The 56299-nt window shown below is 63.1% G+C and carries 49 protein-coding genes and 2 tRNA genes (2 of these 51 cut by a window edge); 26 read left to right on the top strand and 25 right to left on the bottom strand.

Annotated elements, in window-relative coordinates; all coding sequences use genetic code 11:
* The 3 genes from ispH to rnhA all read left to right on the top strand — a co-directional run.
* A protein-coding gene (gene ispH / locus ACTJKL_RS14435; protein WP_440853156.1) for a 4-hydroxy-3-methylbut-2-enyl diphosphate reductase crosses the window boundary here: on the top strand, positions 1-651 show its 3' portion. 360 nt of this gene lie to the left of the window's left edge; 651 of the gene's 1011 nt are visible here — the last part of the coding sequence; its start codon lies beyond the left edge, outside the window; its stop codon occupies positions 649-651.
* Positions 652-804: 153 nt separating this feature from the next.
* Positions 805-1785, top strand: a complete 981-nt coding sequence (locus tag ACTJKL_RS14430) for a homoserine kinase (protein ID WP_100669153.1) — start codon at positions 805-807, stop codon at positions 1783-1785.
* Positions 1782-2243, top strand: a complete 462-nt coding sequence (rnhA, locus tag ACTJKL_RS14425; protein WP_018094452.1) for a ribonuclease HI — start codon at positions 1782-1784, stop codon at positions 2241-2243. The genes ACTJKL_RS14430 and rnhA overlap by 4 nt, the downstream gene beginning before the upstream one ends.
* Positions 2244-2451: 208 nt before the next feature.
* Here the strand turns inward: rnhA and ACTJKL_RS14420 are convergent, their stop codons facing one another.
* Together ACTJKL_RS14420 and ACTJKL_RS14415 are read right to left on the bottom strand one after the other, a co-directional pair.
* The gene (locus tag ACTJKL_RS14420) at positions 2452-2937 is read right to left on the bottom strand and encodes a peroxiredoxin (RefSeq protein ID WP_018094453.1); all 486 of its coding nucleotides are present in this window, start codon (positions 2935-2937) and stop codon (positions 2452-2454) included.
* Positions 2938-2992: 55 nt separating this feature from the next.
* Positions 2993-3820 (bottom strand): protein-disulfide reductase DsbD domain-containing protein, encoded by an 828-nt coding sequence (locus tag ACTJKL_RS14415; RefSeq protein ID WP_440853197.1) that lies wholly within the window; start codon positions 3818-3820, stop codon positions 2993-2995.
* A gap of 204 nt (positions 3821-4024) precedes the next feature.
* Between ACTJKL_RS14415 and ACTJKL_RS14410 the strand changes: the two genes are divergently transcribed.
* On the top strand, positions 4025-4630 hold the full coding sequence (locus ACTJKL_RS14410) for a YqgE/AlgH family protein (protein WP_018094455.1): 606 nt from the start codon (positions 4025-4027) through the stop codon (positions 4628-4630).
* Positions 4631-4775: 145 nt separating this feature from the next.
* Here ACTJKL_RS14410 and ACTJKL_RS14405 read toward each other — a convergent pair whose 3' ends face one another.
* The 4 genes from ACTJKL_RS14405 to thrC all read right to left on the bottom strand — a co-directional run bounded on the left by ACTJKL_RS14405 (position 4776) and on the right by thrC (position 11291).
* Positions 4776-7688, bottom strand: a complete 2913-nt coding sequence (locus ACTJKL_RS14405) for a sensor domain-containing phosphodiesterase (protein WP_275596627.1) — start codon at positions 7686-7688, stop codon at positions 4776-4778.
* Positions 7688-8299, bottom strand: a complete 612-nt coding sequence (locus tag ACTJKL_RS14400) for a GNAT family N-acetyltransferase (protein WP_018094457.1) — start codon at positions 8297-8299, stop codon at positions 7688-7690. Before ACTJKL_RS14400 ends, ACTJKL_RS14405 begins: the two co-directional genes overlap by 1 nt.
* A 268-nt stretch (positions 8300-8567) precedes the next feature.
* A complete protein-coding gene (locus ACTJKL_RS14395; RefSeq protein WP_127711663.1) occupies positions 8568-9869 on the bottom strand; it encodes a M16 family metallopeptidase in 1302 nt (433 codons plus the stop codon).
* A 15-nt stretch (positions 9870-9884) separates the two neighbouring features.
* Positions 9885-11291, bottom strand: a complete 1407-nt coding sequence (gene thrC / locus ACTJKL_RS14390) for a threonine synthase (RefSeq protein ID WP_440853155.1) — start codon at positions 11289-11291, stop codon at positions 9885-9887.
* Between the two features lie 343 nt (positions 11292-11634).
* Between thrC and ACTJKL_RS14385 the strand changes: the two genes are divergently transcribed.
* Positions 11635-12180 carry a hypothetical protein gene (locus tag ACTJKL_RS14385; protein WP_026168553.1) on the top strand — a complete coding sequence of 182 codons (546 nt, stop codon included), beginning with the start codon at positions 11635-11637 and terminating at the stop codon, positions 12178-12180.
* 192 nt (positions 12181-12372) lie between these two features.
* Here ACTJKL_RS14385 and ACTJKL_RS14380 read toward each other — a convergent pair whose 3' ends face one another.
* The 3 genes from ACTJKL_RS14380 to ACTJKL_RS14370 all read right to left on the bottom strand — a co-directional run bounded on the left by ACTJKL_RS14380 (position 12373) and on the right by ACTJKL_RS14370 (position 15199).
* On the bottom strand, positions 12373-13479 hold the full coding sequence (locus ACTJKL_RS14380; RefSeq protein ID WP_100674568.1) for an ABC transporter substrate-binding protein: 1107 nt from the start codon (positions 13477-13479) through the stop codon (positions 12373-12375).
* A gap of 156 nt (positions 13480-13635) precedes the next feature.
* Complete coding sequence (locus ACTJKL_RS14375) at positions 13636-14331, bottom strand: HAD family hydrolase (RefSeq protein ID WP_100674567.1); 696 nt, start codon at positions 14329-14331, stop codon at positions 13636-13638.
* Between the two features lie 184 nt (positions 14332-14515).
* Positions 14516-15199: an ArsR/SmtB family transcription factor gene (locus tag ACTJKL_RS14370; RefSeq protein ID WP_100674577.1), complete on the bottom strand. Its 684-nt coding sequence runs from the start codon at positions 15197-15199 to the stop codon at positions 14516-14518.
* Between the two features lie 168 nt (positions 15200-15367).
* Between ACTJKL_RS14370 and ACTJKL_RS14365 the strand changes: the two genes are divergently transcribed.
* Positions 15368-16498, top strand: coding sequence for a site-specific DNA-methyltransferase (locus ACTJKL_RS14365; RefSeq protein WP_324763059.1), 1131 nt, complete (start codon positions 15368-15370; stop codon positions 16496-16498).
* A gap of 133 nt (positions 16499-16631) precedes the next feature.
* Here the strand turns inward: ACTJKL_RS14365 and ACTJKL_RS14360 are convergent, their stop codons facing one another.
* Together ACTJKL_RS14360 and mutY are read right to left on the bottom strand one after the other, a co-directional pair.
* A complete protein-coding gene (locus ACTJKL_RS14360) occupies positions 16632-17288 on the bottom strand; it encodes an HAD family hydrolase (protein ID WP_440853154.1) in 657 nt (218 codons plus the stop codon).
* 72 nt (positions 17289-17360) lie between these two features.
* Entirely contained in the window at positions 17361-18461 is a 1101-nt protein-coding gene (gene mutY, locus ACTJKL_RS14355; RefSeq protein ID WP_275596621.1) for an A/G-specific adenine glycosylase, read from the bottom strand.
* Between the two features lie 89 nt (positions 18462-18550).
* Here mutY and ACTJKL_RS14350 point away from each other — a divergent pair, with 89 nt between their 5' ends.
* The 5 genes from ACTJKL_RS14350 (at position 18551) to ppdK (ending at position 26976) form a co-directional block, all read left to right on the top strand.
* Positions 18551-19057, top strand: coding sequence for a DUF721 domain-containing protein (locus ACTJKL_RS14350; protein ID WP_026168555.1), 507 nt, complete (start codon positions 18551-18553; stop codon positions 19055-19057).
* Positions 19058-19167: 110 nt separating this feature from the next.
* On the top strand, positions 19168-19977 hold the full coding sequence (locus ACTJKL_RS14345; protein WP_411921982.1) for a DsbA family protein: 810 nt from the start codon (positions 19168-19170) through the stop codon (positions 19975-19977).
* Positions 19978-20054: 77 nt separating this feature from the next.
* Positions 20055-20426 (top strand): endonuclease domain-containing protein, encoded by a 372-nt coding sequence (locus ACTJKL_RS14340; RefSeq protein ID WP_275596620.1) that lies wholly within the window; start codon positions 20055-20057, stop codon positions 20424-20426.
* A gap of 196 nt (positions 20427-20622) precedes the next feature.
* Complete coding sequence (locus ACTJKL_RS14335) at positions 20623-24084, top strand: chromosome segregation SMC family protein (protein ID WP_440853153.1); 3462 nt, start codon at positions 20623-20625, stop codon at positions 24082-24084.
* Between the two features lie 195 nt (positions 24085-24279).
* A complete protein-coding gene (gene ppdK / locus ACTJKL_RS14330; RefSeq protein ID WP_440853152.1) occupies positions 24280-26976 on the top strand; it encodes a pyruvate, phosphate dikinase in 2697 nt (898 codons plus the stop codon).
* 42 nt (positions 26977-27018) lie between these two features.
* On the opposite strand, the gene ACTJKL_RS14325 is transcribed toward ppdK, so the two are convergent.
* Positions 27019-27267 (bottom strand): hypothetical protein, encoded by a 249-nt coding sequence (locus tag ACTJKL_RS14325; RefSeq protein WP_018094472.1) that lies wholly within the window; start codon positions 27265-27267, stop codon positions 27019-27021.
* A 168-nt stretch (positions 27268-27435) separates the two neighbouring features.
* Positions 27436-27825, bottom strand: a complete 390-nt coding sequence (locus ACTJKL_RS14320) for a hypothetical protein (protein ID WP_100674560.1) — start codon at positions 27823-27825, stop codon at positions 27436-27438.
* A gap of 294 nt (positions 27826-28119) precedes the next feature.
* On the opposite strand from ACTJKL_RS14320, the gene ACTJKL_RS14315 reads away from it, so the two are divergent.
* Entirely contained in the window at positions 28120-29028 is a 909-nt protein-coding gene (locus ACTJKL_RS14315; RefSeq protein ID WP_324763065.1) for a DUF1499 domain-containing protein, read from the top strand.
* A 53-nt stretch (positions 29029-29081) separates the two neighbouring features.
* On the opposite strand, the gene ACTJKL_RS14310 is transcribed toward ACTJKL_RS14315, so the two are convergent.
* Positions 29082-29990, bottom strand: coding sequence for an MBL fold metallo-hydrolase (locus tag ACTJKL_RS14310; protein ID WP_440853196.1), 909 nt, complete (start codon positions 29988-29990; stop codon positions 29082-29084).
* Between the two features lie 234 nt (positions 29991-30224).
* Between ACTJKL_RS14310 and ACTJKL_RS14305 the strand changes: the two genes are divergently transcribed.
* The 3 genes from ACTJKL_RS14305 to ACTJKL_RS14295 all read left to right on the top strand — a co-directional run bounded on the left by ACTJKL_RS14305 (position 30225) and on the right by ACTJKL_RS14295 (position 34197).
* A tRNA-Gln gene (locus ACTJKL_RS14305) sits at positions 30225-30299 on the top strand.
* A 337-nt stretch (positions 30300-30636) separates the two neighbouring features.
* Positions 30637-31233: a hypothetical protein gene (locus ACTJKL_RS14300; RefSeq protein ID WP_440853151.1), complete on the top strand. Its 597-nt coding sequence runs from the start codon at positions 30637-30639 to the stop codon at positions 31231-31233.
* A gap of 345 nt (positions 31234-31578) precedes the next feature.
* Positions 31579-34197, top strand: a complete 2619-nt coding sequence (locus ACTJKL_RS14295) for a DUF3772 domain-containing protein (RefSeq protein ID WP_440853150.1) — start codon at positions 31579-31581, stop codon at positions 34195-34197.
* A 93-nt stretch (positions 34198-34290) separates the two neighbouring features.
* Here ACTJKL_RS14295 and ACTJKL_RS14290 read toward each other — a convergent pair whose 3' ends face one another.
* Entirely contained in the window at positions 34291-34704 is a 414-nt protein-coding gene (locus ACTJKL_RS14290) for a hypothetical protein (protein ID WP_018094479.1), read from the bottom strand.
* Positions 34705-34982: 278 nt separating this feature from the next.
* Here ACTJKL_RS14290 and ACTJKL_RS14285 point away from each other — a divergent pair.
* Positions 34983-35059 (top strand) — tRNA-Pro (locus tag ACTJKL_RS14285).
* Positions 35060-35253: 194 nt separating this feature from the next.
* Positions 35254-35397, top strand: coding sequence for a hypothetical protein (locus ACTJKL_RS14280; RefSeq protein ID WP_127711632.1), 144 nt, complete (start codon positions 35254-35256; stop codon positions 35395-35397).
* Positions 35398-35511: 114 nt separating this feature from the next.
* Here the strand turns inward: ACTJKL_RS14280 and cysN are convergent, their stop codons facing one another.
* From cysN to ACTJKL_RS14260, 4 genes are all read right to left on the bottom strand, one after another.
* Complete coding sequence (gene cysN, locus ACTJKL_RS14275; protein WP_018094481.1) at positions 35512-37008, bottom strand: sulfate adenylyltransferase subunit CysN; 1497 nt, start codon at positions 37006-37008, stop codon at positions 35512-35514.
* Positions 37008-37961 (bottom strand): sulfate adenylyltransferase subunit CysD, encoded by a 954-nt coding sequence (cysD, locus tag ACTJKL_RS14270; RefSeq protein ID WP_275596613.1) that lies wholly within the window; start codon positions 37959-37961, stop codon positions 37008-37010. Before cysD ends, cysN begins: the two co-directional genes overlap by 1 nt.
* 47 nt (positions 37962-38008) lie before the next feature.
* Positions 38009-38803 carry a phosphoadenylyl-sulfate reductase gene (locus ACTJKL_RS14265; RefSeq protein WP_440853149.1) on the bottom strand — a complete coding sequence of 265 codons (795 nt, stop codon included), beginning with the start codon at positions 38801-38803 and terminating at the stop codon, positions 38009-38011.
* 143 nt (positions 38804-38946) lie between these two features.
* Positions 38947-40299 (bottom strand): chloride channel protein, encoded by a 1353-nt coding sequence (locus ACTJKL_RS14260; RefSeq protein ID WP_440853148.1) that lies wholly within the window; start codon positions 40297-40299, stop codon positions 38947-38949.
* Between the two features lie 156 nt (positions 40300-40455).
* On the opposite strand from ACTJKL_RS14260, the gene ACTJKL_RS14255 reads away from it, so the two are divergent.
* A complete protein-coding gene (locus ACTJKL_RS14255; RefSeq protein WP_026168560.1) occupies positions 40456-40842 on the top strand; it encodes a DUF6152 family protein in 387 nt (128 codons plus the stop codon).
* Complete coding sequence (locus ACTJKL_RS14250; protein ID WP_440853147.1) at positions 40842-41321, top strand: DUF6644 family protein; 480 nt, start codon at positions 40842-40844, stop codon at positions 41319-41321. The genes ACTJKL_RS14255 and ACTJKL_RS14250 overlap by 1 nt, the downstream gene beginning before the upstream one ends.
* A gap of 1 nt (position 41322) precedes the next feature.
* Here the strand turns inward: ACTJKL_RS14250 and betA are convergent, their stop codons facing one another.
* The 4 genes from betA to betI all read right to left on the bottom strand — a co-directional run bounded on the left by betA (position 41323) and on the right by betI (position 46839).
* Positions 41323-42972, bottom strand: a complete 1650-nt coding sequence (betA, locus tag ACTJKL_RS14245) for a choline dehydrogenase (protein ID WP_440853146.1) — start codon at positions 42970-42972, stop codon at positions 41323-41325.
* A gap of 139 nt (positions 42973-43111) precedes the next feature.
* Positions 43112-44575: a betaine-aldehyde dehydrogenase gene (gene betB / locus ACTJKL_RS14240; protein ID WP_440853145.1), complete on the bottom strand. Its 1464-nt coding sequence runs from the start codon at positions 44573-44575 to the stop codon at positions 43112-43114.
* A gap of 1 nt (position 44576) precedes the next feature.
* Positions 44577-46115, bottom strand: coding sequence for a choline-sulfatase (gene betC, locus ACTJKL_RS14235; protein WP_338278543.1), 1539 nt, complete (start codon positions 46113-46115; stop codon positions 44577-44579).
* 103 nt (positions 46116-46218) lie between these two features.
* Positions 46219-46839, bottom strand: a complete 621-nt coding sequence (gene betI, locus ACTJKL_RS14230; RefSeq protein WP_018094490.1) for a transcriptional regulator BetI — start codon at positions 46837-46839, stop codon at positions 46219-46221.
* Positions 46840-46983: 144 nt separating this feature from the next.
* Between betI and ACTJKL_RS14225 the strand changes: the two genes are divergently transcribed.
* The 3 genes from ACTJKL_RS14225 (at position 46984) to ACTJKL_RS14215 (ending at position 50520) form a co-directional block, all read left to right on the top strand.
* Complete coding sequence (locus ACTJKL_RS14225; RefSeq protein ID WP_018094491.1) at positions 46984-47532, top strand: HdeD family acid-resistance protein; 549 nt, start codon at positions 46984-46986, stop codon at positions 47530-47532.
* Between the two features lie 107 nt (positions 47533-47639).
* Positions 47640-49439 (top strand): EAL domain-containing protein, encoded by a 1800-nt coding sequence (locus ACTJKL_RS14220; RefSeq protein WP_440853144.1) that lies wholly within the window; start codon positions 47640-47642, stop codon positions 49437-49439.
* Between the two features lie 79 nt (positions 49440-49518).
* Positions 49519-50520, top strand: a complete 1002-nt coding sequence (locus ACTJKL_RS14215) for an NAD(P)H-quinone oxidoreductase (RefSeq protein WP_440853143.1) — start codon at positions 49519-49521, stop codon at positions 50518-50520.
* 301 nt (positions 50521-50821) lie between these two features.
* Here ACTJKL_RS14215 and ACTJKL_RS14210 read toward each other — a convergent pair whose 3' ends face one another.
* A complete protein-coding gene (locus ACTJKL_RS14210) occupies positions 50822-51559 on the bottom strand; it encodes a DUF3750 domain-containing protein (RefSeq protein WP_440853142.1) in 738 nt (245 codons plus the stop codon).
* A gap of 71 nt (positions 51560-51630) precedes the next feature.
* On the opposite strand from ACTJKL_RS14210, the gene ACTJKL_RS14205 reads away from it, so the two are divergent.
* The 3 genes from ACTJKL_RS14205 to ACTJKL_RS14195 all read left to right on the top strand — a co-directional run bounded on the left by ACTJKL_RS14205 (position 51631) and on the right by ACTJKL_RS14195 (position 54644).
* Positions 51631-52638 (top strand): asparaginase, encoded by a 1008-nt coding sequence (locus ACTJKL_RS14205; protein ID WP_440853141.1) that lies wholly within the window; start codon positions 51631-51633, stop codon positions 52636-52638.
* A 90-nt stretch (positions 52639-52728) separates the two neighbouring features.
* Entirely contained in the window at positions 52729-53349 is a 621-nt protein-coding gene (locus ACTJKL_RS14200) for a glutathione S-transferase family protein (RefSeq protein WP_003536681.1), read from the top strand.
* 386 nt (positions 53350-53735) lie between these two features.
* Positions 53736-54644: a LysR substrate-binding domain-containing protein gene (locus ACTJKL_RS14195; protein ID WP_440853140.1), complete on the top strand. Its 909-nt coding sequence runs from the start codon at positions 53736-53738 to the stop codon at positions 54642-54644.
* Between the two features lie 30 nt (positions 54645-54674).
* Here ACTJKL_RS14195 and ACTJKL_RS14190 read toward each other — a convergent pair whose 3' ends face one another.
* Positions 54675-55334: a glutathione S-transferase family protein gene (locus ACTJKL_RS14190; RefSeq protein WP_440853139.1), complete on the bottom strand. Its 660-nt coding sequence runs from the start codon at positions 55332-55334 to the stop codon at positions 54675-54677.
* Positions 55335-55596: 262 nt separating this feature from the next.
* Between ACTJKL_RS14190 and ACTJKL_RS14185 the strand changes: the two genes are divergently transcribed.
* Positions 55597-56299: the beginning of a putative bifunctional diguanylate cyclase/phosphodiesterase gene (locus ACTJKL_RS14185; protein ID WP_440853138.1), read on the top strand. It continues 1616 nt past the right edge of the window; the window shows 703 of its 2319 coding nt (coding positions 1-703); its start codon is at positions 55597-55599; its stop codon lies beyond the right edge, outside the window.

The following is a 56299-nucleotide window of genomic DNA, read 5'->3' as shown; positions in this document are numbered from 1 at the left end:
CGCCATCATCGTATGGGACGCCACGTCGTGCTGATCGGCCATGCCGGACACCCGGAGGTTATCGGCACCATGGGACAATTGCCGGAGGGGGCGGTCTCCCTCGTCGAGACCGTCGAGGATGCGGAGGTCTATATGCCGCCGGACCCTGACAATCTCGGTTTCGTCACGCAGACGACGCTCTCGGTCGACGACACCGCCGGCGTCATCAAACGGCTGCATGAGCGCTTTCCGAACCTGACTGCGCCTGCGGCCGATTCGATCTGCTATGCCACCACGAACCGGCAGGAAGCGGTGAAGCAGGCGGCGCCCGGCTGCGACCTTTTCCTGGTCGTCGGCGCACCCAACTCATCGAACTCGAAGCGCCTCGTCGAAGTTGCGTTGAGGGCAGGGGCGAAGAAAGCCGTTCTCGTCCAGCGCGCCTCCGAAATCGACTGGGCGACGGTGGGGGATATCTCGATGGTCGGGTTGTCGGCGGGTGCTTCCGCACCGGAGGTGATCGTCAACGAGATCATCGAAGCGTTCCGCGAGCGCTACGATGCCACGGTCGAGCTTGCCGACACGGTGGAGGAAAACGAGCACTTTCTCGTCAACCGCGAGCTCCGGCACGTCGAACTCACGGGGGCCGACATGGCCTTCGTCAACGGCGAGTAGCTCGGCCAGAGCATGTCGATGTTTCAAGGAAACACTGAAATGCTCCCCATTTGAACCAACGCGCTTCCGGACGGAAAACCGTCACACGCTTTTCCTGGAAGTGCTCTAGCCGCTTAATATCTCGCAATTCGCATCTCTGGAAAGTAACGCGCCTTGGCAGTTTATACCGATATCACGGAAGACGAGCTGATCCGTTTCCTCGCCGCCTACGAGGTTGGATCGCTGACCTCCTACAAGGGGATCGCCGAGGGCGTGGAGAATTCGAACTTCCTTCTCCACACGACCGAGGGGGCCTATATCCTCACGCTTTACGAGAAGCGGGTAAACGCCGACGATCTGCCGTTTTTCCTGGGCCTCATGCATCACCTAGCCCAGCGGGGGCTTTCCTGCCCGCTGCCCCTTCCACGCGCCGACGGCAAGCTTCTCGGAACGCTCTCCGGAAGACCTGCGGCCGTGATCTCGTTTCTGGAAGGCATGTGGCTGAGGAAGCCCGAGGCGCAGCACTGCCGCGAAGTCGGGCGGGCGCTCGCATCGATGCACCAGGCGGGCGAGGGCTTTGCCCTGAAGCGCCCCAACGCGCTCTCCGTCGAAGGCTGGCGACCGCTATGGCGGAACTCCGAAGCGCGTGCCGACGAGGTTCAAGCCGGCCTCAAGGACGAGATCGCGACGGAGCTCGCCTTTCTCGAGGAGCATTGGCCGAAGGATCTGCCGAAAGGCGTGATCCACGCTGATCTCTTCCCGGACAACGTGTTTTTCCTCGGCGATCGCCTTTCCGGCCTTATAGATTTCTACTTCGCCTGCAACGACTTCCTCGCCTACGACGTCGCCATCTGCCTGAACTCCTGGTGCTTCGAGAAGGATGGCTCCTACAACATCACCAAGGGCATGGCGCTGCTTTCCGGCTATGAGAGCGTGCGGAGATTGACGGCGGAAGAAGTAGAGGCGCTGCCGCTGCTTGCGCGCGGATCCGCACTCCGCTTCTTCCTGACGCGCCTCTATGACTGGCTGACGACGCCGCCGGGCGCGCTTGTGGTCAAGAAAGATCCGCTCGAATATCTGACGAAGATCCGCTTCCACCGCGCCATCGTCTCGAGCGCCGAATACGGCCTCAGACGCGAAGAGGCCTCGGCATGAAGCACGTCGACATCTTTACCGACGGTGCGTGCTCGGGAAATCCGGGACCGGGCGGTTGGGGCGCGGTCCTGCGCTACGGCGACGTGGAGAAGGAATTGTCCGGCGGGGAGGCGGAGACGACGAACAACCGCATGGAGCTTCTTGCGGCGATCTCTGCCCTCAACGCGCTCAGGCAGCCCTGCGAGGTCGATCTCCATACCGACAGCAAATATGTCATGGACGGGATCTCCAAATGGATACACGGCTGGAAGCGCAACGGCTGGAAAACCGGCGACCGGAAGCCGGTAAAGAACGGCGAGTTGTGGCAGGCGCTCGATGAGGCGAGGAATCGTCACAACGTGACTTGGCATTGGGTGAAGGGCCACGCCGGTCACCCGGAGAACGAACGCGCCGACGAACTCGCCCGCAAGGGCATGGAACCGTTCAAGAGAGCGCGTCGCGCCGACGCGGTGAAGTGAATTCGAATGGGAGATAATGCGAGGCTGTGATTTCACTTGCGGCTGCCCCTCTTCCTAGGGCTCGACCCGGACTAGTCCAGTCCTCTCTTCCCCGCAGGCGGGGAAGCGGGACCTTCGGGGCATGCCGCTTGTCCCTTCGCCCCGCGTGCGGGGAGAAGGTGGCCGATAGGCCGGATGAGGGGCAGATGCTTGCAGTCCGCCTTCAGAATCAGAGCAGCTCAAGCATCGCGGCCGCACCGGAAGCGGTCGCCTGTCCCGGGCTTTCCTCGACGTTCAGCGCCTTGACGACGCCGTCTTCGACCAGCATCGAATAGCGTTTCGAGCGGATGCCGAGCGTGCCGGCCGAAAGATCGATCTCCATCCCGATCGCCTTGGTAAAGGCGGCATTCCAGTCCGAGAGGAAATGGATCTTGCCCATGCCGCCGGAGTGGGTCGCCCAGGCGCCCATCACATGCAGGTCGTTGACCGCAACCACGGCGATATCGTCGACGCCGCGCGCAAGTATGGCGTCGCGATTTTCCAGATAGCCGGGCAGGTGGTTGAGCGAGCAGGTCGGGGTAAAAGCACCCGGCACCGCGAAAAGAACCACGCGTTTGCCCTTGAAGAGCTGCTCTGTCGTTACCTCGACCGGGCCGTCTGCGGTCTTCTCCTTGAAGGTGGCGTTGGGCAGCTTGTCTCCGACGGCAATGGTCACTGGTATCTCCTCGTTTCTATGCGGCAGCGGTGTTTCGCAGGACTATAGGGTCGGCTCAATCAAACGCAAGCGTCGTTTCCATGCTGCGCCTGCCCGCGCGCAGGGTGAGCGTGATCGGCTTTCCCGCGACGGTCTTGTCCTTGCCGGAGAGCTTCACCGGAACGTCGGCCCGGCGCTCGGCGCCCTGCGCATCGTGAATAACCGGCACGCCGAAAAAGACGCCCGACGGTCCGGCGAGAAAGAGATCGGCTGACCCGGCAGCCGCATCCGGCGGCAACACGAACTCAATCCGTAGCTTGCCGGCGGACGCATCGAATTTCGAGGTGACCACCCTGAAGTTCTCGGATGGCTGTTCCGGCAGCGCGGAGAGCGCCTTCTCGATGCGCGCACCGTCGAGCGGATTGTCGAATTCGCCGCTTTTGAGCGCAAGGGTCACATCGCCCTGCACGGGAATGCAGATATCTTCGCAGATGCCGAGGAAGACGGAGGCGCGGATGGTGACGTCGCCGCCGTTGCCGGTCTTACTGAGGATCAGCGGGAAAGCCACCGGCGCGTCATATCCGGTGTAGCGCCCGGGCCCTTCGCCGAACGTCTTCGGCACCGGAAAGCGGATCGACCGCAGCGAGACGCCGCCGGAGGGATCGATGGTCACTTGTGGTGGTATGCCGCTTGCGCCGGGATCGCGCCAATAGGTCTTCCAGCCGGGGTTCAGTCGAACTTCAAGAATGGCGGGAATGATACCATCCGGGTTCGGGTGCGAAGCGACAATGCGGAAAGCGCCGCCGGGCGAGGTCACCCATTCGCTGGCGGCTCCATAGGACTGGGCAGGCAGAAAAAAAGCGAGGAGAAGGCTTGCCGTCGCGATGCGCTGGGCCATCTTCATTGGGGTCGAGCGTCGGGTCATGGCCAAGCTGTATCGCGTTTCGCCCTTGGCCTCCAGCGGTCCCGATATGCCGCTGCGATCATAATTGCTTGATCGGGCAAGGCGAGAGCATGGACAGGGTGTCGCTTGCGTGGGCGCAAATATCGTCGAACGCCACGTAGAAGCGCTTTTCATTTCGTCGCGAATTGATAGGCTATCATCATCATGGCGAAAAACGTGCTGAATACGATACGCGAACGTGGCTTCCTTGACGGTCAATTCCTGATCGCCATGCCCGGCATGTTCGACACCAATTTCGCCCGGACGGTCATCTTCGTCTGCGCCCATTCGGAAGACGGGGCGATGGGTTTCATTCTGAATCGTCCGCAGCGCCTGACCTTCCCGGATGTTCTGCTGCACCTGCAGCTTCTGGACCCGGATGAGGCCATCCGCCTGCCGTCGGCTACGCGCGAGTTCCAGATCCAGGCCGGAGGCCCCGTCGAGACCGGGCGCGGCTTCGTGTTGCATTCGGACGATTATCTGAGCGACTCCAGCATTCCCGTCAGTGACGACATCTGCCTGACGGCGACGCTCGACATCGTCAGGGCGATCTCGCGCGGCGAGGGACCTCTCAAGGCGACCATGCTGCTCGGCTATGCGGGATGGGGCCCAGGCCAGCTGGAGGCCGAAATCACCCAGAACGGCTGGCTGACCTGCCCTGCGCAGGAGGAGCTGATCTTCAGCCGGGACCTCGACGAGAAGTACGACAGAGCGCTGGCCCTGATGGGTGTCAGCCCGGCGATGCTCTCGACGGACTCAGGCCACGCTTGATTGCCCCTCATTCGCCTGTCGGCACCTTCTCCCCGCAGGCGGGGGGAAGCGGCAAGCGGCAGTCGCTCGATCATCTCTCAAGCCAGCAGCAGGAGGAGCGTGCCGCTTGTCCCTTCGCCCAATGGGCCATCAGAGGGCAGATGCCTCACGCCCGCTTCATCAGCGGAAATCGCTCCTTCAGGAGCCTCAGGATCGATTCCGATCCCACCGGCGGACCGAACAGGAAGCTCTGACCGTAGTCGCAGCCCATCTGCGCGAGCTGGATCGCATCCTCCTCGGATTCGATTCCCTCCGCGACCACCCGCATGTCGAGCTCGCGCGCCATCGTGATCACCGAGCGCAGGATGACCGCGCGCTTGTCGCTTGGATCGCGGACCAGCGCCTTGTCGATCTTGATCGTGTCGAAAGGGAAGCGGGTGAGATAGGAGAGCGACGAGTGGCCGGTGCCGAAATCGTCGAGCGCCAGCCGCAGCCCGGCTTCGCGGAGCTTTTCAAGCACGAGCCTGGCCTGCTCGGGGTTCTCCATGACAAGCGATTCCGTCAGTTCCATTTTGATCTGCGCCGGATCGCAGCGGCTCTTGCTGAGAATCGCGCGCATGTCGTCATAGAGTTCGTTGTTCAGAAGCTGCGCGCTCGACAGGTTGATCGAGATGAAGATCGGCAGGTCGCCGGTCTGCGCCTGCCACTCGGCAAGATCGCTCGTGGCCTTGTCGAAGGCGAACAGACCCAGCTGGTTTATCAGGTCGGAATTCTCCGCAATGGGGATGAATTCAGTCGGTGAAATATTTCCGCGCTTCGGATGCTCCCAGCGCATGAGCGCTTCGAAGCCGGCGATTTCGGCATCGCTGAGGCGGACGATGGGCTGGTATACGAGGGAAAGCTCCTTGCGTTCCATGGCGCGTTTCAGGTCGGCTTCGAGCTGTAGGCGGTCCGAGCCGGAGGTCCGGAAAGCCGGACGGAACGGTTCGACCCGGTTGCCGCCCGCCTTCTTGGCGCGGAACATCGCAAGCTCGGCATCGTCGAGCAGTCCAGCAGCGCTCTGCTCCTGATCGAGCCATGAGACGAGGCCGATCGAAGCGGTCAGGTTGATCTCCCGATTTCCGTAGTTGAGCGGTACCATGATCGCCTTGCTGACCGCATCGGCGAAGTCGGCGATCTTGGGCGGATCGCGTTCGGACATGAGGATCAAGCCGAACTGGTCGCCACCGAGACGCGCGAGCGTGTCCTGCGGGCGCAGAAGCCTGCGCAGGCGGCGCGTCAGCGCGATGAGGACGTTGTCGCCGGCGGCGATCCCCAGCATGTCGTTGACCTGCTTGTAGCGGTCGATATCGATGGCAAGCACGGTCGGGCGTATCGAGTTGCTGCCGTCGCCCATCAGGAGGATCGCCTGCAGGCGATCGAGAAAGACCTGTCTGTTCGGCAGGCCGGTCAGATTGTCCAGAAGCGCGTTGTGCAGGAGCCGCTCGACCGAATTGCGCTGTTCGGTGATGTCGTTGATGGTTCCGACGCATCGGATGATTTCGCCATTGGCGCCGAGCACCGGGCGCGCCCGGATCGAGAGCCAATGATAATGGCCATCCTCGGCGCGCACGCGGAATTCATGGTTGAGCCGCCCGCGGCGATGCTCGAGCAGCACGTCGAGCGTTGCGCGGAAACGGTCGCGATCGTCGGGGTGCAGCCGCGGCACCCAATTGCGCACCGGCCCGTTCATCGTTCCGAGCGAAAGCCCGAGTTGGTGCGAGATATCGGGAATGGTAACGACCCGGTCGCGCGCCACGTCCCAGTCCCAGACGGTATCGCCTGATCCCGTGAGTGCCAGCGCCTGGCGCTCGAGATCGGAGAACAGGCCGAGCTGATAGGCCCCGCCGGAAAAGGCGTGCTGCATGACGGTGAAGCCGATCAGAAGCACGATGAGTACGAGGCCTCCGCCGAGTGCCGGCTGCACGATGTCGTTGGCGAGTTGACCGGTCACCGCGAGCCAGGCGCCGAACAGCCACACAAGGATCAATAGCCAGGCGGGAACGAGAAGGATCGCGCGGTCATAACGGTTGAAGCCCAGATAGGCGATCAGCACGATGCCGACGGTTGCCGTCAGCGCGAAGGACAGGCGGGCGATGCCGGAGGCGATCGCCGGATCGTAGACGGCGACGCCGAAGAGCAGCCCGAGGCCGAGAATCCATGCGAGCGTCGCGTAGCCGAGATGCTGATGCCAGCGATTGAGATTGAGATAGGTGAACAGGAAGACCACGAGACCGGCTGCGAGGAACACCTCCGTGCCCGCTCGCCATATGCGCTCGTCGTCGGCAGTCACGGTGATGAGCTTCGAAAGGAAGCCGAAATCGACGCAGATATAGGCAAGCACGGCCCAGGCGAGCGCGGCGGTGGCCGGCAGCATCGACGTGCCCTTGACGACAAAAAGGATCGTCAGGAACACCGCGAGCAGCCCGGCGATGCCGAGCACGATACCGCGATACAGGGTGAAGGCGTTGACGGTATCCTTGTAGGCGTCCGGCTGCCAAAGATAGATCTGTGGCAGCTCCGGCGTGGTGAGTTCGGCAACGAAAGTGATGACCGCACCCGGATTGAGCGTGATCCGGAAGACGTCCGCTTCTTCGCTCGGTTGCCGGTCCAGCGCAAAACCCTCGCTCGGCGTGATCGAGAGTATTCGCTGCGAGCCGAGGTCGGGCCAGAAGAGCTTCGAATTCACGAGCCGGAAATGCGGTGCGACGATAACGCGTTCGAGCTGCTCTTCCGATACATTCGCGAGCGCGAATACGGCCCAGTCGCCCTGGTGGTTTTCCGTGCTGGAACGCACTTCGATGCGTCTGACGATGCCGTCCGTGCCGGGGGCGGTCGAAACCTGAAAGGCATCGCCTCTGCCGCTGTAGATCTCCGTCGTGGCGGTAAGGTCGAGCGCCGTGTCCTCGCGCGAGATCTTCACCGGCTCGAGCGCATGCGCAACGCCGCCGCCAAGACCAAGGACGAAAACGACGAGTGCGACCAGAAACGCCGCCAGCCTTGCGGCTGGCCATGCGAGCGGCTTACGGGTCAGGGGCATCAAAGGGGCAAATTCCTGTTGGGTACGGCATCGACGGAGAGGAGCGAAAACATCAAATGGTCCCGCCACTGCCCGTTTATCTTCAAATACTGTCTCAAATAGCCTTCACGCTCAAAGCCGGCCTTTTCAAGGAGCCGGATGCTCCGAGCGTTTTCTGGAATACAGGCTGCTTCGATACGGTGCAACTCGAGCCCCGTGAAGATGTAGGGGATCGTCAGCTTCAAGGCCTCGTACATATGGCCCTGTCCGGCATGTTTCTGGCCCATCCAGTAGCCGATCATGCAGTTCTGCGCAGCACCGCGGCGGATATGACCGATGGTGAGACCGCCAAGCAGCGTTTCGTCCGGCCTGTGGAAGAGGAAGAGCGGTACGGCCTGACCGGACGCAAATTCCTGCTCGTTGCGATTGACGCGGCTGCGAAAGGCGCCTTCGGTCATTTCGTCGGCGCGCCAGGTAGGCTCCCACGGCTCCAGGAAGGCGCGGCTTTCGCTGCGCAACCGATACCATTGCCGGTAGTCGGCGTAGCGGGGGAGGCGGAGCAGGTAATGCTGGCTGGCGATCTCGACCGTATCCGGCTGCCGCGAAAGGAACCGAAAAACCGATCTTGTCATCTATGCCTCCAGGCCAGTACCGCGTCGGCGCCGCCGCAGTTCGGTCGAACCGAATGCATGTCGCCCAGACAATATGCGGCGGTTGGGACGACCTGCACGAGAACAATGCCCTAATGCGCGTCGGATGTCGGATCGAACGCGACGCGCTTCAGGGCACTGTCTCAATGCGAAACGTTGCACAAGTTTACGCCCAAATCGAATCCGATTTTAAGAATTGTACAAGGAAAACGAGGACGTTGAAGGAAGGCATGCGACCGGCAACGGCCGGTCAGCTCGCCGCAGCATGAATCGCGTCCGCCTTCGCGGTCAGCGAGGACAATATGTCGTTCAGGGGAGCGAGCTGCCCGAGCGGCCCGATGGCCGACAACGTCGGAACCGTGTCGAAGAACAGGCGGCCGGCCAGGTCGGTGAGGCGCTCGATGGTGATGCCCGACAGGCGTTCCATCAGTTCCTCATTAGGAATGGGCCGGCCGTACAGCATCATCTGCCGTGCGATTTGTCCCGCACGCGCGGCCGGGCTTTCCTGGCCCATCAGCAATTGCGCCCGGATCTGTGCGCGGGCACGCTCGATCTCCTGCTGATCGATGCTCAAGGACGACTTGCGCAATTCATCGACGATCACCGGCATCAATTCCGGCAGGTTTTCTCCGCCCGTTGCCGCATGTACGCCGAAGATGCCGGTATCGGAAAAGCCCCAATGGAAGGCGTAGACCGAATAACAGAGGCCTCTGTGTTCGCGCACTTCCTGGAACAGGCGGGAAGACATGCCGCCGCCGAGGATGTTGGCAAGGATCTGCGAACAATAGAAATCACGCGCGTGATAGGCCTTGCCTTCGAAGCCGAGCAGAACCTGCGCGTCCATCAGGTCGCGGCTCTCGCGGCTGTCGCCGCCGGTGTAGCGCGCGGTCTCGATGACGGGAGCGCAAACGGGTTCGGCGGGCAGGGAGGCGAAACGCTCCTCCACCTGGCGCACTATGGTGTCGTGATCGACGGCGCCGGCGGCAACGATGAAGGTGCGGTCGGTCGTATAGTTGCGGCCGAGATACTGGCGGATCTGATCCGCGCTGAAGGACATCACCGTTTCCGGCGTGCCGAGGATCGGCCTGCCGACCGTCTGGCCGCGATAGGCGGTCTCGGCAAAGCGATCGAAGACGACGTCGTCCGGCGTGTCGTCCGCCGCGCCGATCTCCTGGAGGATGACCTGCTTCTCGCGACGGAGCTCGTCCGCCTCGAAGGTCGATTCCGTCAGAATGTCGGCGAGGATATCGACCGCCAGCGGCAGATGGTCCTTGAGCACGCGGGCATAGTAGGAAGTCGTTTCGGTCGAGGTGGCGGCGTTGACCTCGCCGCCCACATTCTCGATTTCCTCGGCGATCTGGCGGGCGCTGCGCCGCCTCGTGCCCTTGAAAGCCATGTGCTCCAGGAGATGCGCAATTCCGTGTTCATTCACGGTTTCGTTGCGCGAACCGGACTTGATCCAGACTCCGAGCGCCACGCTTTCCAGATGCGGCATTCGCTCGGTAACCACCGTCAGCCCGGAAGGGAGCCGGGTGCACTCAACTTTCATCATCCGTGATCTTTCGCTCTATTCCCGAACGCGGGTACGCTCGCCGATGAAGGTTTCGACGCTCTTGAGCTCCGGATCCAGGATGTCGAAACGCTCCGCCCTAGTCATGAGATCAGCAAGCCACGTCGGAAGCGCGGGGTCAATACCACTTGCCGATTTTACTGCGGCGGGGAATTTTGCCGGATGGGCAGTCGCAAGGGTGACCATCGGGGCGGAGTTCTTCTCGTGCTTGGCTGCCACGAAAACGCCGATTGCCGTATGCGGATCAAGGAGATAGCCGGTTTCGTCGAAGGTCTTGCGGATCGTCTTCGCCACATCTTTCTCCGAGGCGCGGCCCGCGCGAAATTCCTTGCGGATTTTTTTCAGCGCTGCGTCGCCGAGCGTGAACGAGCCGGATTGCCTGAGGCTCGCCATGGCTGCGCGGACTTCCGCCGGATCGCGCTCGTTCGCCTCGAAGATGAGCCTTTCGAAGTTCGACGAGATCTGGATGTCCATCGAAGGCGAGGTCGTCGCCTTGACGTCGCGCATCTCATAGCGGCCGTTCTTCAGGGTGCGCGCCAGAATGTCGTTTTCGTTGGTGGCGATGATCAGCTTGTCGATCGGCAGACCCATGCGCTTGGCGACGTAGCCTGCGAAAATATCGCCGAAATTGCCGGTCGGCACGGTGAAGGAGATCTTCCGGTCGGGCGCGCCGAGAGCGACCGCCGTCGTAAAGTAATAGACGATCTGAGCCATGATGCGCGCCCAGTTGATCGAATTGACGCCGGAAAGCTTCACGCGGTCGCGGAAGGCCTGGTCGTTGAACATGGCTTTGACCAGGTTCTGGCAATCGTCGAAATTGCCCTTTACGGCGACCGCGTGCACGTTCGATGCCGTGGACGTGGTCATCTGTCTTTGCTGCACCGGCGACACTTTGCCCTGCGGAAAGAGGATGAAGATATCGGTGCGATCGCGGCCGGCGAAGGCGTCGATCGCGGCGCCGCCGGTATCGCCGGAAGTCGCTCCCACGATCGTCGCCCGCTCACCCCGTTCGGCAAGAACATAGTCCATCAGCCGGGCGAGCAACTGCATGGCGACGTCCTTGAAGGCGAGCGTCGAACCGTGAAAGAGCTCCATCACGAAAGCGTTCGGTCCGGTCTGGACCAGGGGTGCTACGGCCGGATGACGGAAAGTGGCGTAGGCCTCGTCGATCATCTCGCGGAACTTGGCCGCCGGGATTTCGCCATTGGTGAAGGGTTCGAGAACGGTGAAGGCGATCTCCTGATAGGATTTGCCGCGCAGCGCCCGGATATTTTTTTTCGAGAGCGCCGGCCATTCCTTCGGCAGGTAAAGTCCGCCGTCGCGGGCAAGTCCTGCCAGAAGAGCATCGCAAAAACCGAGAGAGGCCGCTTCTCCCCGTGTGGAAATATACTTCACCGTCGTCATCCTTCGTCGTTTGCGCGTCTGAATGAGACGCGCGGCGCTGCAGGCGCTTTTGCGTCAGTCCCTGGCAAATCGCGCGGCCATTCTTGTCACCGTGGCAATTTCACGTCGGTTTCGGAAATTTCGGTTGGGGAGCGTGGACCGGTCGATTTTTGATTTCGCCGCTGATATAGACGATGCCCGAAGGTCAAGAAAGGCCTCCAGCCGTTTTCGGCCCTGAGCTCGAGTTGACCCGAGGCGGTCTCGAGCTCTCGCCCGTTGAAGCCGGCCGCGGCGAGTTTGGCTTTGTTATAAGCCGAAATCATCGCGGTTTGGGAGTTCGTCCGTTCAGTAGAGGTTGTGCAACGTGTCTGGCAAAGTATTTCGCCGTGTTCTCGCAGTATCCCTTCTTTTGGCCGCTGCCGGCTGTAACAAGACGCAATCGGGCGGCGCCATCGACGCCGGCGGAAGCGCGACGGCGCCGACGCCTGCGGTGATCCAGGCGGCCTGCCCGCCGATCAGCCTCCGCGACGGTACCTCCTCCTACCGCACCTATGCAAAGGGTGCCAAGGACGATCCGAGCAAGATCGTCTATCAGGCCTCGCTTGCCGACACGACGCGCCAATGCGTGCAGAGCCCGGACAAGCTGACGATGACGGTCGTGGTGCAGGGTCGCGTGGTCGCCGGTCCCGCCGGCGGGCCGGGCAGGGTGACGCTGCCGATCCGCGTCGCCGCCACGGATGGCGAGAAGACGCTTTATTCGGAGCTCACTCAATACCCGGTCGAAGTGCCGGCGGGCAGCGCCACCACCCAGTTCGTTTTCACCAAGGCCGATGTGACGCTTCCTGCCGGCGCCGGCGCCGAAGCGAAGGTCTTCGTAGGATTTGACGAAGGTCCGTACAGGACCAAGTAATACCCGCCCCTCATCCGGCCTGCCGGCCACCTTCTCCCCGCAGGCGGGGCGAAGGACGCGAGCGGCACGCTCCCAGCTCTCTCTTGACGTTGAAGATGCGGAGGCGATGCCGCTTGTCCCTTCTCCCCGTAAGACGGGGAGAAGGTGCCGGCAGGCGGATGAGGGGCGAGCTCAACTCCGTTCAGCGGCCGCTTACTCGACCGCGACGCTCTGGCCGCCTTCCCACTTGTAAAGCGAGAAGCTTGGCGAGGTGAGGTCGCCGCTTTCGCCGTAGGTCAGCTTGCCGATGACCGTGTCGATCGCGTCGCCGGATTTGATGGCGGTGGCAACGGCAGTCGCGTCGTCGGGCGAGCCCGCCTTCTCGATGCCCGCCTTGAGAACCTGCACGGCTGCATAGGCGTTGAGCGTGAAGGCTTCCGCGGGGATGTTCTTGGCCTTGAGGGCCTCGATCACCGGTGCGGCGGCTGGGTTGCGGGTGGCGTCGCTGGCATTGGTGTAGACGGTGCCCGATGCGGCTTCGCCACCGATTGCCCAGAACTCGGTGTTGGAAAGACCGTCGCCGCCGAGGAGCTGCGCCTTCACGCCCTGGTCATGCATCTGGCGAGCGAGCAGCCCGCCCTCCGCGTGATAGCCGCCGAAATAGACGACGTCGACGTTCTCGGACTTGAGGCGGGTGACGATCGCCCCGAAGTCCTTCTCGCCGGGCGTCAGGCCCTCATAGACCACCTCGGTGATGCCGCCTGCGTTGATCGCAGCCTTGAAGCCGTCGGCAAGACCCTTGCCATAGGCTCCCTTGTCGTGAAGGACCGCGACGCGCTTGTCCTTGAAGTTCTTGACGACGTAGTCGGCGGCGACCACGGCCTGCTGATCATCGCGTCCACAGGTGCGCAGAACGTTCCACAGGCCGCGGGTGGTCAGGTCCGGGGTCGTTGCCGTCGGCGTGACCATCAGGATACCGTTTTCCGCCAGCACGTCGGATGCCGGCATCGAGGTGCCGGAAAGCACCGGTCCGACCACGTATTTTATGCCTTCGCCCGCCAGCTGGTTGGCGACCGAGACGGCCTGCTTGGGTTCGCCCGCGTCGTCGACGATCTTGACGACAAGTTTCTCGCCATTGACGCCGCCGGCGCTGTTGATCGCTTCGATCGCCGCTTCGGCGCCGTTCTTGACCTGCTCGCCGAAGGCCGCAACGGGACCGGTGAGCGGCGTGATGACGCCGATGGTGATGTCGGCATGGGCGAGCGGCGCAAACGCGACGCTGGCCGCCAGGGCCATTCCGGTCAATCGTGAAAGACGCATTGTGTTTCCTCCTTGGAAAATTCCCCCTTCTGGGGGTTTGCTTGATATGCCCGCGCGCAGTCTGAAAATCGGCCGATTCTCGGAGGAAGTCCATGCGGCTTCAATGCGGCATGGAATCCTCGCCCGCCCTAAGCCGTTCCCCCCTAAGCCGTCCCCCTAAGCCGTCATGGACTCCGACCATTCCGCGAGCGCGGCGATTACTCCGGGAAGCGCCGCCATTCGCGAGATGACCGTTTCGGCACCGGCTTCCGTCAGCTTGTCCGCATGGGCTGCGAACGTATGCGAACCGCCGGTAAAACCGACGACGCGCATGCCCGCCGCGCGTGCGCCATGAATGCCGTGAACCGAGTCTTCGATGACAAGAACGCGTGCCGGATCGACGCCGAACTGTGCGGCCCCATGCAGGAAGATGTCCGGCTTCGGCTTGACGCGATCCGGCCCGAGATCGCGCGCGGAATAGATGTGCTTGCCGAAATGATCCTTGATTCCGACTTTGCCGAGCATCATCGCAAGCCGTTTGGAAGTGGAGTTGGAGCAGATGCAATGCGGAAGCGTCAGTTGCATGAGTGCCGGCCGCACGCCTTCGATGATCTTGACGTCGCGGGCAAGCCGCATGTCGAGAATGGCATCGACCTTGTCGATCAGGGAGGCGGAGAGCGGAATGCTTGCTTCCTTCTCGACCGCCAGCAACGTGTCGCGCCAGGTCATGCCGGAAAAGCGTTCGGACATTTCCTCGATGCTGATCGGATAGCCCGCTTCCGTCAGCAGTCCGGCCTCGACTTCCGAGGCGATGATTTCCGAATCGACGAGCACGCCGTCGCAGTCGAAGATGATGAGGTCGATACCGGTCATAAATCGGTTCCTTGGGAGAAAGGCGCCGCCGGCAGGGGAGGAGCTGAAAAGCGGCGCGGGAAACGGTGGTCGCAGCTTTATACGATGGCGGATCAAAGCTCAACCTGGGGCAGGAGATGGAGAACCGGGGATTGTGGCCGATTCAACTCACAATCGCTGCAGCCGACGGTACAAATCGTCGTGATCACCGCGGGAAGAGCTCGAGAAAGGCCTTCTCGCCTGGCGCCGTAAAGCGAACCGCCCGGCTGCTCTGCTCCCGTTTCGCCCAGCCCTTGTCGATGAAGAGCGTCAGCAACGCCTCCCCGAGCGAACCGGCGAGATGCGACCGCCGCTCGCTCCAGTCGAGGCAGGTGCGGCAGATCGGCCGCCTGGATTTCCTGAGCGCGGCGTAGTCGATCCCGAGCGACTCGATGCGGACACGCCCGGCATCGGTCAGGGCCAGATCGTCGTCGCCCGTCATTTCCATCTGCCGGGCGGCGATCAGGCTGTCCAGCATGCGCACGCCGTAATCGCCGGCAAGATGGTTGTAGCAGACGCGTGCCTTGCGTAGTGCCGGGTCCTTTGGTCCGGGCCGCGAGCGCGTCAGGCCGCGCCCGGCGGCAAAACCCATAAGGCTTTCGAGCATGAGGCCGACCTCGTCCTCGCTCAGCGCGTAATAGCGGTGCCGGCCCTGCTTGCGCTGTGTCAGCAAGCCGCCTGCCTCCAGCTTGGCGAGGTGCGAACTGGCGGTCTGCAGCGTGATGCCGGCCTGGGCTGCGAGCTCCGTCGGCGTCAGCGCCTGGCCGCCCATCAGAGCGGTCAGCATGTTCGCGCGTGCAGGATCGCCGATCAACGAGCCGATAAGAGCTATGTCCGGACCTTCCTTCATACTTCGATGGTAGTCGAAGTATCGCCGGCGGGCAAGTCCCGGACGGCGCCGCCTGGACGATGGCCCCTGCAGCGACGCAAATTTTTCCGGCGCCTTCAGGCTTTGGTAACCATCTTCGGTAACCATAAGCCTATCGTCAGTCCGAGTAAGCGTATTTGCGAGTTGCCAATGTCATCAGTTGTTTCGCTTGCCGAAATCTCCCGTGCCGCCCGTCCGCTGAACTGGCTGGACAGCATCATCAAGGGAGATTGCGTGGCCGCGCTGAACGCGCTTCCCGATCATTCGGTCGATGTCGTCTTCGCCGACCCGCCCTATAATCTTCAGCTCGGCGGCACGTTGCACCGGCCCGACCAGTCGCTGGTCGATGCAGTGGACGACGATTGGGACCAGTTTGCCTCCTTCGAAGCCTATGACGCTTTCACCCGGGCCTGGCTGCTTGCCTGCCGGCGTGTCCTGAAGCCCACCGGCACGCTCTGGGTCATCGGTTCCTACCACAATATCTTCCGGGTCGGCGCGATCCTTCAGGACCTGCATTTCTGGGTCTTGAACGATATCATCTGGCGCAAGACCAATCCGATGCCGAACTTCAAGGGCCGCCGCTTCCAGAACGCGCATGAAACGCTGATCTGGGCGACGCCGAACGCCAAAGCCAAGGGCTATACCTTCAACTACGAAGCGATGAAGGCGGCGAACGACGACGTTCAGATGCGCTCCGACTGGCTGTTCCCCATCTGCTCCGGTTCCGAGCGGCTGAAGGGAGACGATGGTAAGAAGGTACACCCGACACAAAAGCCGGAAGCGCTGCTTGCCCGCATTCTGATGGCCTCGACCAAGCCCGGCGACGTCGTGCTCGACCCGTTCTTCGGCTCCGGCACCACCGGAGCGGTCGCCAAGCGCCTCGGCCGGCACTTCGTCGGCATCGAGCGCGAGCAGGACTATATCGACGCCGCCGCCGAGCGTATCGCGGCCGTGGAGCCGCTCGGCAAGGCCACGCTCTCGGTCATGACCGGCAAGAAGGCGGAGCCGCGCGTCGCCTTCAACACTCTGGTGGAAAGCGGGCTCATCAAGCCCGGCACGGTTCTGACGGATGCGAAGCGCCGCTACAGCGCGATCGTTCGCGCCGACGGCACGCTTGCGTCCGGCGGCGAGGCCGGATCCATTCATCGCCTCGGTGCGAAAGTTCAGGGCCTCGATGCCTGCAACGGCTGGACCTTCTGGCACTTCGAGGAGGGAAGCGCGTTGAAACCGATCGACGAGCTCAGATCCGTCATTCGAAACGACCTGGCAAAACTGAACTGATCAACCAGTTCCGCCTGGGTCTTCGATAAGCGCCCCCCTCCGGTTTTTGTACCTTCAGTCCCGGATGAGCGCTTTAAACGCCCGGAATCCGAAGAGGATTCCGGGCGTTTGTATCAATTCTGGCGTCGGCCAATTACAGCACGGCGGCCGCTGTCAGTGCGGGTGCCGTCTCGGAAGGCTGGATACCGTAGGCCGCCAGATCGGCCTTCAGCCTTTCTGCGCCGGTGAACTGAACCGCGTGCCAGCCGGCCGCTTGCGCGCCCTCGACATTGGCGGCGCTGTCGTCGATGAAGAGCGTTGCGCCCGGATCGAGATCGAAGGCCTTCGCGTGGGTCCGGTAGATGGCGAGATCAGGCTTGATGAGCCGCACGTCGCCGGAGACCGTAACCCCGCGCGGCAGGGTCAGGAAGGGATAAAGCTTCTGCGCCTCCCGGAAGGTGTCGGAGGCGAAATTGGTCAGCATGGTGACGTCCCAGCCGTCGGCGATCAGGCCTTCCATGATGGCGACCGTCCCCACATAGGCGTGCGGCACCATTTCATGCCAGTGCCGGCGAAAGGCCCGGATGTGATCTTCCCTTTCGGGATGGTTGCGGATGAGGAGTGCCTCCGCCTCTTCCCAGGAGCGGCCGCGATCCTGCTCTATGTTCCAGTCGGATGTGCAGACATTGGCGAAGAACCAGTTGCGTTCCGCCTCGTCCGGTATGAGGCGGGAATAGGGAAGGTTCGGATCGTAATGGATCAGCACCTTGCCGATGTCGAAAACGATGTGGCGGATGTCAATGCTGCTCATTGGTATTCCTGCCGATCCTTGGCTTGCGACGGAAATTGGGCCGGAGCGGCCGCAAAGCGCTCCGCCTTGCATTTAGCCCGCTTCGAACGCATGCGGTATAGCCTTGGCGATTGCCTTTTTCATGACAGTCGGAAGCGCCTGCGCCTTGAGCGAGGCGAGCGGCTCCCACCATCCGCTCGTGCCGGTCCGCACCTCTCCGACATTGGCGCGCCAGACCCTGGCCCGAAAGACGGAAAGGTGCAACTCGAAATGCGTGAAGACGTGGTTCACGGTCCCGCACGGCTCCCACGCTGCGGGGAAGGGATGAGCGTCTATCGAGGTGTCGCCGTCGCGGCGCGCCGTCCAGTCCGTGCCGGGCACTTCTGTCATGCCGCCGAGGAGGCCCGTTTCGGGGCGCTTGCGAAGATAGACCGCCTCGAAGCCGTCGACGGCGACGAAGGCCGCACCCCGGCGCAGCGGCTTCTCCTTCCTGGCTGCCTTGCGCGGAAATGTCTCCGGGTCGGCTGTTTTCAGGGCCCGGCAATCAGCGCGAAAGGGACAGAGGGAACAGGCGGGCCGTTTCGGCGTGCAGATCGTCGCGCCGAGATCCATCATCGCCTGCGCGAAATCGCCCGGCCGGTCGGCCGGGGTCAGCGCGTGGACGAGGGCCCGCATTTCGGGCTTGGCCGCGGGCAGCGGCGTCTCGACGGCATGGAGGCGCGAGATCACGCGTTCCACATTTCCGTCGAGAACGGCACTTGCCCGGTTGAAGGCGATCGCGGCGATGGCTGCGGCGGTGTAGTCGCCGATGCCCGGCAGCGCTTTCAGCCCCTCTTCGCTATCGGGAAAACGGCTGCCATGATCGCGGGCGACCGCTTCGGCACATTTCTTCAGGTTTCGCGCGCGGGCGTAGTAGCCGAGGCCGGCCCAGGCCTTCATCACATCTTCGGTGTCCGCAGCGGCAAGGTCGCCGACCGTCGGCCACAGGGTGAGGAATTTCTCGAAATAGGCTTTGACTGCCTGGACCGTCGTCTGCTGAAGCATCACCTCCGACAGCCAGACGCGATAGGGGTCGGCAACCGCACCTTTCCGCGCCGCTGCCGGCGGCACCCGCCATGGAAGGTCGCGGTGGTGGCGATCGTACCATTCGAGAAGAAGTGCGGCGCTCGCCGCCTGCGGAAGATCGCGCATCATTTGCAGGGAGATCCTTTTGCGGCCTATACTTGGCCGATGCCGGCTTGAGCCGCAAGGTTCGATCGAAATTGCAAACAGAAAGTCGTTCCGTGAGTGAGAGAAAGGCCCGCAAGGGCGTCGTTCAGATCAGCGAAGTTGCCAACGGCCTGATCGATCCGGTGCTGGCGAAGCGGGCCGGCATCAACACGATGCTGCTCGGTTCGTGGGACGAAATCGCCGGTGCGGAGTTTGCCGATTGCACCCGGCCGGAAAGAATTGCCTGGCCGCGCCGCGCTTCGGAGATCGCCGGCGAAGGCGGATACCAGCCGGGTGTGCTGACGGTCGCGTGCGAAGGCGCCCGGGCGCTTTTCCTCACCCATGCCCAGGGCGAGCTGATCCAGCGCATCAACGGCTTCTTCGGTTTCCACGCAATCGGTCAGTTGCGCATCGTCCAGAAGCCGGTCGCACCGCCGCCCAAGCGCTACAGCCGCCCGCTGCCCCTTGTCGGCGAGGCTGCCCGGCGGCTCGAAACCATGGTGGAAGGCGTCGAAAGCGACGCGTTGAAGGCGGCGCTGAAGCGGCTCGGCACTGCCGTTCTGTCGACGCCGCGGCGATGACGGTCACGATTGTTTGAACGCTGTCGAAACACCCCCTCTTGTCGCCCCGCACGTGGCAAGTTATCGAAATCACGCTTCAATTTCCCTCGAGTAGAACACGGGTCCTGTCCATGTCCGCTTCCCAAACAAGCCTTCCGAAACGCCTGCTGAGCGGCGTCGCCGTTGCAGCGCTCGCTCTGGCGCTCGCAGCCTGCAGCGATGAAAAGAAGGAGGCGGCTTCAACGACGCCCGCCGAGACCACGGCGAGCACCGATGCGACGACCACCGCCTCGACGTCTCAGGCGCCTGCCGCCGCTAGCGAGGCGAAGCCGGCGACCGAAGTGGCGCAGGCCACAACCCCTGCCGCCAAGGTCGAGTTGCCGAAGTCGGAGGGCAGCGTCGACATGGCGAAGCTCCTGGAGCCCGGAGCGCTGCCGGAAATGGCGCTCGGAGAAGCCAATGCGCCGGTCACCATCGTCGAATACATGTCGATGACCTGCCCGCATTGCGCCAATTTCCACAACGAAACATTCGACGCGATCAAGGCGAAGTATATCGACAGCGGCAAGGTACGCTTCATCGTCCGCGAATTCCCCTTCGATCCGCGCGCGGCAGCCGCCTTCATGCTGGCGCGCTGTGCGCCGGAGGGGCAGTATTTCCCGATGGTTTCCATGCTGTTCAAGCAACAGGAGCAGTGGGCGGCTGCGCAGAACGGCCGCGATGCACTCCTGCAATTGTCGAAACTCGCCGGTTTTACACAGGAGAGCTTCGAGGCCTGCTTGACGAACCAGAAACTTCTGGATGATGTGAATGCAGTCATGCAGAGGGGCGCCAAGGAATTCGGGGTCAAGTCGACGCCGACCTTCTTCGTCAACGGTGAGCACTATTCGGGGGACATGTCGGTTGACGTTATGTCGGCCCTCATCGACAGCAAGCTCTGATCCTTCGCTTTCAATTCCGACGGGCGACGGCGGCAGCCGTGCGCCCGTTTTTTGTCTCCGGTCGGTGGGGCTTCGCCATGCCTCACGCTGACATATCGCCGCAAGTTCGCGGCAACGCCCGCCGCATGCGCAATGCCATGACGGAGGCGGAAGCCAAGCTCTGGAATGAACTGCGTGCGCATCGGCTGATGGGGCTTGGTTTTCGCCGGCAAGTTCCGATCGCCGGTTACATCGTGGATTTCGCCTGTGCCGCGCATCGATTGATCGTCGAGGTCGATGGTTCGCAGCATGCGAGACCTCAAAGTGCTGACTACGACCGGCAGCGTACTCGGCGTCTTGAGGCGGATGGCTGGACGATTTTGCGTTTCTGGAACGATGACGTGCTGCGCGACATCGACAATGTCTGCGAGCATATTGTCCGTGTGATCGGGAAGGGGGCGTTCGAGTGAGGCGGTCGTGGCTCACCCCCCTCTGCCCTGCCGGGCATCTCCCCCACAAGGGGGGAGATCGGCAAGGAGCAAAGCCCCGCATACGAGACCAGCGGTTGAAGGAGACATTGCCACATGCCAATCTCGCCCCTGGTGGGGGAGATGCCCGGCAGGGCAGAGGGGGGTATGCGCCGCCATCCACCCCAGCGTGTCCGTCATGAAATTCACCCGGCTGCGCCTGCTCGGCTTCAAGTCCTTTGTCGAACCGACGGAATTCGTCATCGAGCGCGGCCTGACCGGGGTCGTCGGACCGAACGGCTGCGGCAAGTCCAACCTCGTCGAGGCGCTCCGCTGGGTGATGGGCGAGAACTCCTACAAGAACATGCGTGCCTCCGGCATGGACGACGTGATCTTTTCCGGATCCGGCAACCGCCCGGCGCGCAACACGGCCGAAGTCGGCCTTTACCTGGACAATAGCGACCGCACCGCGCCCGCAGCCTTCAACGACAGCGACGAGATACAGGTGACGCGCCGTATCGAGCGCGAGCAGGGCTCGGTCTACCGCATCAATGGCAAGGAGGCGCGCGCCAAGGACGTGCAGTTGCTGTTTGCCGATGCGTCCACCGGTGCGCGCTCGCCCTCGATGGTGGGCCAGGGCCGCATCGGCGAGCTGATCGCCGCCAAGCCGCAGGCGCGCCGGCAACTGCTCGAGGAGGCGGCCGGCATTTCCGGTCTCCATTCGCGCCGGCATGAGGCGGAACTCAGGCTGAAGGCGGCCGAAACCAATCTGGAGCGCCTCGACGACGTCACCTCGCAGCTCGAAAGCCAGATCGAGAGCCTCAAGCGCCAGGCGCGCCAGGCCAACCGGTTCAAGATGCTGTCGGCGGAAATCCGCCGGCACGAGGCGATCCTGTTCCATACCCGCTGGGTGCAGGCCAAGGAAGCGGAGGCCGAGGCGACCAGCCAGCTGAACCAGATCACTGCGCTCGTCGCCGAGAAGGCGCAGGCGCAGATGGAAGCCGCCAAGGCTCAGGCGATCGCGAGCCTCAAGCTGCCGGAACTGCGTGAAAGCGAGGCGAAGTTCGCTGCCGGGCTGCAGCGCCTGCAGATCGCTCGCGCGCAGCTCGAGGAGGATGCCGGCCGCATCCTGCGCCGCCGTGAGGAATTGCAGCGGCGACTGGCGCAACTTGCGGAGGACATTGCCCGCGAAGAGCGGCTGGTCGCCGACAATGCCGGCATTCTCGCCCGCCTTGATCAGGAGGAGGAAGATCTGCGAGACGCGTTGGCCGAGGCGGATGATCGCGGCGCTCAGGCGCGTGAAAGGCTCGACGAGGCCAATGAAAAGCTAGCGGCGAGCGAAGCCGGTCTCGCCCGCATTACGGCCGAGCGCGCCGAGGCGCAAGCCGCGCGCAACCAGATCGAGAGAGCGCTGCGCGATCTCTCCGAGCGGCAGGCGCGCCTTGCACGCCAGCTTGCGGATCAGGGGCGCGAAGTCGACGAGCTTGACGGTCAGATGGCGCGACTCCCCGACCCGGACGAAAAGAGGGGGCAGGTGGAGCTTGCGGAGGCGGCGCTGGAGGAGGCCGAGGCCGCCGTCGCCGCCGTCGAAGAGAGACTCGCCGAGGCGCGCGCCGACGAAGCCGCCGCGCGCCCGCCCGTCGACGAGGCCCGGGCGCGGCTGAACGGCATCGAGACGGAAGCGCGAACGATCCGGCGCATGCTGGAGGCGGCCGGCGGCAGCACCTATCCGGCCGTCGTCGAGGAGATGAAAGTCGAGCGCGGCTTCGAAACGGCGCTCGGCGCGGCTCTTGGCGACGACCTCGATTCGCCCCTGGAACAGGCGGCGCCGGCGCACTGGCGCATGCCCGGCGACGATGCGAACGATCCCGCATTGCCGGCTGGCGCCCTCCCTTTGATCGATTTCGTCCAGGCACCGGAGGCGCTGAGACGAGCGCTCCGGCAGATCGGGATCATCGAGAGCGACGAGGAGGCGGAGCGACTGCTGCCGCTCCTTAGCACCGGCCAGCGGCTGGTGACGAGGCAAGGCGCCGTCTGGCGGTGGGACGGCCACGTTACCGGCTCGGAAGCGCCGAGTGCTGCGGCCCTGAGGCTCGCCCAGAAGAACCGCCTTTCCGAACTGGAAGGTGCAGCCGAGGAGGCGAGCGAGGCATTGCTGACGGCGGAGGCGCATCTTGCCGCTGCCGGAGCGCACATCCGCGCCGAGGATGAGCGGCTGAGGCTTTCGCGCGAGGCGCAACGCATGCTTGCACGGCAGCTCTCCGAGGCGCGCGATGCCTTGGCAGCCGCCGAGCGGGCCTCCGGCGATCTTGCCCGGCGCCGCGCGGTGCTTGCCGAGACGAAGCTCCAGATCGAGGGGCAGGCCGAGGAGATCGCCGAAGCGATCGAGGCGGCCAGGGAGGCCTCTGCCGGTCAGCCGGACCTTGCAGAGCTCGACCTGCGGCTGAGCAATCGGACGGCCGAAGTCGCGACCGACCGTGCGGCGGCGGCCGAAGCTCGCGCCGCACATGACGGTCTCGCACGCGAAAACGATGGGCGCCTCAGGCGGCTTGCGGCCATCGCCGGGGAGCGAGAGACCTGGGCAGCGAGGGCGGCGAGCGCCGAAGATCACATTGCGACGCTTCGCGAGCGCGAGGCGGAGGCGCGCGAGGAGGTCGAGGAACTGCTCGATGCGCCTGACGAGTTCGACGACAAGCGCCGCGCGCTGATGAACGAGCTGCAAAAGGCGGAGGCGTCGCGCCGAGAGGCGGCCGACAGACTCGCCGAGGCGGAAAACCACCAGCGCGAAGCGGATCGCCAGGCCGCCACCGCGCTCTCGGAGCTGGCAGAGGTACGCGAAAAGCGCGGCCGCGCCGAAGAGCGGCTCGTTTCTGCGCGGGAGCGGCGTGTCGAGATAGAGGCGCGCATCCTCGAAGCATTGTCCTGCGCCCCCCATGAAGTGATGCGCCTTACCGGCCTCGGCCCCGACGAAGGACTGCCGGATATGCGCAGCGTGGAACGGGAACTCGAGCGGCTGAAGATCGAGCGGGAAAGGCTCGGCGCCGTCAACCTGCGCGCCGACGAGGAGCAGAAGGAGCTTTCGGAGCGGCTCGCGGCGCTGCTCAAGGAACGTGACGACGTCATCGAGGCGATCCGCAGGTTGAGGAGTGCCATCCAGAACCTCAACCGCGAGGGCCGAGAGCGGCTGATTGCCGCGTTCGACGTGGTCAATGTGCAGTTCCAGCGGCTTTTCACCCATCTCTTCGGGGGCGGCACGGCGGAACTGCAGCTCATCGAAAGCGACGACCCGCTGGAAGCGGGGCTCGAAATCCTTGCCCGGCCGCCCGGCAAAAAGCCGCAGACGATGACGCTGCTTTCCGGCGGCGAGCAGGCGCTGACTGCCATGGCGCTGATCTTTGCGGTCTTCCTCACCAATCCGGCCCCGATCTGCGTTCTCGATGAGGTGGATGCGCCGCTCGACGACCACAATGTCGAGCGCTACTGCAACCTGATGGACGAAATGGCGGCCTCCACCGAGACCCGCTTCGTCATCATCACCCACAATCCGATCACCATGGCCCGGATGAACCGCCTGTTCGGGGTCACGATGGCGGAGCAGGGGGTCTCGCAGCTCGTCTCGGTCGACCTGCAGACGGCAGAGCGGCTGCGCGAAGCCGTCTGATGGCGACCTCCAATTTGGTGCACTGCAACAAAATCTTCGCCGAGTGCATTTTCAGGCCGGAGCATATACTGTAGATGGTCTGGAGCGGGGTGAGGAAGAGTGCGTGCGCTTTTCCGCCCGCATCCCGCTCTGACTTCTTAGATTCGATCACGTTCATGATTTTAGGTCGGCGACTGTTTCGGGTGGAGAACAGGCATGGCGAAATGGGTATATACCTTCGGTGCGGGAGAGGCCGAAGGGGGCGCGGAAGACCGCGACCGGCTGGGCGGCAAGGGGGCTAACCTCGCGGAGATGTGCAATCTCGGCCTGCCGGTGCCGCCGGGACTCACAATCGTCACCGCTGCCTGCAACAGCTATCTCGAGAAGGGCCGCTGCATGCCCGAGGGTCTGCGCGAGCAGGTCCGCGAGGGCATCGCGCGGATGGAGAAAATCACCGGGCGCGTCTTCGGCGATACGAACCGCCCGCTGCTTCTGTCGGTCCGTTCCGGCGCGCGCGCCTCCATGCCGGGAATGATGGACACGGTCCTGAACCTCGGCCTCAACGATCAATCCGTGCATGCGCTCGGTCACGACGCCGGCGATGCGCGCTTTGCCTGGGACAGTTACCGCCGCTTCATCCAGATGTATGGCGATGTGGTGATGGGGGTGGACCACGAGGTTTTCGAGGAAGTTCTGGAGGACGAGAAGGCGCGCCTCGGTCACGAGCAGGACACGGAGCTTTCCGCCGTCGAATGGCAGCACGTGATCTCGCGCTACAAGGAGGCGATCGAGGAGATGCTCGGCGTGCCTTTCCCGCAGGACCCGGAAATCCAGCTCTGGGGCGCGATCGGTGCCGTCTTTTCGAGCTGGATGAACCCGCGGGCCATCACCTACCGACACCTTCACGGCATACCGGCCGGCTGGGGCACGGCCGTCAACGTCCAGGCCATGGTCTTCGGCAATCTCGGCAATTCGTCGGCGACGGGCGTCGCCTTCACGCGCAACCCGTCGACGGGCGAGAAAGAGCTCTATGGCGAGTTTCTCGTCAATGCTCAGGGCGAGGACGTGGTCGCCGGCATCCGCACGCCGCAGAACATCACCGAAGCGGCCCGCATCGCGTCCGGTTCGGACAAGCCGTCACTGGAAAAGCTGATGCCGGAGGCTTTTTCCGAGTTCGAAAAGATATGTAACGCGCTCGAGCGCCACTACCGCGACATGCAGGACATCGAGTTCACGATCGAACGCGGCAAGCTTTGGATGCTGCAGACGCGTTCCGGCAAGCGAACGGCCAAGTCGGCGCTGAAGATCGCCGTCGACATGGCCGAGGAAGGGCTGATCTCGAAGGAGGAGGCGGTGGCGCGCATCGATCCGGCTTCGCTCGACCAGCTTCTGCATCCGACGATCGACCCTCATGCCCGCCGCGACATTATCGGTTCCGGCCTTCCGGCCTCGCCGGGTGCCGCCACGGGCGAGATCGTCTTCAGCTCCGACGAGGCGGTGCAGGCGGTCAAGGAAGGCCGCAAGGTCATTCTCGTTCGCGTCGAGACGAGTCCTGAAGACATTCACGGCATGCATGCGGCTGAAGGCATACTGACGACCCGCGGCGGCATGACCAGCCACGCGGCGGTCGTCGCGCGCGGTATGGGTACGCCTTGCGTATCGGGCGCCGGCAGCATCCGCGTCGATCAGCGAAACGAGCTCCTGATCGCCGCGAGCGTCACGCTCCGGAAGGGCGACGTGATCACCATCGACGGCTCTTCCGGTCAGGTGCTGAAGGGCGAGATCCCCATGCTGCAGCCGGAACTTTCGGGCGACTTCGGCAAGATCATGCAATGGGCCGACGCAAGCCGCCGCATGACCGTGCGCACCAATGCCGAGACGCCGGCGGATGCGCGCGCCGCCCGCTCCTTCGGCGCCGAAGGCATTGGACTCTGCCGTACGGAGCACATGTTCTTCGAGGACGACCGCATCAATGTGATGCGCGAGATGATCCTGGCCGAAGACGAAGCAGGGCGGCGGGCAGCACTTTCCAAGCTTCTGCCCATGCAGCGCTCCGATTTCGTCGAGCTCTTTTCGATCATGCACGGCCTGCCGGTCACCATCCGTCTTCTCGATCCGCCGCTGCACGAGTTCCTGCCGAAAACCGACGAGGAAATCGCAGAGGTTGCGCGCGTGCTGACGATCGATCCCGCGGAACTTCGTCAGCGGGTCGATGCACTTCACGAGTTCAATCCGATGCTCGGGCATCGCGGTTGCCGACTGGCGATCTCCTATCCGGAGATCGCCGAGATGCAGGCGCGCGCGATTTTCGAGGCGGCGGTGCAGGCTGCCCACGATACCGGCGCTGCCGTCGTTCCCGAGATCATGGTGCCGCTCGTCGGCCTGCGCGCCGAGCTCGATTACGTCAAGGCGCGGATCGAGGCGGTCGCCAAGGAGGTCGTCGGCGAGGCTGGCGTGAACATCGATTATCTGATCGGCACGATGATCGAGTTGCCGCGGGCGGCCCTCAGGGCGGACACGATCGCCGAATCGGCGGATTTCTTCTCTTTCGGCACCAACGACCTGACGCAGACCACCTTCGGCATTTCGCGCGATGACGCAGCCCTGTTCCTGGCCAACTATCAGCAGAAGGGCATTATCGAGCAGGATCCCTTCGTCTCGCTCGATTTCGAGGGCGTGGGCGAACTGATCCAGATCGCGGCGGAGCGGGGCCGGCGGACCAAGAACGGTTTGAAGCTCGGGATCTGCGGCGAGCATGGCGGCGATCCCGTCTCGATTCGCTTCTGCGAGGAAGCGGGTCTCGATTACGTCTCCTGCTCGCCGTTCCGAGTGCCGATCGCGAGACTTGCGGCCGCTCAGGCGACGATCAACGGCCGCGAGGTCGCCGAGGTTCAAGCTCTGGCGGCGAGCTGACGGTCGTCGATCTTCGTCCGGAGTTGCGGGCCGTCTCGCCGGTCAGTGCCAGTAATAGGGGCCGCGCAGGAAGACGTCGTTGTCGTACCGGAAAGCGCGCGCTTCCGCCCGACGATCGAGATCTATGCGCTGCAGGCAGTTTGCGAACGCATCCGTGCCCCTTCTGAAGCCGTAGGAGGCGCATGTATTTTCGTCTCTCGCTCGACGTTCCTGCGGCGACATCGACTGGCACGCGGCAAGCACCAGCCCCACGGCCGCAAGGCCAAGCAGTCTCATGGTCATCGTCGTCATCCTTGCCTCCTGACCGGCACCCATTCGCGGGGACAGAGTCCGATGGCATTCCGCTGGACGACAGGCATGATAATGCAACGCATAAGACGAAATCCGTGGGCGCGATTCAACTCGTCGACATCATGCGCCCGTTGCGCATAGCTGGTCAATCGCCCCACGGAGTGCGGTTCAGATCCGCTCGAGGACGCCGACGAAGGAGTTGGCGAAGCTCTTGAGACCGGCGGTGTGCTCGCTCGGCTGCTCGACGCGGATGGTGGTGCCGTCCTGAGCGAGACAGATGAACAGGATGATCGGTGTCTTATCCTCCGCCTGGCCGTGGCGTATCGCGGCGATCGTCACGCAATCGTCGACGAGACCGGAAGCCGGCAGAACGAAGAGCAGCTCGGCGCCGATGTCGTGAGCCACCTTATGTGTGAAGCCGACGAAATCGTCCTTGTCGCCGGAAAAGCGATCGAGCGAAAGCTCCAACTCGAGAAGTGCCATGGGCATCGCGGCTTCGCCGACCGGGGGCGGAGGGGCGGGGATGGCGATCTCCATGGTAGATTGCTGTGCGGCCATGATGTCTCTCCGTTGATTTGCCGCGCCTCTTGCCGGCGACGACGGCCGATGCCTCCAAATGCTACAGCGCCGTGTGTCCGGCCAAATAGTAAACCTGAATAGGTGGTTAACGAGAATGGCAAATTTGCGGCACCCGTGTGAGTGGCGCCGCCATATTCGCCGCCCGCATTCTCTCTTTGGCCTCCATGGGGTGATCTACATCGCCGATGGGGGAAAGATACGGGGTTTGCACTACCCGAGCCATGGTCTAAGAAAGGCGAGGTCCTTTTCCGCCTCGGGGATTGATTCCGTTAGATGATTGTCCGGTACGAGCGTCCCTATTCCTACGCGGCACATTGGGCGCGCCGCATCGCCCGCATCGCCTTCATCGTTTTTCTGCTGTCGCTGCTGTCGCATCGTTTCGGTCCTCTGACGACGCCGCACTTTCTGACGCTGGCGTTGATCGCCGGGGGCTTGGCTCTCCTTAGCGTCGTGCTGGCAACGGTCGGGCTCACGCGTCTTTGGCAGGTGGCAGCGATCGGCGGGGCCGCTTCCGTTTCGGCGCTCTTCTACGCGGCGGTTCCGCTCGGATTCCTCGGTTATGGGGCCGTGCAATACCTGACGCGACCGGCGCTCTACGAGGTCAGTACCGATACCTCGACGCCCCCGCCCTGGATCAGGACGCCGGCATCAGGGGAAAGCTGGCTCGGGCGCAAGCGTCCGGTGACGCGGGAAGACCGCGAGGCGCAGGTTGAAGCCTATCCGGGGCTTACGGGCCGGCGCTACGAAGGGGCGCTGGACCGTGTATTCCAGGGCGTGCGCAAGGTCGTCGAGCAGACGCGGATCACCATCACTGCTGAGTTCGGCGCCGACAACGCGCGGGCGGACCTCGAAGACCTCGCCGTACGACCCGAGGCAGGCGGGGATGCGAATGCCGGACCGAACGTCATCCCCGTTCCAACCGCTCGACCCACGCAACTGGTCGACGACGGCATACCGGGACGGCGATCCAGCGACGTCGTCCTGCAAGGCGAGTGGCGGAGCCTTGTCGTCGGCTTCCGATTCGACGTGCTGATCAGATTGCGCGAAGAGGCGGAAACGACCTTCGTCGATCTGCGCGTGGCTTCGCGCTACGGCCGCCATGACCTCGGCATGGGAGCCATGTTCGCCGAGGAGTTCCTGCGCGACCTCGACGCCGAGCTCCTGGGGATCGCGGGCGATTAGAGAGTGCGCGCGGTTTTCTGCCGCGGATTGCGCCTTTCAGCGATCCAACCGCGTCACGCCAGCCGGTATGCGCTGGCGAGCGACGGCGGCCCCTCTGTTTCGACGCGCCCCTGTTCGATGAGGTCTTCGATATGCGCCAGCAGCGAGAGTGCCGCAGCGCCGTGCAGCCGTGGGTCGGTCGAGGCATAGATCACCTTGACCATGTCGGCGATCTGCCGGTCGCCCGCACGCAGGCGTTCGAGCACCGCGCGCTCGCGCATCCTGCGATGCGCCTTCAACGCCCGCACGAAGGAGGCAGGCTCGTTGACCGCACCGCCATGGCCTGGCAGGTAGATCCGATCGTCGCGCTGGAGCAGCTTGTCGAGCGAGGCCATGTAATCGGCCATGGCTCCGTCCGGCGGCGCGACGATGCTCGTCGCCCAGGCCATCACATGATCGGCGGAAAAGAGGATTCCGGTTCCATCGAGCGCAAATGCCATGTGGTTGGCCGTGTGCCCCGGCGTCGCTACCGCCGTCAGGCTCCAGCCGTCGCCTTCGACGTGTGCCCCGTCGCAAAGCGCGACATCGGGCACGAAGTCCATGTCCGAACTTTCGGCGAAGGGATTGACCTCGCCGGCATGCAGCGGCCTGGCTGCCCGGTGCGGTCCTTCGCCCACGACCATCGCGCCGGTTGCCCGGGCGAGCCTGCCGACGAGCGGAGAGTGGTCGCGATGGGTATGGCTGACGGCGATATGCGTCACCTCGCGCCCTCTGAGTGCGGCCATCAGCGCATGGAAATGTGCCTCGTCCTCGGGGCCAGGGTCGATTATCGCGACCGAACTTCGGCCGACAATATAGGTGTTCGTGCCGTGGAAGGTAAACGGACTGGGATTGTTGACCGTGATGCGCTGTACGTTCTCGGCTACGCTCACCGGTTCGCCATAGGCGGGCTTGAAATCGAGGTCGAATTCCGGAGCTTGCATGTCCTGGCCTGTCATCCACTCGGCCTCCCGCTTGCACGTCACCCTCGGGAGTTTTAGGGGTCGGCGCGACCATAGGCCAAAGGCCGGGCGGAGGAAACATCGGTTCGGGCCTGAGATTGCTGCCGGACCGCGAGCGATAAATCTGCGCGCCAAACGAAGTTAAGCATTGTGAGCGCGCACGAGCTTTGCTAATCAGGCGCTCGATTTGGCGAGGAGATTACCTGCCAGTTTAGTTGGGGCGTAGCCAAGCGGTAAGGCAGCGGTTTTTGGTACCGCCATTCCCTGGTTCGAATCCAGGCGCCCCAGCCACACTTCACACCACCGAACCTATACCTTGCCGAAGATGACGGCGTGGTCGACGCGCTCGACGACAGAGCTGCCGACGGTAATTCGGTTTACCGGCATGAAAACCGAAAAGCACCGTTCTTCTGCGGCAGTCCTATTCAGACGTATTTGGCGCCCCTGGGGGAATAGGTCCCAGAGAAAATGCGGGTTCGGCAGAAATCTTATACCCTTATAAGTTATATAAAATAATGCATATTTTTGGCGGTCTCATCGAGGACTGAAATGCATTTTAGTATTTATGATTGACAAGAAACGTATTCGCCTATTTCCTGTAGGTGTATTCGCGCTGGGGATAGCGAAGATGGAAGCGATTATTCTTGTCAATGTCGCACACTGCCTTGCATCGTTGATTATCGTATATGACGCGTGCGCAGGTCCATTCGGCATAGAGCAGGGGCAGAGTAAAAATGCTCTTGAACTAAGAAACGTAGCGCCACACGGCGGTATATATAATCTTCGTTCCGTCCCGAGGCGTCACCCCGATTTCGAAGTATACGCAGCAGAAATCAGCGAAAGATTTGGTGTTTGCCGTGTCAGTGCGGGATCGATGATGTTCAGGAAGGATCGGTTCGGAACGGACGTTCGATCGAAGTTCGAAGAGATTGTACAGGAACTCGAAGATATTTACGGCAGGGGAAAGCGCTTCGAGCACTTGAAGGCAGGTCCACGCTGGCATGAAAGGCGTGACTGGGTGATGTCCATAACGCAGAACGAGCGGATGCACAGTTACGAATGGTCCGTCGCGCATGGTTCGAAACTCAAGGACGGGATCAAATATATAAAGCTGAGAGTCCAGGGCATCGGCGAGGACGTATCGTTCATCGCCCTGGAATACGACTTCGAGAACCGTGACAAGTGCCTCGCAGAGAAAGCACAGAATCTCGCAAGCACCCTGTGATAGCGCAACGCCTCGCCTCCTGACGGCCGAGATTTGCGCGGCGGAAATTTCGTAAGGGCTGCCTCGGACGCGGACGGATCGAGGTGGGCAACAACCTCCTGCAATATGCCGATAATGGCTGCCGGCGAAAGCCGACGCGTCGAATCTCCGAGCGGTGTCTCCGTTCGGAATGCGGCCGTCGTGCCGGCGTCTGCGAGGCGCTTCCGGCCGGATAGCCGGCGCAAATCGGCGGGGTGAGGTTGGATAATCCGGTCGGCAACCTTATGGTGCGCCTTTGCAAACCCCGGGCTCGGCTTCACCGCGCTCGGCAGAGGCACGATGCAGAACACCGGAATAGGACTGATAATGACGAGCATGCGGTTCCTTCTTCGTCGCACATCCGCGACGGGCCCAACCTTCGAAAGAGCTTTGGATCAGGCCCGTTCGGTCAGCACATTGCTTCGATTGCTTCTCGTCGCATTCCTGCTGACATTTGCACCGGCTGCCCTTGCCCAGGACGGCGGCGGACAGCCGGAAGCCGGCGCAGCAGCCGATGTGCAGGGCCAGAGTAGTGCCTTACCGGAGGTGCCGCCGAAAGCCTTTCCGGAGGAGCAGGCACGCATCGATGCCTGGCAAGCGACGCTGGAGCGTGTGGAGTCCGCGCTCCAGGCCGAACGCATAGACGACGTCACTCTTTCACAGCTGCGCAGCCAGATCGCCAAGATTCCCATGCAAGCCGCCGGGCTCAAGGCAGCCCTGCAGCCGCGATTGCAGCTCGTCAATCAGCGCATCGAGCAGTTGAAGCCGGCCGACGAGCAGGCCGCCCGCAACCAGACCGAAGCGATCAAATCCGAACAGGCGCAACTACAGTCGGAGGCGGCCGGCCTGCAGGGCGTCGTCCAGCAGGCCGATCTCATCGCGCTTCGCGGCCAGCAGGATATAGACACGATCGGAGAGCGGCGGCGGGCCCTCTTTACGAGCTCCATTCTGCAGCGCTCGCAGAGCCTTGCCGATCCTTCCTTCTGGTTCGATCTGGCCGCCGCGACACCGGAGACGCTGGCAGACCAGTCCCGCGTCGTCGGGTACTGGTTCGGCGCCCTGGTCGAACGCACGGGCCGTTCGGCCGCGGGCATTCTCGTGGTCGTGATCGGCTTCGCCGCCTTTCTCCTGTCGCCGGGCCGGCGCTGGCTTACTCGGCGCACGAGCCGCGACCCTTCGGTTCTCCACCCGTCGGGGCTCGCCAAGGCGACCGCAGCGGCGGCCATCACGCTTGCGAACTTGCTGATCCCGGCTGTCGCCTTCTTCGTGCTCTACCAAGCCATGTCCATTCTGAAGGTTCTCCCGGCGGATCTGGCGACGGTCCTGCGGCCGGTCCTTTTCGGGCTGACCTTCGCATCCTTCTTTTACGGACTCTCGATCGCCGTTCTCGCACCGGAACGGCCGAGCTGGCGGCTCGTCGAGGTTACGGACACGGCGGCCGAGCGGCTGATTCCGATAATAGTGACCATGGCTGTGGTGAATGTCGGCGGCCTTGCCCTCGACGCGTTCCTGAAGGCGACCCATGCGCCCCTCTCCTTTGCCGTCGCGGCCCAAGGCCTCGGTGCCATCGCGCTCGGCATTCTCGCCATGGTCGCGCTCAGATTTGTCGCGCGCGAAGACGATGACGAGAATCCGCAGGGAACGAGCTCGGCCTGGCGCCTGCTCATTCCGGTTACCTGGGCGGTCGCCGCGCTCACCGTTATTGCGCCGCTCGCCGGCTTCGTGGCTTTCGGGCGCTTCGCCGCGCTGCAGATCGTCTTCACGACGGCGGTGCTGATGAGCCTCGTGCTGTTGCTGCGTCTTGCGGACGAGGCGATTTCCTACGGCTTTTCGGTACAGACACGGATCGGCGGCTTCATGCGGCAGGCGATCGGCCTGAAGCCCAACACGATCAGCCAGATCGGTGTGATCCTTGCCGGGTTCGCGCGCCTGATCGTGATCATGGTAGCCGTTATGGCCCTTCTCGCGCCCTGGGGCATCCAGTCGGAGGATGTGGTCGGCACCTTCACCTCCGCCTTCTTCGGATTCGAGATCGCCGGATTTTCGTTCTCGCCTTCTGCGATTCTCGGCGCGATCGTCGTTTTCGTCGTCGTGATCGTCGCAACACGCGGTTTCCAGAGGTGGCTCGACGGCCGCCTTTTGCCGCAAACCAGCCTCGACACCGGCCTCAGGACGTCGATCCATACGGGGGTGGGCTATGTCGGCGCTGCAATCGCGGGTCTCGTGGCCTTTTCCTATGCGGGTCTCAACCTCCAGAACGTCGCAATCGTCGCCAGCGCCCTGTCCGTCGGCATCGGTTTCGGCCTGCAGTCCATCGTCAACAACTTCGTCAGCGGGATCATCCTGCTTGCTGAACGGCCCTTCAAGGTCGGGGACCGCATCGAGGTCGGCCCGAATACGGGGATCGTCCAGCGCGTCAGCGTCAGGGCTACCCAGATCCAGACCTTCGACAATGTGACCGTGATCGTACCCAATGCCGATCTGATCAGCGGCCAGGTGGTCAACTGGATGCATGGCGACTTCTCGGCGCGCCTGAAGATTCCGGTGGGGGTCTCCTATGAATCGGACCCGGAGCAGGTGCGGCGGGTTCTGCTGGAAATCGCCATGGACAATCCGCGCGTCTTGAGAATTCCGGAGCCTTTCGTTTCCTTCACCGATTTCGGGGCCGATGCCCTGCAGTTCACCTTGTTCTGCCACGTCGGCAACATCAACGCCGATGCGGGGGCGGCGAGCGATATGCGTTTCGAAATCGCCAAACGCTTCCGCGAGGAAAAGATCGAAATGCCCTTCGGCCAGCGCGACATCCATCTTCGCGATCTCGCCAGCATCGAGGGGCTGGTCCGCGAGCTGTTTGATGGCCGCACCGCCGCGCCGGCCGCGGCGTCTCGGCCGGGGCAAACGCGCGCGAAACGTCGGAAGAGTGCGGCCGAGGCCGCCAGCGAATGAGTATGAAAGGCAGTCCCGGATGACGAAGCAGGCCCGCTGGCTTTCGGCAGCGGGCCCGGGGGTAGCCGAGGTAGCCGAGACGGTTCGAGCTGACTACTCCGCCTTTGCGCCGCCCAAAAACTCCTCGCACCAGCTCGGCCCGTTCGGACGCTTGCGGTCGCCGGCGATCCGGATCGCGCGGATGACGTAGTCGGAGGAGACGGTCAGCTGAACGGAGCAGCTCAGATATTCCGTGCGCGCGGCAGAGATGCGCTTGCCGCGTTTGCCGTCGGCGGTCTTTTCGTATTCCGCCGGGATCCTGCGCGTCTTGTAACCGCCCTTCCAGCTATAAACGGTGTCGCCGCCCGCTTCGACGTCGGAAATGGGTGGGCCGAACTGAGCGAAGAAGGGCCCTGCCGGCTGGCCGAGCCAGCGTGCCTCGACCGCATTTCTCGTGATCCCGGTCGTTGTCGTGCAGCCGGCAAGAAGCAGCCCGAGGGCGCCCGCCGTCATCATGCGGAAATTCATGTGTCTGTCCCTTAGATATGTCCTGAAACCTGCGGCGCGGAAGGGCCGGAATCCCCGGTTTTCCTTGCAGTCCGCCGAGGCTCTAGCGCTAAAAGCTATGAAAGAAAATCGGCTCGGAGCATTGCCGCAGAGGAAATTGGAGAGCGTTGCAGAAACGCCCTATCGCTTATGAGATGGGACGTGCCGGCGGCCGGAACATTTTCACCTTCAGCGCGGTCTTTTTTGCGATAGGCGCTTGTGAAATCAAAAATGCTGTTCTATAGAGGCGCCGCTGGTCACGGAGTGTAGCGCAGTCTGGTAGCGCACCACGTTCGGGACGTGGGGGTCGAGTGTTCGAATCACTCCACTCCGACCAGCTGTAAATCTCCCCCAACCGTATCTTTTTTTCCGGCTTTCTGCCGGTTTGCCTGGTCGCTCTCACATTGCGGCGGCCGGTGCCTTTGCCGCACCTTTATTGTTCACAGAGAAACGGGTTGTTCCTGAAAATCCGTCTTATCGGAGTGAACAATCGGAGCGAATATCCTTCAAACGCAAACCCGTGAGGCAGCGATGTCGAAGGAACCCATCTTCACTCTGCGCGAAATTCTCGTCTGGGCCGCCATTCTGGGCAGTGTAGTCGGCTACCAGCTTTGGAATCATGCCGATCCACAGCCGCTGACGATCGACCTCGCAACGGTCGAGCGGCGGGCCTGACCGTATTGACGGCCTCCACCTTAGAAGCGCGTGCCTGCACTCAGACCGTCTCCCGATCAGAGCAGCAAAAAGGGGCCATGCGGCCCCTTCGCTGACAGGCAAACGGTAAGAGCATCAGCCGTCGATCGAGTCGATGATACCCACCGCCTTCGCGGCGGTTATCCGGCGCACCTCAACGTCTTCGCGGCGGGCGGCGAAGAGCTCCGTCGCCATGAGCTGATCGGCAAGATCTGCCGGCAGCGACAGGATTACCCGGCTTTCCTCGGCATGGATGCCCCCGAGCGCGGCGCGCTTGGCAGTGATCATGCCGCCCGCGACCGTGTTGTTGGTGTCGGGGTCGATCAGGATGAAGGCGCCGGTCGTGCGGTTCTGCTCATAGGTGTCGAAGATCGCCTGTTCGTCGAAGGCGAGGTGCACCTTGCCGATCGCGTTCATCGGCAGTTCGTCTGCGTGGTTCCACTTGCCGCTCTTGAGTTCGAGCTGGCTGACCGGCTGCACCTGCACGCGCTGGCGGCGGCTGCCGGACTTCAGCCAGTAGCGCTTGCCCGGCTGGATGCCTTCCGGCTGCAGCGCCACGAGTTGCGCATCGAAGGCGAGCCCGGTCATCGGCTGGCTGTCGATCGAGGCGATCACGTCGCCGCGGGAAACGTCCACCTGGCGGTCGAGCACCAGCGTGATCGCGTCTCCGGCCACCGCCGCATTGCGCACGAGATCGAAGGTGACGATCTTGCTCACATTGGCGACCATGCCCGACGGCAGGATGACGACGGAGTCACCCGGCTTCACCGAGCCGCCGGCAACCGTGCCCTGATAGCCGCGGAAGCTCTCTCCCGGGCGCGATACGCGCTGCACCGGCAGGCGGAAGCCGACGGTCTGGGCGGAGCGGGTCGTGGCAAGCTCCAGAATTTCGATGAGCGTCGGGCCGTCATACCAGGGCATGGAAGCGCGGCCGTCATAGACGACGTTCTCGCCCTTGAGCGCCGAGACCGGGATTGCGGTGACCTGGCGCACCCCGAGCGAAAGGGCCAGCTCCCGGAACTCGTGCGAGATCTGGTCGAAGCGGGCGCGGTCGTAATTCGTCAGGTCGATCTTGTTGACGGCGAGCACGAACTGGCGGATGCCCATCAGCGTCGCGATCGTCGCGTGGCGGCGGGTCTGCTCCAGAAGGCCGACGCGCGCGTCCACGAGCAGCACGGCGAGGTCGGCGGTCGAAGCGCCGGTCGCCATATTGCGGGTATATTGCTCGTGGCCGGGCGTGTCGGCGACGATGAAGGAGCGCTTGTCGGTCGCGAAATAGCGATAGGCCACGTCGATGGTGATGCCCTGTTCACGCTCGGCCTGAAGGCCGTCGAGCAGGAGAGCGAAATCCGGAAGGCCGAGATCGTTCTGCTTGCCGCCGGAATCGCGCTGAAGGCTTGCCGCCTGGTCTTCCTTGACCGCCTTGGTGTCCCAAAGCAGCCGGCCGATCAGCGTCGATTTGCCGTCGTCGACGCTGCCGCAGGTGATGAGGCGAAGGGGGCGCGTGTCGCGCACGACCCGCGCAGTCTCCTGCATCGGAAGGGATACGACGGTTTGATCCAGGACTGCGTTCGCTGCTGCCGGTGCGGTCATCAGAAATATCCTTCGCGTTTCTTCTTTTCCATCGAACCGGCCTGATCGCGATCGATCGCGCGGCCCTGACGTTCGGAGACGGTCGCGGTTTCAAGTTCGGCAATGATGTCGTCGAGCGTGTCGGCTTCGGAGCGGATCGCGCCGGTGAGCGGGAAGCAGCCGAGCGTGCGGAAGCGGATGACTTCCTCGCGCTTGACCTCGCCGGGAAGCAGCTCGAGGCGAGGATCCTCGGCGAGGATCAGCATGCCGTCGCGCTCTACGACGGGGCGCTTCTTGGCAAAATAGAGCGGAACGATCGGGATCTCTTCCGCCTGGATGTAGCGCCAGATGTCGACCTCGGTCCAGTTGGACAGAGGGAAGGCACGGACGCTCTCGCCCTTGCGGATCATGCCGTTATAGACGTTCCAGAGTTCCGGGCGCTGATTGCGCGGATCCCAGCGATGATCGGGCGTGCGGAAGGAGTAGATGCGCTCCTTGGCACGGCTTGCCTCCTCGTCGCGGCGCGCGCCGCCGAATGCGGCGTCGTACTGACCCGCGTCGAGCGCCTGGCGCAACGCTTCGGTCTTCATGATGTCGGTATAGAGCGCCGATCCGTGCGTGAACGGCGTGACGTTTTCGGTTGCACCGCGCGGATTGGTGTGGGCGACGAGGTCGAGATCGTATTTCGCGGCCATCTCGTCGCGGAATGCGATCATCTCGCGGAACTTCCAGCCCGTATCGATATGCAGGAGCGGGAAGGGGATGCGGCCGGGATAGAAGGCCTTGCGCGCAAGATGCAGCAGGACCGACGAATCCTTGCCGATCGAGTAAAGCATTACGGGGCGCTCGAATTCGGCCGCGACCTCGCGGAAGATGTGTATCGCTTCGTTCTCCAGCGCCTTCAGATGCGGATCGAGCGGCGGTTTCGTGCTCTGCGGATTATGCAGTTCCGTTTCCGGAAGAGTGTGGGGCATTGCTAACTCCGGGGGAAGATCGTGGTCTTCGGGTGCGCGCGTGGCGCTCAGGCCGCGTTGCTGGCGTTGGGGATGATCGAGGAAGCCGCTTCCGACACATGCAGGCCGCATTCGCGCTTCTCATCGTTCTCCCACCACCAGCGCCCGGCGCGCTCCGGCTCACCGGGCTTGATCGCCCGGGTGCAGGGCTCGCAACCGATCGACGGATAGCCGCGGCTGTGCAGCGGGTTGACGGGGATGGCCTCTGCCGCGACGTGGGCCTGGATCGTCTCAATGTCCCAGTCGGCGAGCGGATTGATCTTGATGAGCCCGCGATCTACGTCGGCTTCAGCGAAAGGGGTCGTGGCACGGTTGCCCGACTGCCCGCGCCGCAGGCCCGTAATCCAGTAGCTTGCCCCGTCGAGTGCGCGCGCAAGCGGCTTCAGCTTGCGCACGCCACAACAGGCATGCCGGGCTTCGACGCTTTCGTAGAACCCGTTCATGCCGTATTGCGCCACATAGGCTTCGATATCGGCTTTCTCGGGATAATAGCGCTTGATGAGGATGCCATAGGTCTCCTCGGTCTTGTCGATCAGGGCGACGGTCTCGTCGAAAAGACGGCCGGTCTTCAGCGTCGCGACTTCGATATCGAGATGGTTGCTGCCGATCGCGGCGGTAATGACCTGGTCCTCGATGCCGAGCGAAGTGGTAAAGACCGCGCGGCCTTCCAGCCCGGCGATAAATGCCAGACGGCCGGAAAGATCCAGCCCTTCGAGCTCGTCGTTGATGGCCTGGGCCTCTGCCTCGAGGGCAAACTCTTCCGCGTCGACCGCCACTTCTGCTTTGCGGGATTGCGTCGTCATGGCTGCATCCTGTTGCAATTTGCACGGAATATGGCAGCCGTTCATGACAATGGACAGAAATAGCGGTTTCTAATGCCGCGCGAACGGAGCAAATATCTCTCTGATCCCCAGAGGCCTTGAAAAAGGCGCCCGTGGCCGATGCCTCACTGAGGTGCGGCTTCGCTTTTCGCGCTGCTCCTGCGCAGGAGAATGCTCTGGGCGATGAATGTTCTGGAAAGACCGTGATAGAGCGGCTCGGGCGAAACGAGCCGGGCGGTGACATAGCCAAGCATCGATGCGGCCATCAGCGCGATCACGCTCTGATGGTTGCCGGTCATCTCCATAATGATGACGAAGGCGGTCATCGGTGCCTGGACGATGCCGGCGAAATAGCCGGCCATGCCGAGCACGGCTCCCAAGGCGATGCTGGTTCCGAAAAGTGAACTCATTGTGCTGCCGAGTCCTGCGCCGATCGCAAGAGAGGGGGCGAAGATGCCGCCGGGGATACCCGAGATCATCGCCGCGAAGCTCGCGAACAGCTTGCCCAGGAAGAAGAAATAGGGAAGCGGCTCACCTGCGACCGCCGCTTGCGCCTGCTCGTAGCCGGTTCCGAAGGTGGCACCACCCGACAGGACCCCGACGATGCCGGTGGCGACGCCGCATCCGCCAGCCAGCATGAGCATGCGCTTCACGGGAGCCGGCTGCGCCCAGCGGCGGATACGCCGCGTCAGCCGAAGGCTGGCCGCGCTAAAGGCGGCGCCAAGAAGCCCGCCGCCTATTCCGCAGGCGAGAATGAGCAGGAAATCTTTGGCGCCGCTCGCCGTCGTCGAACTGGTGCCGAAATAGGTGTAGTTGCCGGAGAGGCTCAGGGCCGCGAGGCCGGACAATATGACTGCGGTCAGAACGAGTCCGTTTGCGCGAGACTCGTAGGTCCGGCTCATTTCCTCGATCGCGAAGACGATACCCGCCAGCGGTGTGTTGAATGCAGCCGCGATCCCCGCGGCGGAGCCGGCAAGTATGAGCCCGCGCGCGTGAGCCATTCCGCCCCAGCGGGCGGCCTGCAGCATGATCGAGGCGCCGACCTGGACGGTAGGGCCTTCGCGACCAATCGATGCCCCGCCGAAGAGCCCGAGGATCGTAAGCAGGATCTTCCCGAAGGCAAGCCGCAACGACAGCAGGCGCGAGCGCTCTTCCTCGCCATGCAGATGCCTTGCAGCGATGGCCTGCGGGATGCCGCTGCCTTGCGCATTGGGGAAGAAGCGTATGGCGAGCCAGGCAGAGAGGACGAAAACCACAGGTGTGAGGAGCAGGGGAAGCAGAAAGCTCCACTCCCCGGCATCCGTCAGCCGGCGGAAGGCGTGTTGCGCCCAATCTGCGGCTTCGGCGAAGGCGACGCTGATCACGCCGATCGCAATTGCGCCGACCCAGAAGACCAGTCTTGGCCGCCAGACGCCGTAGGATCCCCAAAGGACTCTGGACCGGCGGAGGAGTTTCGATTTGGTGTAGGCCGAAGGCATCATGTTCTCTTAGCGAGTATGCCCTTCGAACACAAAACGGGCGTCTGCCCATGCAGGACCGTGAGACCCTGCCGTTCAACAATCGGTGAGCGCGCTGTTCTTGCCCCATGCGTGCTCCATGTTCAGGCATCATCAACGCAGGAGAAGGAAATGCCGATGGCTACGTCTTTGTCGTCACGCCTCCCCGCGGCCGGTTTGCTGAGCCTGCTTCTGGTTACGGGCGCCTACGCGCATCACGGCTGGTCCTGGGCGGAGGCCGATCAGGTCGAGCTTTCAGGGACGATCCGCGAGATCTCCATGGCGCCGCCGCATCCGACCCTTCAGGTCGAGACGACGGATGACGGCACCTGGCGGGTCGAACTCGGCAACCCGCGGCTCACCCAGCGTTCGGGCTTTGTGGAAGGGGTAGCCAAGGCCGGCGATCCGATCGTGGTGCTGGGCAACCGCTCGCTCGACCGGAACGAGAAGAGGATGAAGGCCGTCCGGATCACCGTCGCCGGCAAGGTCTACGACATCTATCCGGAGCGCATACGGACGAATTGATGGAGGAGGCGCTGACGTGGATCGGGGCGTTGCCCTTCGCTTTGGCGATACGGCGCTCCGCGGTGCTCTACATCTTCGTGAACGCCGCCCACATACTCTCGATCGGGATAATCGTCGGTTCGATCCTGCCGCTCGACCTGCGGCTGCTCGGCTTCTTCCGCGACGTGCCGATCGGTGTGGTCGGCCCCTATCTTTCACGCGCGGCTGCGATCGGCATCGCGTTGGCCATCGTCACCGGTTTCTGTCTCTTCAGCGTTCGCCCGGTTGAGTATGCCGGCAACCCCGCCTTCCTGACGAAGATGACGCTGCTCGCGCTCGGCGTACTCAACGCCGCCATATTGCACCTGACCCCGCAATGGCGCGACGCAATCAAAGGCGGGCCGCTCTCCCCGAGGGTCCGCCTTTCAGCGCTGCTTTCCATGTCTGTCTGGACCGGTGCGGTCCTAGCCGGGCGCTGGATAGGTTTCCTCTCGGAATAACTTACCTGTCGCTCACCGCCCAGCGCGGATTGATCCATGGCTCCTGGTTCGAGCGGGCGAGCGGCTGCTTGCCGAGGATATGATCGGCGGCCTTCTCGCCGGTCATGATCGAGGGGGCGTTGAGGTTGCCATAGGTGATGTGCGGGAAGATCGAGGAGTCGGCGACACGAAGCCCGTCGACGCCGATAACCCGGGTTTCGGGGTCGACCACGGCCATCGGATCGTCCTTCGCCCCCATCTTGCAGGTGCCGCAGGGATGATAGGCGCTTTCGAGATGCTCGCGCAGGAACCCATCGATCTCCTCGTCTGTCTGCACCTTTGCGCCGGGCTGGATTTCGGGGCCGCGATAGAGGTCGAAAGCCTTCTGGCCGAAAATCTCGCGCGTCAGCCGAACGCAATGGCGGAACTTCTCCCAGTCCTCCGGATGGCTCATATAGTTGAAGCGGATCACCGGGTCGGCCTTGGGATCGGACGAGCGAAGGGTGACGTCACCGCGCGACTTGGACAGATTATAGCCGACATGCACCTGGAAGCCGTGCGACTTCGCCGCCGCCTTGCCGTCATAGCTGATCGCCACCGGCAGGAAGTGGTATTGGATGTCCGGCTGCTTCACGCCGGGTGCCGAACGCAGGAAGGCGCAGGACTCGAACTGGTTGGAAATTCCGAGGCCTCTCTTGAAGAAGAGCCATTGCGCACCGGCGACACCCTGCCAGAACCATGGCAGCCAGGAATAGAGTGAAACCGGCTTCGTGCTCACCTGCTGAAAATAGAATTCCATGTGGTCCTGCAGGTTCCGGCCGACGCCGGGTCGGTCGACCTTCACGTCAATTCCCATCTCCTTGAGGTGCGCGGCCGGTCCGATGCCGGAAAGCATCAGCAGCTTCGGCGAATTGAACGAGGAGGCGGAGACGATCACTTCGCGGTTGGCCTTCACCACCTCGATCCGTCCGCCCCGCTCGATCTCCACGCCCGTCGCCCGGCCATTCTTGATCACGACCTTGCGGGCGAAGCAACGGATGAGCTCGACATTCGGACGTTTGAGGGCCGGCCTCAGATAGGCGGAAGCGGCCGACCAGCGGCGGCCCTGCCACGTCGTCTGCTCCATCAGCCCGAAGCCCTCCTGCTTCGAGCCGTTATAGTCCTCGGTGACTTCGAAGCCGGCCTCTTTTCCCGCTTCGATGAAGGCGTGAAAAAGGGGATTCTTGACCGGGCCGCGCTTGACGTGCAGCGGCCCGTCGGTGCCGCGCCAGCCCTCTTCGCCGCCATGCGAATGCTCCATCCGCTTGTAATAGGGCAGCACGTCCGCATAGGCCCAGCCTTTGGCGCCGAGTTCCTCCCAGCGGTTGAAGTCTTCCGAATGGCCCCGGACATAGACCATGCCGTTGATCGAGGAGGAGCCGCCGATCACCTTGCCGCGCGGCGCGGTGATGCGCCGGTTGTTGAGGTTCGGCTCGGGTTCGGAGAGATAGCCCCAATTATAGCGGTTCATGTTCATCGGCCAGGCAAGCGCCGCCGGCATCTGGATGAACGGGCCGACATCGGAGCCGCCGAACTCGAGCACGATGACCGAATTCCTGCCGTCTTCCGACAGGCGATAGGCGAGCGCCGAGCCCGCCGAGCCGGAACCGATGATGACGAAATCTGCCTGCATGAGCGTGGTCTTTCTTGCTTCTGGGATGGCCCGCCTTCTCCCGCGCGAGGGAAAAGGCATATGCCGCGCCGGTCCCCTCTCCCCGCGCGGCGAGAGGGTTAGTCCTCGGGTCAAACCCGAGAGGGCAGAACTGCAAAGCTCAATACGGCGCCTCGACCGGCCCCATGCCGACATAGACGGTCTTGAGCTCGGTATAGTGGTTCAGCGCCGCGACCGAATTCTCGCGTCCGAAGCCCGACTGCTTGGACCCGCCGAAGGGGATCTCTACCGGGCAGAGATTATAGGTGTTGATCCAGAGCGTGCCGGCCTCGAGCCGGTCGGCGACCCGGTGGGCGCGGGTGAGGTCCGCGGTGAAGACGCCGGCCGATAGGCCGAACTCCGTGGCGTTGGCGCGTCGGATGACTTCCGCCTCGTCGTCGAAGTCGAGCACGCACATGACCGGCCCGAAGATTTCTTCGCGGGCGATTGTCATGTCGTCGGTGACGTCGGCAAAGACGGTCGGCTGGATATAGGTGCCTTCGCCGCTCACATTGTTGGGAATGCCGCCGCCGGTGACGAGGCGCGCCCCTTCCGCTCTGCCCTTCTCGATATAGGAGAAGACCTTGTCGCGTTGCGCCGCCGAGACCATCGGCCCAAGCTGCGTCGTCTCGTCCAGGGGGTCGCCGATGACGATCGCTTCGGTGCGTTCCTTGAGACGGGCGAGGAAGGGCTCCTTGATCTTCTTCTGCACAAAGACGCGGGTACCGTTGGAGCAGACCTGGCCGGTCGAGTAGAAATTGCCGAGCATTGCGCCGCCGATCGCGCTTTCGAGATCGGAATCCTCGAACACGATCAGAGGTGACTTGCCGCCGAGCTCCATGGTGACGTGCTTGAGTTCCGCGGCGGCGGCGCCGGCCACCTTCTTTCCGGTCGGCACGGAGCCGGTGAGCGACACCTTTGCGACGTCCGGATGGTTGACGAGGAGCGGGCCCGTCGCGCGGTCGCCCTGAATGACGTTGAAGAGGCCCTTCGGCAGACCCGCTTCGATGAGGATTTCGGCGATCTTAAGTGCGCCGAGCGGGGTGTTTTCCGAAGGCTTGAAGACCATGGCGTTGCCCGCGACGAGTGCGGGCGCACCTTTCCAACAGGCGATCTGCTGAGGGTAGTTCCAGGCGCCGATGCCGACGCAGACGCCGAGCGGCACCCGCTTGGTATAGGCAAAGTCGCCGCCGAGCGGGATATAATCGCCGTTGAGTGCGGCGGGCGCGACGCCGCCGAAAAATTCGAAACTGTCGGCACCGGACGTCGGGTCGGCCACGATGGTTTCCTGGATCGGCTTCCCCGTGTCGAGCGTTTCGAGCTCGGAAAGCTCGCGGTTGCGCTGGCGCATGATTTCGGCGGCCCGCTTCAGGACACGCCCGCGCGCGGTCGGGCTCATCGCCGCCCATTCCGGCTGCGCGCGCTTCGCCGCTGCGATCGCCTTTTCGACGATTGCGGGTGTTGCGGCATGGAGGCGGGCGATGACTTCGCCGGTCGCCGGATAGATGCTCTCGATCACCGTGCCGCCGGTGTCCTCGACATATTCGCCGTCGATGAAGTGCGAGGCTTTCGGTTGGGCTCTCATCTCATTCTCCTCGCGGATAGCGTTTGGACTCCTCGAGATTGTCGAGGTTCATGTGATTGCGCATGTATCGCTCCGATGCCTTTTGCAGCGGCTGGTGATCCCAGGGGTAATAGGCGCCGTTTCTCAGCGCCTCGTAGACGACCCAGCGGCGGGCCTGGCTTTCGCGTACGGCAGCATCGAAGGCCTGCATGTCCCAATGGGCGGCGCGCATGTCCTGGAATGCGGTAAGCGTTGCCTGGTCGACAGGTCCGCGCGGCTTCGCTGCGAGGTTCGTGAGCTCCAGCGGATCGGTCTCGAGGTCGAAGAGCTGGTCCGGATCGAGTGCGCAGTGGATGTATTTCCACTTGCCCTCGCGAATGGCGACCAGCGGCGCATAGGAGGCCTCGGCCGCATATTCCATCAGCACCGGTTCGGTGCGCTCGACGCCGTTGACCATCGGCACGAGGCTGACGCCATCGGTCCAGGGCTTCACTTCCTCGAGAGAAATGCCGGCGAGGTCCGCAAGCGTCGGCGTCACGTCGAGATTGGAGGTCGGCGTCAGATGCAGGCCGGGTGCGATACCGGGGCCGGCAATCATCAGCGGCACGCGCGCCGAGCCTTCGAAAAAGTTCATCTTGAACCAGAGGCCGCGTTCGCCGAGCATGTCGCCGTGGTCGGAACAGAAGAGGATGAGGGTGTCATCGAGCATCCGCGTCCGCGTGAGGGTGTCGACCAGTTCGCCGACCTTCTCGTCGAGATAGGAGATGTTGGCGAAATAGGCGCGGCGAGAGCGGCGGACATTCTCCTCCGTCAGCTCGAAGTTCCGGTAATCGCAGGACAGCATGATGCGCTGCGAATGCGGGTCCTGCTCGTCGAGGGGGATAGCGTCGACCTCGGGCGTGAGGTGCTCGCAATCCTCGTAGAGGTCCCAGAATTTGCGCCGCGCGACATAGGGGTCGTGCGGATGGGTAAAGGAGACGGTGAGGCACCAGGGGCGCCGGCTCGCATCGTCGTTTTCCCGCGAAAGCTGGTAGAGTTTCTGGTTGGCGAGGAATGCCACCTCGTCGTCATATTCCATCTGGTTGGTGATCTCGGCGACCCCGGCGCCGGTGACGGAGCCGAGATTGTGATACCACCAGTCGATGCGCTCGCCCGGCTTGCGGTAATCCGGCGTCCAGCCGAAATCGGCCGGATAGATATCGGTCGTCAAACGCTCCTCGAAGCCGTGCAGCTGGTCCGGTCCGACGAAATGCATCTTGCCGGAAAGCGCGGTGTAATAGCCGGCCCGGCGCAGGTGATGTGCATAGGTCGGGATCGACGACTGGTACTCGGCGGCATTGTCATAAACCCGCGTGCGGCTCGGCAATTGCCCGGCCATGAAGGATGCTCGGGCTGGGGCACATAGTGGCGACGAGGTGTAGTTGTTGCGGAAACGGGCCGATCGCTTGGCCAGCGCCTTCAGGTTGGGCGCGTGCAGGAAGTCTGCAGGCCCGTCCGGAAAAAGCTTTCCGTTCAGCTGGTCCACCATGATGATCAGAATATTCGGCTTCCCGGTGGTCACTTGATCGTTTCCTCGTGGTTCGAATTCTTGCTTCGTCTTGCTTGGCCGGTCGGCGATTGTCAGCTGCGGCTGCCGCCACCTTCTGCCCGCCGGGAGGGAGGGGCTAATCCTCGGAGCAAACCCGGGGAGGGGAGCCTTTCCCGTCGCTCGCCCTCAGATGCGCATTCACGTAATCTTCCGTGAGCGCCACCGAGGCTTCGATGCTGATCGGCGCCGATTTCAAACTTTGCCGGATGTAGAGCCCGTCGATCATCGCAGCGGCGCCCTCGGCGATGCGTTCCGCGTCATCTGCCGGGCAGAGCGCTCTCAGACCCGCGAGCAGGTTTGAGCGCAGCCGCCGCGCATAGATCACCAGCAGCCGCCGCACTTCCTCCGACCGTTGCGCCTCCGAATAGAAGGCGAGCCAGGCTGCGACCGTCTCCGGCGCGAACTGATCGGCGCGAAAACTCACGCTGATCAGAGCACTCACCTTTGCGCGCGGCGTCGAGGCCGCCTTCATCGCAGACACGGCGTCGTCGCGCAGCTTGCCGAGAAGGCTGCGGATGGTGGCGATCAGCAACTGTTCCTTGCTGCCGAAATAGTGATGCGCGAGCGCGGGCGAAACGCCGGCCGTCCGCGCGATATCCGACATGGTGACCGCGAGCGTCCCTTGGTCGCCGATCACGCGCAGCGCCGCATCGACCAGCGCCTTGCGGCGCACCGGCTCCATTCCGACCTTGGGCATCTTCGAACTCCTCTGACTCTAGCTTATTTTTGATTGATCCATCAATCAATAAAAAAATCCTGCGCTTTTCTCTTTCTTTTTGCTTGGAAATCCGGCTCAATCAGCGGGAGGCGTCCATGCGCATAGGCATGACTGGAGGTTGAAATGGTTCACGCGTTCGATCCCGCCGGCAGAGAGGCCCTTGCCGGAAAATGGGGGTGGTTCGTCGCACTCGGCGTGCTTCTGATCATGTGCGGCGGCATCGCCTTCGGAAACCTGCTGATGGCGACAGTCGCCTCCGTCTATTACGTCGGTCTCATCATGCTGATCGGCGGCCTGCTCAACCTCGCCCACGCCTTTCAGGTCAAAAACTGGGGGAGTGTCCTTTACTGGATCTTGAGCGGTGCCTTCTATGCTGCGGCAGGCCTGTTCGCTTTCATCAATCCTGTCCTCGCCTCCTCGGTGCTGACATTTCTGCTGGCGGTGGCGCTGATCGCCGCCGGTTGCTCCCGCATCTGGGTAGGGTTCAGGCTTCGTCCTCTTGGCGGCTGGGGGTGGATGGTCATCGGCGGCCTCGTGACCCTGCTAGCCGGCCTCATCATCGCTGCCGGCTGGCCGGTCGACAGCCTCTGGATACTGGGTCTTTTCCTGGCGGTCGATCTCGTCATGCAGGGGCTGGCCTCGATCGCCTTCGGGGTTCTCGCAAGGGGCTGAGCAGGCTTTTCCGAAGCTTCATCAAACTTTCACATTCGCGAAAGATTTCGTTGACGCCTGGCTCCGATGCTGGCGCGCGTTTGTGTGTCCTATCCCTGGAGCCCGGCATGTCGGCCGCCCCCGCAGAAATCCTGTCGCTTCGCCGTTTCGGCGACGACCAGATCGTGACCCTTGCCAAACTCGTCATCGAAAATGCCCTCCAGCCGATCGTGGAAGCGGCGACCGGGGCGGTGTTCGGCTATGAATCCCTGATGCGCGGTTTCGAGCGCCTGGGCTTTGCCTCGCCGGTCGAATTGCTCGACAGGGCCGAGAGCGCGGGGCAGTTGCTCGCGCTCGAGCACCTGATCAACAGCCGCGCCGTCGCCGCGTTTGCCGCGCTCCCGGACTTTTCGGCGCGCACGCTCTTTCTCAATTTCGATGCGCGGCTCGTCGGCGCCGAGGGCGACATCGTCGATCGCCTCGTCAACCACTTGAAGCGTGCGAATATCGCGCCGTCCTCTCTTTGCTTCGAACTGTCGGAACGTTTCGACAGCAGCAAGATGCCTGACTTTTCCGCGCTCGTGCGGCAGCTGCGGCTTGCGGGATTCAAGCTCGCGATCGACGATTTCGGTGCGGGGTTCAACGGCTTGAAACTGCTCTGCGACCAGCCGGTCGACTATGTGAAGATCGACCGGCACTTCATCTGCGATATAGACAAGGACCCCCGCAAGCGGCACCTCGTCCGGCATACGGTCAATATGGCCCATGTGCTCGGGTCGCGGGTCATCGCCGAGGGCGTGGAGACGGAGGCGGAGTTTCTCGTCTGCCGTGATCTCGGTTGCGATCTGATGCAGGGCTACTTCATCGCCCGACCGACGACGCACGTCACGGAGCTGCAGGCCGTCTACGCACATCTCGAACCGGCCGGCGGCGCTCGGCGCCCGTCTGCGACCCTTGACAGCATCCTGATCCGCAAGGAGATCGAGCAGCTTCCGGCAGCGAGGGAGAGCGACGATCTCGATTCCGTGTTCGACCTTTTCCGGCTCAATCCACGCCAGGCTTTCTTTCCGGTCCTGAATGCCAATGGCGAACCGCGCGGCATCCTGCACGAGTATCACGTCAAGGAGATGATCTATCATCCCTTTGGCCGCGACCTCCTGAAGAACCGCCTCTATCAGCGCCGCATCTCGCATTTCGTCACGCCCGCGCCGATCGCCGATCTCGACACGCCCGCCGACGAGATGCTCAAGATCTTCGCCGGCATGAACGGGAGCGACTGCGTCATCCTCACGGAGAACATGCGCTATGCCGGCATTCTCTCCGCTTCGTCGCTCCTGAAGATCATCAACGAGAAGCAGTTGAAGACGGCCCAGGAGCAGAATCCGTTGACGGGCCTTCCCGGCAATCGCGCGATCCGCGATTATGTCCAGCACGCGATCCTGGACGGCGACCAGGCCCGCTACTTCTGCTACTGCGACTTCGACGATTTCAAACCCTTCAACGATACCTACGGCTTCCAGAAGGGGGATCTCGCGATCACGCTCTTTGCGGCGCTCCTGCGGCGCCACTTCATAGGCGAAGGGAAGTTCCTGGGTCACGTCGGAGGCGACGATTTCTTCGTCGGCATCGACGGTTCCACCGAGGAGGACATACGGGGCGTCCTTTCACGTCTGATCGACGACTTTCGCTCGGACGTCCGCCAGCTCTATTCGCCCGAGCATCTGTCGGCGGGACGGATCAGCGGATATGGCCGCGACGGCACCACGAAGGCTTTCCCCCTGATGCGCTGTTCGATCGCGGTGCTTTTGCTTCCGGAAGGCCTTGTCCTCTCGGACGGACAGACCGTGAGCAAGCGGATCGCGGAGATAAAGGCGCGCGCCAAGGCGAGCGAAGAAGGCCTCGTCATGGAACCCCTCGACCGGACCTGAGCAGCGGATGCACGACGAACTTTCCCGAACGGCAAGAGGGCTATAGGTATAGGCGGAACCGTTTTGCGAGGATGCCGTCATGACCCTTCCGACAGAAATGACCTATGTCGATCTGCCTGGCCCCGGAGGGCCGGAGAATATGGTGCTGGCGCGGGGGGCGATGCCTGAGGTCCGGCCCGGCGACATTCTGATCCGCGTCGAAGCCTTCGGCATCAATCGGCCGGACGTCCTGCAGCGCAAGGGAGACTACCCGCTGCCCGCTGGGGCGAGTCCCATCCTCGGGCTCGAAGTTGCAGGCGAAGTGGTTGCTCTCGGCGAGGGAGCGGCCGGCTTCTCGACCGGCGACAAGGTCTGCGCTCTGGCCAATGGCGGCGCTTACGCGGAATATTGCGCCGTTCCCGCCACGCAGGCCCTTCGCTGGCCCAAGGGCTACGATGCCGCGAAGGCGGCAGCCTTGCCGGAGACTTTCTTCACGGTCTGGGCCAACGTCTTCGACATGGCCCGCCTGAAGGCCGGCGAAACGTTCCTTGTCCATGGAGGATCCAGCGGTATCGGCACGACCGCCATCCAGCTTGCCAAGGCATTCGGTGCAGAGGTCTTCGCGACCGCCGGGAACGTTGCGAAGTGCGAGGCCTGCGAGGCACTCGGGGCGAAACGTGCGATCAATTATCGTGAGGAGGATTTCAGGGCCGTCGTGCTGGAAGAAACCGGCGGTCGCGGGGTCGACGTCATTCTCGACATGGTGGGCGGGCGCTACTTCGAGCGCAACATCGGCAGCCTTGCCAAGGACGGGCGCCTGTCGATCATCGCCTTCCTCGGCAGCGCCCGGGTGGAGGACGCCAACATTGCGCCAATTCTCATGAAGCGCCTGCAGATAATGGGTTCGTTGCTCCGGCCGCGCACCGCCGCCGAGAAGCAGGCAATCCGCGACGGGCTGGCGGAAAAGGTCTGGCCGCTGCTGGAAGGGGGCGAAGTTGCGCCGGTCATCCAGGCGATCCTGCCCTTCGCCGAGATTGCCGGCGCTCATCGCCTGATGGAGCAGGGCGATCATATCGGCAAGATCGTGATGCGGATCGGGTAACAACAAACAATAAGACGATGGTCGCCCTTGTATTGGCCCAAAGATCGCTTACGTTGGGATTAACGTCAACGAACAGAAAGGAAGGTGATCCAATGTCTAATGAGATTTCGGACCTCGTAATGGACATGGGAGAGGTGAAGGAGTCGAGGCAGCCCTCGGCTTGATAGCCGCCTTCCTTAGGGTCTCAGCACCCGGCCATTGTGAGGCCAAAGCTCATGGAAGGGCCGCCGCAGGGCGGCCCTTTTCCTATGGAGCGGGATGAGGAAAAATGTGTGCGGTTTTCCGCCCGCGTGCCATCCCCTCAGATTCCGAAGCGGCCGAGTGCCGGAATCTTGATGCCGGGCCGCGCGACGTCGAAGCCCGCCACCAGTCCCATGAAGTGCAGTTCCAGCCCGCTGCGCCAGCCGGCCGAGACGCCGGCGAGGCCGTAAAGCGTCGCATGCAGGTCGCGACCGTCGGCATCGACATGGAACAGTTTCCCCTCCGGCAGATAGTCGCGCCCGACCGCATCCGGCGGCAGCACGACGTCGAGCTCCGGCACCGATCGCAAGACATGGGCGACGAAAGTGTTGGAGTTGGGACCGGGCCAGATTCGATAGGCGCCCGGCGAAGAATAGGGATAAGCCTCGATCGCCGTTTCGATCTTGGGGATCAGGCGCTTGGCTTCCTCGCCCCTGACTACCGCGACGATGCGCGGCTCGTTGGAATACCAGCGTCCGTCGGCCGCATAGGCGTTCTTTCGGATCGGCTTGCCCCAGCCGACCTTCTCATAACGGTTGTATGTAGGCGCCCCTTCGTCTTTGGTGACGATCCAGGCGTGGCTTGCTACCGCCCCCTTCATGCCTCCGGTGGTCGCCGAGAAGACGTATATCGCCGCCTGCGGGCTCGCAGCCGCATCCGCCAGAATACCTGACGACGACCAATCCGCGTCGTGCCAGCTCTGTGGCCGCTCCTTGAAGTACCACAGGCCCGCCGAGGCGAGCGCCGGAAGCAGGTAGACGACAGCGAAAACGAGAAAGAGCTTGCGGAGGAATTTCATCTACGGTGACTTTTCTGCCGTGGGATTCCTGATAGATGCATATCCGAAACTTGGAAAATTGAGGGCAGCCGATGTCGAATCCGGTTCTGGTCGAAGTAACGCGCGGAAATCTGGTCGAAAGCCGCCATCGGGGCATGATCGTCGCCGTCGATGGCGACGGAAAGATGCTGTTTTCCCTTGGCCAAACGGATGCTCATATCTTTCCGCGCTCCGCCTGCAAGGCAATGCAGGCGCTGCCGCTGATCGAAAGCGGTGCCGCCGACGCCTATGGTTTCGGCGATCGGGAGTTGGCGCTGGCCTGCTCGTCGCATTCGGGGGAGCCGGAACATGTGGCGCTCGCCGCCAAAATGCTGGCGGCTGCGGGGCGGGACGTCCAGGCGCTTGAGTGCGGCGCCCATTGGTCCTCCGACCAGAAGACGCTGATCGCCCAGGCCCGCTCACTCGAAGCGCCGAGCGCGCTCCACAACAACTGCTCGGGCAAGCATGCGGGCTTCGTCTGCGCCTGCTGCCATTCCGGGACCGAGGTCGAAGGCTATATCGGCTATGACCACCCGATCCAGCGGGAAATCCGCGGCGTCATGGCGGAGCTGACGGGAGCGGTTCTTGATCGCGACAATTGCGGCGTCGACGGCTGCTCGATCCCCACCTACGCGCTCTCGATGAAAGGACTTGCTCATGGATTTGCCAGGATGGCGAGCGGGGTCGGCCTCGGGACGGAGCGGGCGCGGGCCTCGAAGCGTCTCATCGACGCCTGCATGGCCGAACCCTTCTACGTCGCCGGCACCAAGCGCGCTTGCACGCGGCTGATGAAGACGGCTCCCGGCCGCATTTTTGCGAAGACCGGCGCCGAGGGCGTATTCTGTGCGGCGATACCGGAAAAGGGTATCGGCATCGCGCTGAAATGCGAGGACGGCACGACCCGGGCCGCCGAGGCGATGGTCGCCGCGACGCTTGCGCGCTTCTTTTCGGACGATGACGAAATCCATGAGGCGTTGATGGCTCAGGCCAATCACGCGATGCGCAACTGGAACGGAATGCACGTCGGCGACGTGCGGGTGACGGAAGCCTTTGCCGCCTGACGCGATCTCGCTCAGGACTTGTCAATCGCGGCGATTCGATCTTCTGTGCTTCGGCGCCGCCGTCAGCCGCGCAATTTGGGAGGAAGAACGATGCTGAAACTGTTTTATACGCCTGGAACCTGCTCGCTTGCCTCGCATATCGCGCTGGAGGAAGCCGGTGCCGGCTATGAAGTGCATCGGGTCGATTTTTCCAAAGCCGAGCAGACCAAGCCGGACTACCTCACCATCAACCCCAAGGGGCGGGTGCCCGCCCTCGTGACCGACCGCGGTATCCTGACGGAGACGCCGGCCATTCTCGCCTATATCGCCCAAAGCTTCCCGAAGGCGCGGCTTGCGCCGCTTGACGATCCTTTCGAGTTCGCGCGGCTGCAGTCGTTTCTGAGCTATCTCTGCTCGACGGTTCACGTCGCTCATGCCCATGCGCGCCGGGCCGCGCGGTGGGCAGACGACCCGGCGGCGCAGGAGGCGATGAAGGCCAAGGTGCCGCAGAACATGGCCGACTGCTTCGCGCTGATCGAGCGCACGATGTTCGTCGGCCCCTTTGTCAGGGGCGACGCCTATTCGGTCGCCGATCCCTATCTCTTCACCATCGCCGGCTGGCTCGAGTCGGACGGTGTCGATCCGGCCCGGTTTCCGCGAATCCTCGACCATCGCAACCGGATGGCCGAGCGCCCGGCCGTCGCCAAGGTTCTGGCTGAAGTGCAGTCGTAACGGCAATCGGCCCGGATCGGCGGAGCCGAAGCGTTAAAACGGGCGTTGGTCGCCCTCAGTTGCAGAGGTTCTCCGCCCCAGTGCGCGGCCAAGGCCATCCGGGGAACGGCAGATCCGCGAGTTCGCGTTCACCCATACGGAAGAGATCCGGATGCTGGAGAGGGTCGCGCATCCAGTCGGAGGCGAGTCCTTGAACACTGTCGGACGAGGCCCCGGGGCGCTTCAGTATTGAGAAAAACTTCAGCATACAGTCACCGTTCAGCTCGGATTGGGGTAGCGCAGCCGGTCACGCCGGCCGCTCAACCCTTCAATCTTTTGGAGGAGAATCCACCTCTTTGTCGAAGTTTGCAATTGAGATTGCGAGGGCAGCGGTTTAGAAAAACTATATGAAAGACCTGAATAAGGTTCACCTGAACGGATTGCGCGCGGCCGAGGCGGTCGGCCGCCTGGGCTCGCTCGCCGCTGCGGCGGAGGAACTCGGCGTCACCGCCGGCGCCGTCAGCCAGCAGATTGCCAAGACCGAGGCGCAACTCGGTCGTACGCTTTTCGAGCGCTCGCCGCGGGGGCTTGTGGTTTCAGATAGCGGGCGCGCGCTGCTGACGCGATTGTCGAGCGCGTTCAGGGAGCTCGCCGAGGCAGTCGCCCAGGCACGCCGTCGTGACGATTCGGTATTGACGGTGTCGGTCGCGCCGGTCTTTGCGGCGCGCTGGCTCGTCTACCGGCTGGACCGCTTCGCCGAGCGTAATCCGGATATCCGGCTGAGGATCGACGCGACCACGACGCTCGCCAATCTGGAGACCTCCGATGTCGATCTCGGCATCCGCGTCGGGGCTGGACGCTGGCCGGGCGTGCGATCGGAACTGCTGCTCGAGCAGGAGGTCTTCCCGGTCTGCTCGCCGGCACTGGCCGCCGGACTTCGTGAGCCCGCGGACATACTGAAGCTGCCCGCGGTGATCGATGCGCATGCAATGTTTTCCTGGGAACTATGGCTCAAGACCGCCGGCCTCACCGGTGCGGCCATGACGGTGCGCCACACCTTCAACGACGCTTCCCTGGCGCTCGATGCGGCGATTGCCGGGCAGGGGGTGATGCTTGCCTGGCAGACGCTTGCCGGATACGCGCTGCTGAGGGGGTCTCTCGTGGCGCCGTTCGGCATTCGCGCCAAGACCGGCTTCGGGCACTACTTCGTCACCTCCGTCTCACGCCGCGAAAGCAAGGGCGCTGCCGCCTTCAAGCGCTGGGTGCGCGAGGAAGTCGAGGACGGAATGCGGCAGCTCGCGGCGATGACGGGATGAGAAGAGCCTTCGCTCACCCAGCCAGGTGCCTTATTCCGGTTCCTTCAGCCGTTCCTCCATCATCGCCTTGAAGGCGGGGCGGGATTGGCAGCGCGCCAGCCAGGCCTTGACCTGGCGGTGCTTTTCGAAAAGGTCCGTCTGGCTCATCGTGTAGCGGAAAACCTCCGCGAGATTAAGGTCCGCGACGGTAAAGCGGTCACCCACAACGTAGTCGCGATCGGCGAGGTGCGTTTCGAGTACGGAAAAGGCTTTTTCAAGGGAGCGGGCGCAGGCCGCGATCTCCGCCCGCCCTTCCGGCGTGTCCTCGATCCCGTTGTCATAGGCGAGAACGATCTTCACCGCATGCGGCTCGACCTCGGTCGCCGCCCACATCGTCCAGTTACCGATCTGCCCTTCCTCCCGGATATCGGCCGGTGACAGTGGTCCGCCGTGTTTGCGGGCGAGATAAAGATTGTTGGCGAGCGACTCGGTCAGCACCAACCCGTCATCCTCGATCGCGGGTATGAGGCCCATCGGATTTATGGCGAGGAAGCCCGGCGACTTCGTATTGAGGGGGGCATCCGCGGCCAGCGGATCGGCGACCCGGCGCGCCTGGACAACCGGCACCGACCGGAAGGGCAGGCCGAGCTCCCCCGCCATCCAGTAGTTGCGCGACGCGCGCGAACGGTAAACTCCATAGATCGTCAGCATTTCCCGCGTCCTCCGATTGTCGTTCAGCTCCTTGCAGCGCGCGCGTCGGACAGACGCGCAAAGGTCGCTGTAACTCCTGCATGGTTATGCTGTAGGCCATCGCCGTCCTCGGCAGAAGCCGTCGGCAATGATAGGTCGCATGAATTCTTTTGATGCGAAGTGGTTCCGCGCAACCTTTAGACGATTTTTCGCTGTGGAGTTTAGGGAAGCATAACCTCTTTTCGCTAAATCTGCGCGAGCGCCGCTCCTTCGGAGGTTTCGCTTGGCAAGAAAAACGTCCCGCAGCATCCGATATGCCGACCTGAACGCGGACGACAATGCGCAGACGCGTCGGCTGATCGATGCCGGCAGCCGCCTCGCCGACGAGGTCGCGCGTCTCTTTCCGCCCGAACCCGACATGGCCGACCGCCACTACTGGCTCGAAGCGATGATCAACCACGTTCCCGATTATATCTATGCGAAGGATACGGCGGGGCGCTTCCTGATCGCCAACGAGGCGACGGTCGCCGACAACGGCCTTGAAAGCCTGCGGGACCTCGTCGGCAAGACCGATTTCGATCTGCACCCGCACGAATTCGCCCAGGCCGTCGCCGATACCGAGCGGCGCGTGTTGGAAACCGGCGAACCGATCTTCGGCATCGAGGAACGCGCCATCGTGACCAAGGGCCGCGATCGCTGGCTGATGACCTCGAAAGTGCCCTTGCGCAGCAAGAGCGGCGGGATCATCGGTATCGTCGGCATCTCGCGCGATATCAGCGATCGCAAGGCCGCGGAGCGCCTGCTCGAAGGTCAGGCCCGGTTGCTGGAAATGATCGCCAAGGGCAGGCCCCTTTGTGAGTTCTTCCACGAGCTGGTGCTGCTGATCGAAGCGCTGCTGCCCGGGATCAAGGCCTCCATCCTGCTCCTTTCGGAGGATGGCGGGCATCTCCTGCACGGCGCTGCCCCCAGCCTCGACGCGGATTATT

The sequence above is a fragment of the Sinorhizobium sp. 22678 genome, from assembly GCF_052044265.1.
Taxonomy (GTDB): domain Bacteria; phylum Pseudomonadota; class Alphaproteobacteria; order Rhizobiales; family Rhizobiaceae; genus Sinorhizobium; species Sinorhizobium meliloti_A.
This window is presented reverse-complemented; position numbering and strand designations above follow the sequence as displayed.

What these genes read in the sequence shown, in the direction of transcription:
- ACTJKL_RS14190 (WP_440853139.1), bottom strand. Translation starts at nt 55,334, where the DNA reads ATGCTGACGATCTATGGAGTTTACCGTTCGCGCGCGTCGCGCAACTAC.
- ACTJKL_RS14280 (WP_127711632.1), top strand. Translation starts at nt 35,254, where the DNA reads ATGTCGAAGGAACCCATCTTCACTCTGCGCGAAATTCTCGTCTGGGCC.
- ACTJKL_RS14380 (WP_100674568.1), bottom strand. Translation starts at nt 13,479, where the DNA reads ATGCGTCTTTCACGATTGACCGGAATGGCCCTGGCGGCCAGCGTCGCG.
- betA (WP_440853146.1), bottom strand. Translation starts at nt 42,972, where the DNA reads ATGCAGGCAGATTTCGTCATCATCGGTTCCGGCTCGGCGGGCTCGGCG.
- ACTJKL_RS14255 (WP_026168560.1), top strand. Translation starts at nt 40,456, where the DNA reads ATGGCTACGTCTTTGTCGTCACGCCTCCCCGCGGCCGGTTTGCTGAGC.
- ACTJKL_RS14290 (WP_018094479.1), bottom strand. Translation starts at nt 34,704, where the DNA reads ATGAATTTCCGCATGATGACGGCGGGCGCCCTCGGGCTGCTTCTTGCC.
- ACTJKL_RS14325 (WP_018094472.1), bottom strand. Translation starts at nt 27,267, where the DNA reads ATGACGACGATGACCATGAGACTGCTTGGCCTTGCGGCCGTGGGGCTG.
- ACTJKL_RS14405 (WP_275596627.1), bottom strand. Translation starts at nt 7,688, where the DNA reads ATGCCCCTGACCCGTAAGCCGCTCGCATGGCCAGCCGCAAGGCTGGCG.
- ACTJKL_RS14395 (WP_127711663.1), bottom strand. Translation starts at nt 9,869, where the DNA reads ATGATGAAAGTTGAGTGCACCCGGCTCCCTTCCGGGCTGACGGTGGTT.
- mutY (WP_275596621.1), bottom strand. Translation starts at nt 18,461, where the DNA reads ATGATGCGCGATCTTCCGCAGGCGGCGAGCGCCGCACTTCTTCTCGAA.
- ACTJKL_RS14320 (WP_100674560.1), bottom strand. Translation starts at nt 27,825, where the DNA reads ATGGCCGCACAGCAATCTACCATGGAGATCGCCATCCCCGCCCCTCCG.
- cysD (WP_275596613.1), bottom strand. Translation starts at nt 37,961, where the DNA reads ATGCCCCACACTCTTCCGGAAACGGAACTGCATAATCCGCAGAGCACG.
- cysN (WP_018094481.1), bottom strand. Translation starts at nt 37,008, where the DNA reads ATGACCGCACCGGCAGCAGCGAACGCAGTCCTGGATCAAACCGTCGTA.
- ACTJKL_RS14335 (WP_440853153.1), top strand. Translation starts at nt 20,623, where the DNA reads ATGAAATTCACCCGGCTGCGCCTGCTCGGCTTCAAGTCCTTTGTCGAA.
- ACTJKL_RS14215 (WP_440853143.1), top strand. Translation starts at nt 49,519, where the DNA reads ATGACCCTTCCGACAGAAATGACCTATGTCGATCTGCCTGGCCCCGGA.
- ACTJKL_RS14345 (WP_411921982.1), top strand. Translation starts at nt 19,168, where the DNA reads ATGTCCGCTTCCCAAACAAGCCTTCCGAAACGCCTGCTGAGCGGCGTC.
- ACTJKL_RS14400 (WP_018094457.1), bottom strand. Translation starts at nt 8,299, where the DNA reads ATGACAAGATCGGTTTTTCGGTTCCTTTCGCGGCAGCCGGATACGGTC.
- ACTJKL_RS14250 (WP_440853147.1), top strand. Translation starts at nt 40,842, where the DNA reads ATGGAGGAGGCGCTGACGTGGATCGGGGCGTTGCCCTTCGCTTTGGCG.
- ACTJKL_RS14295 (WP_440853150.1), top strand. Translation starts at nt 31,579, where the DNA reads ATGACGAGCATGCGGTTCCTTCTTCGTCGCACATCCGCGACGGGCCCA.
- ACTJKL_RS14265 (WP_440853149.1), bottom strand. Translation starts at nt 38,803, where the DNA reads ATGACGACGCAATCCCGCAAAGCAGAAGTGGCGGTCGACGCGGAAGAG.
- betB (WP_440853145.1), bottom strand. Translation starts at nt 44,575, where the DNA reads ATGAGAGCCCAACCGAAAGCCTCGCACTTCATCGACGGCGAATATGTC.
- ACTJKL_RS14415 (WP_440853197.1), bottom strand. Translation starts at nt 3,820, where the DNA reads ATGAAGATGGCCCAGCGCATCGCGACGGCAAGCCTTCTCCTCGCTTTT.
- ACTJKL_RS14360 (WP_440853154.1), bottom strand. Translation starts at nt 17,288, where the DNA reads ATGAGCAGCATTGACATCCGCCACATCGTTTTCGACATCGGCAAGGTG.
- ACTJKL_RS14315 (WP_324763065.1), top strand. Translation starts at nt 28,120, where the DNA reads ATGATTGTCCGGTACGAGCGTCCCTATTCCTACGCGGCACATTGGGCG.
- ACTJKL_RS14300 (WP_440853151.1), top strand. Translation starts at nt 30,637, where the DNA reads ATGGAAGCGATTATTCTTGTCAATGTCGCACACTGCCTTGCATCGTTG.
- ACTJKL_RS14225 (WP_018094491.1), top strand. Translation starts at nt 46,984, where the DNA reads ATGGTTCACGCGTTCGATCCCGCCGGCAGAGAGGCCCTTGCCGGAAAA.
- thrC (WP_440853155.1), bottom strand. Translation starts at nt 11,291, where the DNA reads ATGACGACGGTGAAGTATATTTCCACACGGGGAGAAGCGGCCTCTCTC.
- ACTJKL_RS14195 (WP_440853140.1), top strand. Translation starts at nt 53,736, where the DNA reads ATGAAAGACCTGAATAAGGTTCACCTGAACGGATTGCGCGCGGCCGAG.
- ACTJKL_RS14340 (WP_275596620.1), top strand. Translation starts at nt 20,055, where the DNA reads ATGCCTCACGCTGACATATCGCCGCAAGTTCGCGGCAACGCCCGCCGC.
- ACTJKL_RS14205 (WP_440853141.1), top strand. Translation starts at nt 51,631, where the DNA reads ATGTCGAATCCGGTTCTGGTCGAAGTAACGCGCGGAAATCTGGTCGAA.
- ACTJKL_RS14210 (WP_440853142.1), bottom strand. Translation starts at nt 51,559, where the DNA reads ATGAAATTCCTCCGCAAGCTCTTTCTCGTTTTCGCTGTCGTCTACCTG.
- ACTJKL_RS14370 (WP_100674577.1), bottom strand. Translation starts at nt 15,199, where the DNA reads ATGAAGGAAGGTCCGGACATAGCTCTTATCGGCTCGTTGATCGGCGAT.
- ACTJKL_RS14375 (WP_100674567.1), bottom strand. Translation starts at nt 14,331, where the DNA reads ATGACCGGTATCGACCTCATCATCTTCGACTGCGACGGCGTGCTCGTC.
- ACTJKL_RS14200 (WP_003536681.1), top strand. Translation starts at nt 52,729, where the DNA reads ATGCTGAAACTGTTTTATACGCCTGGAACCTGCTCGCTTGCCTCGCAT.
- ACTJKL_RS14410 (WP_018094455.1), top strand. Translation starts at nt 4,025, where the DNA reads ATGGCGAAAAACGTGCTGAATACGATACGCGAACGTGGCTTCCTTGAC.
- betI (WP_018094490.1), bottom strand. Translation starts at nt 46,839, where the DNA reads ATGCCCAAGGTCGGAATGGAGCCGGTGCGCCGCAAGGCGCTGGTCGAT.
- ppdK (WP_440853152.1), top strand. Translation starts at nt 24,280, where the DNA reads ATGGCGAAATGGGTATATACCTTCGGTGCGGGAGAGGCCGAAGGGGGC.
- ACTJKL_RS14220 (WP_440853144.1), top strand. Translation starts at nt 47,640, where the DNA reads ATGTCGGCCGCCCCCGCAGAAATCCTGTCGCTTCGCCGTTTCGGCGAC.
- ACTJKL_RS14365 (WP_324763059.1), top strand. Translation starts at nt 15,368, where the DNA reads ATGTCATCAGTTGTTTCGCTTGCCGAAATCTCCCGTGCCGCCCGTCCG.
- ACTJKL_RS14310 (WP_440853196.1), bottom strand. Translation starts at nt 29,990, where the DNA reads ATGCAAGCTCCGGAATTCGACCTCGATTTCAAGCCCGCCTATGGCGAA.
- ACTJKL_RS14260 (WP_440853148.1), bottom strand. Translation starts at nt 40,299, where the DNA reads ATGCCTTCGGCCTACACCAAATCGAAACTCCTCCGCCGGTCCAGAGTC.
- rnhA (WP_018094452.1), top strand. Translation starts at nt 1,782, where the DNA reads ATGAAGCACGTCGACATCTTTACCGACGGTGCGTGCTCGGGAAATCCG.